The organism is Streptomyces sp. NPDC013317 (assembly GCF_055563155.1).
The window spans coordinates 1-55,360 of the sequence record NZ_JBVHDX010000017.1 but is presented as its reverse complement, the minus strand read 5'-3'; the positions used below and the strand labels follow the sequence as shown (position 1 = coordinate 55,360).

Annotated in this window: 54 protein-coding genes and 1 tRNA gene (1 of these 55 cut by a window edge); 28 read left to right on the top strand and 27 right to left on the bottom strand. The window is 72.3% G+C overall.

The features are described from left to right. The 3 genes from ACZ3IJ_RS31910 to hmgA all read right to left on the bottom strand — a co-directional run. Positions 1–388, bottom strand: the 5' end (the start) of a protein-coding gene (locus ACZ3IJ_RS31910) for a type ISP restriction/modification enzyme (RefSeq protein WP_467474078.1). 770 nt of this gene lie to the left of the window's left edge; only the first 388 of its 1,158 coding nucleotides appear in the window; its start codon is at positions 386–388; the stop codon falls past the left edge of the window. 71 nt (positions 389–459) lie between these two features. Then, positions 460–1,209, bottom strand: a complete 750-nt coding sequence (locus ACZ3IJ_RS31905) for a GntR family transcriptional regulator (protein WP_383173068.1) — start codon at positions 1,207–1,209, stop codon at positions 460–462. A gap of 61 nt (positions 1,210–1,270) precedes the next feature. Continuing rightward, positions 1,271–2,593, bottom strand: a complete 1,323-nt coding sequence (gene hmgA, locus ACZ3IJ_RS31900) for a homogentisate 1,2-dioxygenase (protein ID WP_467473888.1) — start codon at positions 2,591–2,593, stop codon at positions 1,271–1,273. Positions 2,594–2,745: 152 nt separating this feature from the next. On the opposite strand from hmgA, the gene ACZ3IJ_RS31895 reads away from it, so the two are divergent. The 11 genes from ACZ3IJ_RS31895 (at position 2,746) to ACZ3IJ_RS31845 (ending at position 17,075) form a co-directional block, all read left to right on the top strand. Beyond that, on the top strand, positions 2,746–4,932 hold the full coding sequence (locus tag ACZ3IJ_RS31895; RefSeq protein WP_467473886.1) for a right-handed parallel beta-helix repeat-containing protein: 2,187 nt from the start codon (positions 2,746–2,748) through the stop codon (positions 4,930–4,932). 65 nt (positions 4,933–4,997) lie between these two features. Next, the gene (locus tag ACZ3IJ_RS31890) at positions 4,998–5,837 is read left to right on the top strand and encodes a hypothetical protein (RefSeq protein WP_467474077.1); all 840 of its coding nucleotides are present in this window, start codon (positions 4,998–5,000) and stop codon (positions 5,835–5,837) included. Next, on the top strand, positions 5,834–7,111 hold the full coding sequence (locus ACZ3IJ_RS31885; protein WP_467473883.1) for a hypothetical protein: 1,278 nt from the start codon (positions 5,834–5,836) through the stop codon (positions 7,109–7,111). Before ACZ3IJ_RS31890 ends, ACZ3IJ_RS31885 begins: the two co-directional genes overlap by 4 nt. Positions 7,112–7,135: 24 nt before the next feature. After that, positions 7,136–7,852: a TetR/AcrR family transcriptional regulator gene (locus ACZ3IJ_RS31880; RefSeq protein WP_467473881.1), complete on the top strand. Its 717-nt coding sequence runs from the start codon at positions 7,136–7,138 to the stop codon at positions 7,850–7,852. Between the two features lie 76 nt (positions 7,853–7,928). Beyond that, positions 7,929–10,127, top strand: coding sequence for a molybdopterin oxidoreductase family protein (locus ACZ3IJ_RS31875; RefSeq protein WP_467473879.1), 2,199 nt, complete (start codon positions 7,929–7,931; stop codon positions 10,125–10,127). A gap of 180 nt (positions 10,128–10,307) precedes the next feature. Next, entirely contained in the window at positions 10,308–11,708 is a 1,401-nt protein-coding gene (locus tag ACZ3IJ_RS31870; RefSeq protein ID WP_467474073.1) for a CitMHS family transporter, read from the top strand. Between the two features lie 137 nt (positions 11,709–11,845). Continuing rightward, positions 11,846–12,781 carry a hypothetical protein gene (locus ACZ3IJ_RS31865; protein ID WP_467473877.1) on the top strand — a complete coding sequence of 312 codons (936 nt, stop codon included), beginning with the start codon at positions 11,846–11,848 and terminating at the stop codon, positions 12,779–12,781. After that, positions 12,768–13,565, top strand: coding sequence for a class F sortase (locus tag ACZ3IJ_RS31860; RefSeq protein WP_467473875.1), 798 nt, complete (start codon positions 12,768–12,770; stop codon positions 13,563–13,565). Before ACZ3IJ_RS31865 ends, ACZ3IJ_RS31860 begins: the two co-directional genes overlap by 14 nt. Before the next feature lie 202 nt (positions 13,566–13,767). Next, entirely contained in the window at positions 13,768–14,310 is a 543-nt protein-coding gene (locus ACZ3IJ_RS31855) for a DUF3574 domain-containing protein (RefSeq protein WP_467473873.1), read from the top strand. A gap of 142 nt (positions 14,311–14,452) precedes the next feature. Beyond that, complete coding sequence (locus tag ACZ3IJ_RS31850) at positions 14,453–15,844, top strand: aldehyde dehydrogenase family protein (protein ID WP_467473871.1); 1,392 nt, start codon at positions 14,453–14,455, stop codon at positions 15,842–15,844. Positions 15,845–15,956: 112 nt separating this feature from the next. Then, positions 15,957–17,075 carry a zinc-binding dehydrogenase gene (locus ACZ3IJ_RS31845; protein ID WP_467474071.1) on the top strand — a complete coding sequence of 373 codons (1,119 nt, stop codon included), beginning with the start codon at positions 15,957–15,959 and terminating at the stop codon, positions 17,073–17,075. Here ACZ3IJ_RS31845 and ACZ3IJ_RS31840 read toward each other — a convergent pair. From ACZ3IJ_RS31840 to ACZ3IJ_RS31830, 3 genes are all read right to left on the bottom strand, one after another. Then, positions 17,072–18,091 (bottom strand): DMT family transporter, encoded by a 1,020-nt coding sequence (locus tag ACZ3IJ_RS31840; protein WP_467473869.1) that lies wholly within the window; start codon positions 18,089–18,091, stop codon positions 17,072–17,074. The two genes, ACZ3IJ_RS31845 and ACZ3IJ_RS31840, sit on opposite strands and share 4 nt — an antisense overlap. A 32-nt stretch (positions 18,092–18,123) precedes the next feature. Continuing rightward, positions 18,124–18,819 (bottom strand): ArsR/SmtB family transcription factor, encoded by a 696-nt coding sequence (locus ACZ3IJ_RS31835; protein ID WP_467473866.1) that lies wholly within the window; start codon positions 18,817–18,819, stop codon positions 18,124–18,126. 226 nt (positions 18,820–19,045) lie between these two features. Then, positions 19,046–19,723, bottom strand: coding sequence for a TetR/AcrR family transcriptional regulator (locus ACZ3IJ_RS31830; RefSeq protein WP_467473863.1), 678 nt, complete (start codon positions 19,721–19,723; stop codon positions 19,046–19,048). Between the two features lie 72 nt (positions 19,724–19,795). On the opposite strand from ACZ3IJ_RS31830, the gene ACZ3IJ_RS31825 reads away from it, so the two are divergent. The 3 genes from ACZ3IJ_RS31825 (at position 19,796) to ACZ3IJ_RS31815 (ending at position 21,996) form a co-directional block, all read left to right on the top strand. After that, the gene (locus ACZ3IJ_RS31825; protein ID WP_467473860.1) at positions 19,796–20,947 is read left to right on the top strand and encodes an acyl-CoA dehydrogenase family protein; all 1,152 of its coding nucleotides are present in this window, start codon (positions 19,796–19,798) and stop codon (positions 20,945–20,947) included. A gap of 70 nt (positions 20,948–21,017) precedes the next feature. Then, the gene (locus tag ACZ3IJ_RS31820; RefSeq protein WP_352189895.1) at positions 21,018–21,305 is read left to right on the top strand and encodes a YiaA/YiaB family inner membrane protein; all 288 of its coding nucleotides are present in this window, start codon (positions 21,018–21,020) and stop codon (positions 21,303–21,305) included. Positions 21,306–21,369: 64 nt separating this feature from the next. Beyond that, positions 21,370–21,996: a TetR/AcrR family transcriptional regulator gene (locus ACZ3IJ_RS31815; protein WP_467473858.1), complete on the top strand. Its 627-nt coding sequence runs from the start codon at positions 21,370–21,372 to the stop codon at positions 21,994–21,996. On the opposite strand, the gene ACZ3IJ_RS31810 is transcribed toward ACZ3IJ_RS31815, so the two are convergent. Next, complete coding sequence (locus tag ACZ3IJ_RS31810) at positions 21,987–22,448, bottom strand: MaoC family dehydratase (RefSeq protein WP_391799566.1); 462 nt, start codon at positions 22,446–22,448, stop codon at positions 21,987–21,989. The genes ACZ3IJ_RS31815 and ACZ3IJ_RS31810 overlap by 10 nt on opposite strands. Positions 22,449–22,549: 101 nt before the next feature. Between ACZ3IJ_RS31810 and soxR the strand changes: the two genes are divergently transcribed. Further along, positions 22,550–23,014 carry a redox-sensitive transcriptional activator SoxR gene (gene soxR / locus ACZ3IJ_RS31805; protein ID WP_467473854.1) on the top strand — a complete coding sequence of 155 codons (465 nt, stop codon included), beginning with the start codon at positions 22,550–22,552 and terminating at the stop codon, positions 23,012–23,014. Positions 23,015–23,132: 118 nt separating this feature from the next. Here the strand turns inward: soxR and ACZ3IJ_RS31800 are convergent, their stop codons facing one another. The 3 genes from ACZ3IJ_RS31800 to ACZ3IJ_RS31790 all read right to left on the bottom strand — a co-directional run bounded on the left by ACZ3IJ_RS31800 (position 23,133) and on the right by ACZ3IJ_RS31790 (position 25,750). Then, a complete protein-coding gene (locus ACZ3IJ_RS31800) occupies positions 23,133–24,203 on the bottom strand; it encodes an RNA ligase (ATP) (protein ID WP_467473852.1) in 1,071 nt (356 codons plus the stop codon). A 105-nt stretch (positions 24,204–24,308) separates the two neighbouring features. After that, a complete protein-coding gene (locus ACZ3IJ_RS31795) occupies positions 24,309–25,061 on the bottom strand; it encodes a 3-keto-5-aminohexanoate cleavage protein (RefSeq protein WP_467473850.1) in 753 nt (250 codons plus the stop codon). Positions 25,062–25,138: 77 nt separating this feature from the next. After that, on the bottom strand, positions 25,139–25,750 hold the full coding sequence (locus ACZ3IJ_RS31790) for a hypothetical protein (protein WP_467473848.1): 612 nt from the start codon (positions 25,748–25,750) through the stop codon (positions 25,139–25,141). Positions 25,751–25,873: 123 nt separating this feature from the next. On the opposite strand from ACZ3IJ_RS31790, the gene ACZ3IJ_RS31785 reads away from it, so the two are divergent. Next, the gene (locus tag ACZ3IJ_RS31785; protein WP_467473846.1) at positions 25,874–27,286 is read left to right on the top strand and encodes a hypothetical protein; all 1,413 of its coding nucleotides are present in this window, start codon (positions 25,874–25,876) and stop codon (positions 27,284–27,286) included. Between the two features lies 1 nt (position 27,287). Here ACZ3IJ_RS31785 and ACZ3IJ_RS31780 read toward each other — a convergent pair whose 3' ends face one another. Beyond that, positions 27,288–28,499, bottom strand: coding sequence for an alpha/beta hydrolase (locus ACZ3IJ_RS31780; protein WP_467473844.1), 1,212 nt, complete (start codon positions 28,497–28,499; stop codon positions 27,288–27,290). Between the two features lie 192 nt (positions 28,500–28,691). Next, entirely contained in the window at positions 28,692–29,951 is a 1,260-nt protein-coding gene (locus ACZ3IJ_RS31775) for an exo-beta-N-acetylmuramidase NamZ family protein (protein WP_467473842.1), read from the bottom strand. A gap of 151 nt (positions 29,952–30,102) precedes the next feature. Here ACZ3IJ_RS31775 and ACZ3IJ_RS31770 point away from each other — a divergent pair, with 151 nt between their 5' ends. Genes ACZ3IJ_RS31770 through ACZ3IJ_RS31760 form a run of 3 tightly spaced genes read left to right on the top strand, consistent with a single transcriptional unit; the run spans position 30,103 to position 33,148 of the window. After that, complete coding sequence (locus ACZ3IJ_RS31770; RefSeq protein WP_467473840.1) at positions 30,103–30,867, top strand: SDR family oxidoreductase; 765 nt, start codon at positions 30,103–30,105, stop codon at positions 30,865–30,867. Beyond that, a complete protein-coding gene (locus ACZ3IJ_RS31765) occupies positions 30,864–32,513 on the top strand; it encodes an AMP-binding protein (RefSeq protein ID WP_467473838.1) in 1,650 nt (549 codons plus the stop codon). The genes ACZ3IJ_RS31770 and ACZ3IJ_RS31765 overlap by 4 nt, the downstream gene beginning before the upstream one ends. A gap of 41 nt (positions 32,514–32,554) precedes the next feature. Then, positions 32,555–33,148 (top strand): TetR/AcrR family transcriptional regulator, encoded by a 594-nt coding sequence (locus ACZ3IJ_RS31760; protein WP_361601442.1) that lies wholly within the window; start codon positions 32,555–32,557, stop codon positions 33,146–33,148. A gap of 29 nt (positions 33,149–33,177) precedes the next feature. On the opposite strand, the gene ACZ3IJ_RS31755 is transcribed toward ACZ3IJ_RS31760, so the two are convergent. Both ACZ3IJ_RS31755 and ACZ3IJ_RS31750 read right to left on the bottom strand, forming a co-directional pair. Continuing rightward, entirely contained in the window at positions 33,178–34,392 is a 1,215-nt protein-coding gene (locus ACZ3IJ_RS31755; protein ID WP_467473836.1) for an acyl-CoA dehydrogenase family protein, read from the bottom strand. Positions 34,393–34,398: 6 nt separating this feature from the next. Further along, positions 34,399–35,421: a phosphotransferase family protein gene (locus ACZ3IJ_RS31750; protein ID WP_467473834.1), complete on the bottom strand. Its 1,023-nt coding sequence runs from the start codon at positions 35,419–35,421 to the stop codon at positions 34,399–34,401. A 134-nt stretch (positions 35,422–35,555) separates the two neighbouring features. Between ACZ3IJ_RS31750 and ACZ3IJ_RS31745 the strand changes: the two genes are divergently transcribed. After that, entirely contained in the window at positions 35,556–36,848 is a 1,293-nt protein-coding gene (locus ACZ3IJ_RS31745) for a glucarate dehydratase family protein (RefSeq protein WP_467473832.1), read from the top strand. On the opposite strand, the gene ACZ3IJ_RS31740 is transcribed toward ACZ3IJ_RS31745, so the two are convergent. From ACZ3IJ_RS31740 to ACZ3IJ_RS31730, 3 genes are all read right to left on the bottom strand, one after another. Continuing rightward, entirely contained in the window at positions 36,835–38,286 is a 1,452-nt protein-coding gene (locus ACZ3IJ_RS31740) for an eCIS core domain-containing protein (protein ID WP_467473830.1), read from the bottom strand. The two genes, ACZ3IJ_RS31745 and ACZ3IJ_RS31740, sit on opposite strands and share 14 nt — an antisense overlap. Before the next feature lie 161 nt (positions 38,287–38,447). After that, complete coding sequence (locus tag ACZ3IJ_RS31735; RefSeq protein WP_467473828.1) at positions 38,448–39,374, bottom strand: MBL fold metallo-hydrolase; 927 nt, start codon at positions 39,372–39,374, stop codon at positions 38,448–38,450. Between the two features lie 87 nt (positions 39,375–39,461). Further along, complete coding sequence (locus ACZ3IJ_RS31730; protein ID WP_361439093.1) at positions 39,462–39,758, bottom strand: hypothetical protein; 297 nt, start codon at positions 39,756–39,758, stop codon at positions 39,462–39,464. Positions 39,759–39,892: 134 nt separating this feature from the next. On the opposite strand from ACZ3IJ_RS31730, the gene ACZ3IJ_RS31725 reads away from it, so the two are divergent. Next, entirely contained in the window at positions 39,893–40,831 is a 939-nt protein-coding gene (locus ACZ3IJ_RS31725) for an NADP-dependent oxidoreductase (protein WP_467473826.1), read from the top strand. Positions 40,832–40,867: 36 nt separating this feature from the next. Here the strand turns inward: ACZ3IJ_RS31725 and ACZ3IJ_RS31720 are convergent, their stop codons facing one another. The 5 genes from ACZ3IJ_RS31720 to ACZ3IJ_RS31700 all read right to left on the bottom strand — a co-directional run bounded on the left by ACZ3IJ_RS31720 (position 40,868) and on the right by ACZ3IJ_RS31700 (position 43,586). After that, complete coding sequence (locus ACZ3IJ_RS31720) at positions 40,868–41,188, bottom strand: DUF202 domain-containing protein (RefSeq protein WP_391799584.1); 321 nt, start codon at positions 41,186–41,188, stop codon at positions 40,868–40,870. Next, positions 41,185–41,580: a YidH family protein gene (locus tag ACZ3IJ_RS31715; protein WP_467473823.1), complete on the bottom strand. Its 396-nt coding sequence runs from the start codon at positions 41,578–41,580 to the stop codon at positions 41,185–41,187. Before ACZ3IJ_RS31715 ends, ACZ3IJ_RS31720 begins: the two co-directional genes overlap by 4 nt. 9 nt (positions 41,581–41,589) lie before the next feature. Continuing rightward, positions 41,590–42,105, bottom strand: coding sequence for an NUDIX hydrolase (locus ACZ3IJ_RS31710; protein ID WP_467473822.1), 516 nt, complete (start codon positions 42,103–42,105; stop codon positions 41,590–41,592). 66 nt (positions 42,106–42,171) lie between these two features. Further along, a complete protein-coding gene (locus ACZ3IJ_RS31705) occupies positions 42,172–42,954 on the bottom strand; it encodes a glucose 1-dehydrogenase (protein ID WP_467473818.1) in 783 nt (260 codons plus the stop codon). Beyond that, positions 42,951–43,586: a TetR/AcrR family transcriptional regulator gene (locus ACZ3IJ_RS31700; RefSeq protein WP_467473817.1), complete on the bottom strand. Its 636-nt coding sequence runs from the start codon at positions 43,584–43,586 to the stop codon at positions 42,951–42,953. The genes ACZ3IJ_RS31705 and ACZ3IJ_RS31700 overlap by 4 nt, the downstream gene beginning before the upstream one ends. Positions 43,587–43,680: 94 nt before the next feature. On the opposite strand from ACZ3IJ_RS31700, the gene ACZ3IJ_RS31695 reads away from it, so the two are divergent. Next, positions 43,681–45,336, top strand: a complete 1,656-nt coding sequence (locus ACZ3IJ_RS31695) for an FAD-binding dehydrogenase (RefSeq protein ID WP_467473814.1) — start codon at positions 43,681–43,683, stop codon at positions 45,334–45,336. Positions 45,337–45,452: 116 nt separating this feature from the next. On the opposite strand, the gene ACZ3IJ_RS31690 is transcribed toward ACZ3IJ_RS31695, so the two are convergent. Beyond that, positions 45,453–46,850 carry a GntP family permease gene (locus tag ACZ3IJ_RS31690; RefSeq protein WP_467473811.1) on the bottom strand — a complete coding sequence of 466 codons (1,398 nt, stop codon included), beginning with the start codon at positions 46,848–46,850 and terminating at the stop codon, positions 45,453–45,455. Between the two features lie 180 nt (positions 46,851–47,030). Continuing rightward, positions 47,031–47,555, bottom strand: coding sequence for a gluconokinase (locus ACZ3IJ_RS31685; protein WP_467473809.1), 525 nt, complete (start codon positions 47,553–47,555; stop codon positions 47,031–47,033). A 138-nt stretch (positions 47,556–47,693) separates the two neighbouring features. On the opposite strand from ACZ3IJ_RS31685, the gene ACZ3IJ_RS31680 reads away from it, so the two are divergent. After that, positions 47,694–48,395, top strand: coding sequence for a FadR/GntR family transcriptional regulator (locus tag ACZ3IJ_RS31680; RefSeq protein ID WP_383294770.1), 702 nt, complete (start codon positions 47,694–47,696; stop codon positions 48,393–48,395). 193 nt (positions 48,396–48,588) lie between these two features. Continuing rightward, the gene (locus tag ACZ3IJ_RS31675) at positions 48,589–50,058 is read left to right on the top strand and encodes an amino acid permease (protein ID WP_467473806.1); all 1,470 of its coding nucleotides are present in this window, start codon (positions 48,589–48,591) and stop codon (positions 50,056–50,058) included. Between the two features lie 154 nt (positions 50,059–50,212). Here the strand turns inward: ACZ3IJ_RS31675 and ACZ3IJ_RS31670 are convergent, their stop codons facing one another. Both ACZ3IJ_RS31670 and ACZ3IJ_RS31665 read right to left on the bottom strand, forming a co-directional pair. After that, entirely contained in the window at positions 50,213–51,148 is a 936-nt protein-coding gene (locus tag ACZ3IJ_RS31670) for an RluA family pseudouridine synthase (protein ID WP_467473804.1), read from the bottom strand. A gap of 149 nt (positions 51,149–51,297) precedes the next feature. After that, positions 51,298–51,385: transfer RNA gene (locus tag ACZ3IJ_RS31665), tRNA-Leu, on the bottom strand. A gap of 208 nt (positions 51,386–51,593) precedes the next feature. Here ACZ3IJ_RS31665 and ACZ3IJ_RS31660 point away from each other — a divergent pair. From ACZ3IJ_RS31660 to ACZ3IJ_RS31650, 3 genes are all read left to right on the top strand, one after another. Next, positions 51,594–52,928, top strand: a complete 1,335-nt coding sequence (locus ACZ3IJ_RS31660) for a M20/M25/M40 family metallo-hydrolase (protein WP_467473802.1) — start codon at positions 51,594–51,596, stop codon at positions 52,926–52,928. 142 nt (positions 52,929–53,070) lie between these two features. After that, on the top strand, positions 53,071–53,304 hold the full coding sequence (chpH, locus tag ACZ3IJ_RS31655; protein ID WP_260230231.1) for a chaplin ChpH: 234 nt from the start codon (positions 53,071–53,073) through the stop codon (positions 53,302–53,304). Positions 53,305–53,458: 154 nt separating this feature from the next. Continuing rightward, positions 53,459–54,283 carry a chaplin gene (locus ACZ3IJ_RS31650; protein WP_467473800.1) on the top strand — a complete coding sequence of 275 codons (825 nt, stop codon included), beginning with the start codon at positions 53,459–53,461 and terminating at the stop codon, positions 54,281–54,283. A 67-nt stretch (positions 54,284–54,350) separates the two neighbouring features. On the opposite strand, the gene ACZ3IJ_RS31645 is transcribed toward ACZ3IJ_RS31650, so the two are convergent. Continuing rightward, on the bottom strand, positions 54,351–54,539 hold the full coding sequence (locus tag ACZ3IJ_RS31645) for a DUF5703 family protein (protein WP_100106356.1): 189 nt from the start codon (positions 54,537–54,539) through the stop codon (positions 54,351–54,353). Positions 54,540–54,586: 47 nt separating this feature from the next. Here ACZ3IJ_RS31645 and ACZ3IJ_RS31640 point away from each other — a divergent pair, with 47 nt between their 5' ends. Continuing rightward, positions 54,587–55,234 carry a hypothetical protein gene (locus tag ACZ3IJ_RS31640; RefSeq protein ID WP_467473798.1) on the top strand — a complete coding sequence of 216 codons (648 nt, stop codon included), beginning with the start codon at positions 54,587–54,589 and terminating at the stop codon, positions 55,232–55,234. Positions 55,235–55,360 lie beyond the last annotated feature (126 nt).

Sequence of the window (55,360 nt, the reverse complement as noted above, 5' to 3'; positions counted from 1 at the left end):
GCAGTGCGGGCCCGTCCGCGCCCGGCGCGTACCCCTGCTCGACGGCGAAGAGCTGCCGCTCGTCGGCGACCCGCCAGAGCTCGGGACGGGCGGTGTCGATGAGGCGGTGGTCGGGGAGCAGCCACTGCTCGTCGAACGGGCCGTGGGCGAGCCGTACCGGTTCGGGGCACGGACCTGACTCGCGGGCGAACCTGACGGTGCCGGTCCGCTGCCCCGGCAGCGCCGCCACGGAGCTCGACGGCGTACGCGCCCGGCTGGGCCGGAACAGTTCCTCGCGTTCGGCGCCCTCCGCCCCGACCAGCCGGTCCCAGCGCGCCCGCAGCGTACGGGCGTCGGGCGCCACGATCCAGGACCGCCCGAGCCGCAGCGGCGCGACGGACCAGGGCATCAGCTCGTCCAGGAGGGGCGCGTCGTCCAGCGGTACGTCTTCGGTCACGCCCCGGATGCTAGCGAGCGGGCTCAGTGCGCCTCCACCGTCACCGTGAAGGAGAACCGGTCGCCCCGGTACCGGATCCGGGCCACGTCCACCACCCGGCCGTCCTCGTCGTAGGTGACGCCCGTGTAGTGCAGGATCGGCGAGAGCAGCGGCACCTGGAGCAGCGCCGCCGTCTCCGGGTCCGCGAGCCGGGCCTCGACGGTGTCCGTGATCCGGCTGATCCGTACCCCCATCACGTCCCGCAGCACCTTCGTCATCGGCCAGCGCTCCAGGTCGGCCGGGTCGAGACCGGCCGCGACCTCTGGCCGTACCGCGTTCTCCGCCCAGTTGGTGGGCTCGCCGCTCTCCCCGTCCCGCCGCAGTCGCTTGTAGGCGACCACCTCCGTGACATCGGGGAAGAACTCGGCGAGCTCGCCCGGCACCGGCTCGGTGCCGTGGCCGAGGACGGTGGTCCGCTCGCCGGACTGCTGGGCCACGATCGCGTCGATCGAGCCGAGCAGCCGGCGAGGGGTGGAGCGCCGCGCGCCGGGCTCGATGAACGTGCCCCGCCGCCGGTGTCTGCTGATCAGGCCCTCCTCCTCGAGCTCTTTGAGGGCCTGGCGCATCGTCAGCACGCTCACGCCGTAGTGGGCGGCGAGCTGCTCCTCGGTGGGCAGCCGCAGCGAGGCGTCGGGCGTGCGGCCGAGTATGGAGGCGCGCAGCGACTGCGAGACCTGATACCAGAGCGGCAGCTTGCGGTTCAGGACCAGCGAGTCGGGGGCGAAGGCGGTCACGGCGTTCTCCGTACGACGACAACGAGGCTCGGGGGCGGCGAGGCTCGGGGACGACGAGACTCTACGGCCGGAAGTGGCGCTCAAGACCCTGCCATACGTCGTCGTAGCCCTTCTGCAGGTGGTCGGCCGAGGCCGCCTGCTCGGTGGTGGTGACCGGCCAGCGGGTCTCGAACATGAACGCCAGGCCGTCGTCGATCTTCTGCGGCTTCAGCTCGGCGCCGCTGGCCTTGTCGAACGTCTCGCGGTCCGGTCCGTGCGCGGACATCATGTTGTGCAGCGAACCGCCTCCCGGGACGAAGCCCTCGGCCTTGGCGTCGTACGCGCCCTCGATGAGGCCCATGTACTCGCTCATCACGTTCCGGTGGAAGTACGGCGGCCGGAAGGTGTCCTCGCCGACCAGCCAGCGCGGGGCGAAGACCACGAAGTCGACGCCCGCGAGCCCGGGGGTGTCGGTCGGGGAGGTGAGGACCGTGAAGATCGACGGGTCCGGGTGGTCGTACGAGATCGTCCCGATGACGTTGAAGCGGTGCAGGTCGTAGACGTACGGGGTGTGGTTGCCGTGCCAGGCGACGACGTCGAGCGGGGAGTGGCCGTAGGTCGCGGACCAGAGGTTGCCGCAGTACTTGTTGACGACCTCGACCGGCCCCTCGACGTCCTCGTAGGCGGCGACGGGGGCGCGGAAGTCGCGGGCGTTGGCGAGGCCGTTGGCGCCGATCGGGCCGAGGTCGGGGAGCTGGAACGGCGCCCCGTAGTTCTCGCAGACGTAGCCGCGGGCGCTCTCGTCCAGGAGGTCGACGCGGAAGCGGACACCGCGCGGGACCAGCGCGATCTCGCCGGGGTGGACGGCGAGCAGGCCGAGTTCGGTACGCAGGAGCAGGCCGCCGCGCTCGGGGACGATCAGCAGCTCGCCGTCCGCGTCGCTGAAGACCCGTTCCATCGGGGCGTTCGCGTGGTACAGGTGCACGGCCATGCCGATGCGCTGGGCCGCGTCGCCGTTGCCGCCGAGCGTCCAGAGACCGGCCAGCCAGTCCGTGCCGGGCGCCGGCTCGGGCAGCGGGTTCCAGCGCAGCCGGTTGGGGTCGGCGACGGTCTCGGTGAACGGCGCGGAACGGACGGCGCCGTTGTCGATCCGGGTGAACGGGGGGTGCGCGGCCGAGGGACGGACGCGGTAGAGCCACGAGCGGCGGTTGTGGGCGCGCGGTTCGGTGAAGGCGCTGCCGCTCAGCTGCTCCGCGTAGAGGCCGAGGGGCGCGCGCTGCGGCGAGTTGCGTCCGTGCGGCAGTGCTCCCGGTACGGCCTCCGAACCGTGCTCGTTCCCGAAGCCGGTGGAGTACTGCAGTCCGGCGGCCGTCTTTCTCGCCCGCTCGGTGTTCTCCGTGGTCATCGCACGCTCCTGTCCTGACGCCCGAAACAATCCTATGCATGACCGTAGGATTCCGCGCCCGCTCGCGTCAACGGGGTCCGGCGAGGTCTCGGTTCGACGTGATGCGTGCACGAGGGGTTCCAAAAGATGAACATTGCTCTACTCTCACGCCCATGTCGTGGACCCACAGGCTCCTTGTCGCGCTCTCGGTCGTTCTGGCGGCGCTCGCCGCCGCCCTGGTCACCGCCCCCGGGGCCCAGGCCCACGAAGAGCGGCCCGTCACCTTCCCCGACGGCTCCGGCAGCGTGCCGGTGCTCCGCACCGGGGAGCCCGATCTGCTGGTCTGCAAGACCGACCGGGCCGACTTCACCCGCCGTGTCTCCGGTTTCCCGGCGGAGCTGAAGGACCGGAACCTGGCCCTGTTCGACCGGTGCACGCGGAGCGGCTTCCGCCATCTCCAGCAGGCCGTCGACGCCGTCGACCGGCCCGGCATGACCATCGCCGTCCTGCCCGGCCTCTACGAGGAGGAGCCCTCGCAGCCCGCCCCGACCGGCGCCTGCGCCGCGCTGAAGGCCCCCAAGTCGGCGCTCGGCTACCAGATCCTCTCGTACGAGCAGCAGAAGCAGTGCCCGCACAACCAGAACCTGGTCGCCATCCTCGGCAAGAAGGACCTCCAGATCGAGGGCACCGGAGCCTCCCGCCTGGACGTGGTCATCGACGCGAAGTACACGAAGCTCAACGCCCTGCGGGCCGACGGCTCCGACGGCGTCTACTTCCGCAACTTCACCGCCCAGCGGACCACCTTCAACTCGCTGTACGTGCTGGCGGCCGACGGCTTCGTCATCGACGACGTGCTCACCCGGTGGAACGACGAGTACGGCTTCCTCACCTTCGCCTCCGACCACGGCCTCTACAAGAACTGCGAGTCGTACGGCAACGGGGACTCCGGCATCTACCCCGGCTCGGCCTCCGACATCAACGACGGCCGCGGCTACGACGTCCCGCGCTACTCCATCGAGATCACCGGCTGCCGCAGCCACCACAACATGGTCGGCTACAGCGGCACGGCCGGTGACTCCGTCCACGTCCACGACAACGAGTTCGACCACAACATGGGCGGCGCCTCCATGGACTCCGCCTTCCCCGGCCACCCCGGGCTCCCGCAGAACCACGCGCGGTTCGAACGGAACCTGATCCACGACAACAACCAGAACTACTACCGGTACGTCGCCGACGGCACCTGCGCCAAGCCGCCCGTCGAGCGCGGCTACGAGCAGGGTGTCGTCTGCCCGCAGATCTCGATGCCGCCGGGCACGGGCATCATCACGGCGGGCGGCAACTGGAACCTGTACGAGGACAACTGGGTGTACGGCCACCAGCGCGCCGCCTTCTTCCTCAGCGCCGTCCCCGCCTTCATCCGGGGCGAGTCCGCCTGGGGCAAGCAGACCGACACCTCGCACCACAACCGGTACGCGGGCAACCGCCTGGGCGTGGACAAGGCGGGCGCCTCCCGGCCCAACCGCACGGACGTGTGGTGGGACGGCCAGGGCGGCGGCAACTGCTGGCAGTCCGAGGGCGGAGCGTCCGGTGCGTCGACCCCCGGCGCCCTGCCCGAGTGCGGGAAGCGCCGGGGCGAGGTCTCCGGGAACACGGACCGGCTCGTCGGCGAACCGGCCAAGCTGGCCCACCTCCTGGTGTGCGCCGACTACAACGTCCAGGAGCGCCGGCTGCCCGCGGGGTGCGACTGGTACGGCGCGCGGGGCATCCAGCGGGTCGAGACCCAGCTCGCTCTGGGGACCGCCGTCGTGCTCGCCCTCGTCGGGGGCGTCCTGTGGTGGCGCAGGCTCCGCGGCAGCCGTGCGGCGGGTGTGGCGACCGCCCTGGGCCTCGCGGGCCTGGTCCTGGACGTGGCCGGCTCGACGCTGGGTCTTGCCCCCGGCCCCCTCCCGGCCGTGGCGCTCCTGCTGATCGGCGTCTGGTGGACGGTGCTGGGCCTCGCCCTGCGCCCCACCCGCCCCGCCTTCGCCTGGACCACCCTCGCCCTGGGCGCCCTCACCCTTCTCGACGCCTTCGACAAGGCCGTCCTGATGATCCCCTGGATCCCCCTCAGCCCCGCCTGGCTGCGCGGTCTCCTCGCCGTGGTGTGGGTGCTGTGGGCGGTGGTGGTCGCGGGCCGGCGCGCGCCCGGGGAAGCGGGCGAGCAGGAACCCACCCCCGACCCCGGACCGCCGCCGGTCACCGCGACCGCGCGCGGGGGCCGTGAGAGCCGGGAGAGCCACGCCAGGTCCGAGGGCCGCGAGGGCCGCGACGGCCGTGACGGCCGTGACGGGTACGGCGCCCGCGACGGGGGCGCGTCGTGAGGCGGCGCCCGCCTGCCACGGCGACCGCCCCCCGCCGCCGGTCCGCCCCCCGCCGCCGGTCCGCCCTGCGCCGCCGGTCCGCCCCTCGCCGCCGGTCCGCCGTCCTCGCGGGCGTCCTCCTCGCCGTCGCCCTGGCCGCCGCAGGGTGCGGAGGGCGGGCCACCACCCACCACAAGCCCGGCACCAGCCACCAGGAGGCCACCGCGGGCAGCGGCACGCTGCTCGCGGCGAAGGACGAAGGCGGGCACCGGCTCCGGGAGGTGCCCGCACAGGGCGCGCCCGCCGTCCGGGTCGAGACGCGGCCCGACACCGAGGGCGGCTGGAACATCCACCTCGCCGTGGAGAGGTTCCGCTTCACCCCGGAGAGCGTCGGCGGCGGGGCCCTCCCCGGTCGCGGCTACGCCCGTCTCCTCGTCGACGGCAAGGAGACCGACCGGGTCTACGGCCCCTGGCACCACGTCCCTCCCGGCGCCCGCACCCTGACCGTCCGCCTCCATGCGGACGACCACACCGCCTGGGCGGTCGCGGGCAGACCGGTCGAGGCCACCGTCGCCCTCTCCACCACCCCCGGTTCCACCACCTCCGTCTCGACCGCCCCTGCCTCGGCCGCCCCCGCGACCCCCGCCCCGACGACAGCCGCGCCCGGCCGGACCGTCGAGATCACCGTCGACGGATCGTCCGTCCAGCCACCCCCCTCCCGCGTCGAGCTGAAGAAGGGCGAGCGGCTCACCCTCCGTGTCACCAGCGACCGCGCCGACACCCTCCATGTCCACGGCTACGACCGCGAACTGCCCCTCGCCCCCGGCACCCCCGGGTCGCTCACCCTCACCCTCGACCGCACCGGCCTCTTCGAGGTCGAGACCCACGACTCGGGGCTGCTCCTGACCCAACTCGTCGTCCGATGACCACTCCCGTCCGCCTTCTCGCCCACGGCATCGGCTCCCAGCACGACCTCCCGCTCGCGCCCTTCTACGCCTACGCGGGCGCCTTCGCCGCGCTCTTCGTCTCCTTCCTCGCCCTGGGTCTGCTCTGGCCCACGTCCCGCTTCCGCGGCGACCGGGCGGGCCGACCGCTGCCCGCCGCCGTCCAGCGCCTCGCCGACGCCCCGGTCACCCGCACCGCCCTTCGCGCGGCCGGCGCGGCCGCGGCCCTGACCGTCGTGCTCCACCTCCTCCTCGGTCCCGACGACCCCGACCGCAACCCCGCGCCCGGTGCCGTCTACGTCCTCCTCTGGGTGGGGCTCGTCCCCGCCTCGCTCCTCCTCGGCCCCGTCTGGCGCCTCCTCAACCCTCTGCGCGCCCTCCACGCCGTGCTCCCGGCCGCACGCGACCCCCGCCCCCTGCCTCCGGGCCTCGGTATCCGGCCCGCCGCCGCCGGACTCCTCCTGTTCGCCTGGCTCGAACTCGTCGCCCCCGACCCCGCCTCCTCCACCACCCTCCTGGCCTTCCTCGCCACCCTCACGGCCCTCGGGCTCCTCGGCGCCGCCCGCCACGGCCCCGACTGGTTCGCCCACGCCGACCCCTTCGAGGTCTACTCCTCCCTCCTCGCCCGGCTCTCCCCGCTCGGCCGCCGCGCCGACGGCCGGCTCGTCCTGCGCTCACCCTTCGACGGCCTCGACTCCACGCCGCAGACCCCCGGGCTCGTCGCCACCGTCTGCGTCCTGCTCGGCTCCACCGCCTACGACGGCTTCTCGGACAACCCCCGCTGGATCACCACCCTCCAGACCTCACCCCTCGGCCCGACCGTCACCGCCACCCTCGGCCTCCTCGCCGCCGTCGCCCTCGTCGCCGCCCTCTACGCCCTGTGCGCCGGCACCCTGCGCCTGATGTCCCGCGAACTCGCCACACCCCTCACCTCCTTCGCCCACTCCCTCCTCCCCATCGCCCTCGGCTATCTCGTCGCCCACTACTTCACACTCTTCGTGACGGAAGGACCACGTACCGTCATGATGGCAGCGGGCACTGACAACGCCCCCGTGCCCGCCCCGCCCCTGGCCCCGGGCGCCCTCGCCACCCTCCAGGTCACCGCGATCGTCACCGGACACGTCCTCGGCGTCGTCGCCGCGCACGACCGCTCCGTGCGGCTCTTCCCGCCCGCCCGCGCCGTGGCCGGGCAACTGCCCCTGTTCGCGCTGATGATCGCGTACACCCTCGGAGGCATCGGACTGCTCATCGCCTGACCCGACCAGGAACGGAGCGGCATCATGGACCCCGTGCCCCAGCCTTCCCTCCGCCGCACCCCCGTCCAGCAGCGCAGCGCCGAGCGCCTCGCCCGGATCCTCGACGCCTGCGCCGAACTCCTCGACGAGACCGGCTACGAGCAGCTGAGTACGCGTGCCGTCGCCGCCCGCGCGGGCGTTCCGATCGGATCCGTCTACCGCTTCTTCGGCAACAAGCGCGCGATGGCCGACGCCCTGGCCCACCGCAACCTCGACCGCTACGCCGAGCGGATCGGCGCGCGCCTCGCCGGGGCGGGCAAGGCCGACGCGTACAGCGCGATCGACAGCGTCCTGGACGAATACATCGCGATGAAGCGCACCGTTCCCGGCTTCGCGCTCGTCGACTTCGGAGTCCCCGCGCCGACCGCCGCCCCCACCACCACCAGTGCAACCACCACCCGCGCCCCCACCGCCACCACGGACGCGGGTGGGGGCGCGGACGGCGGAGTCCCGGGCGGCGGGGGTGACGCGGTCCGGGCCGAGGACGCCAACCACCTCGTCGCCGACCGCCTCTGCGGCCTCCTCGCCACCCACCTCGACCGCACTGCCGACGACGCCCTGCGCCGCAAGGTGCTGGTCGGCGTCGAGGCCGCCGACGCGCTGCTCCAGCTCGCCTTCCGTACCGCCCCGTCCGGCGACCCCGCGCTCATCGCCGAGACCCGCGAGCTCCTCTACGCCTACCTCGCACCCTCGCTGAGCTGACCCCTCCCCACCGTGCGTACCGGTCGGTATGCTCGCGGGTGCCCGTGCGTCACCGCCGTCGCCCCAGGGAGCCGTCATGTCCACCGCCCTGCGTATCTGCCCGCTCTGCGAAGCCACCTGCGGGCTGACCCTCACCCTCGACGGCACCCGGATCACCGGCGCCCGCGGAGACCGCGACGACGTCTTCAGCCAGGGGTTCATCTGCCCCAAAGGCGCCTCCTTCGGCGAGGTCGACGCCGACCCCGACCGACTCACCGGGCCCCTCGTCCGCAAGGACGGCACCCTCCAGGAGGCCACCTGGGAGGAGGCGTTCGACACGATCGCCGCCCGGATCCGACCGCTGATCGAGACGTACGGACCGAACGCGGTGGGCCTCGTGCTCGGCAACCCGAACGTCCACACCATGGCCGGCGGCCTCTACCCGCCCCTGCTGATCGGCGCCCTGCGGACCCGGAACCTCTTCACCGCCTCCACCCTCGACCAGATGCCCAAGCATGTCTCCAGCGGACTGCTCTTCGGCGACCCCTTCGCCATCCCCGTCCCGGACCTGGACCGCACCGACCATCTGCTGATGCTCGGCGCCAACCCCCTGGACTCCAACGGCAGCCTCTGCACCGCCCCCGATTTCCCCGGCAGGCTCAAGGCGCTGCGCAGGCGCGGCGGCACCCTCACCGTCGTCGACCCGCGCCGCACCCGTACCGCCCGGCTCGCCGACCGCCATGTCGCCATCCGCCCCGGCACCGACGCCCTCTTCCTCGCCGCGCTCGTCCACACCCTCTTCGCGGAGGGCCTCGCCGACCCCGGCGTCCCGCTCGCCGACCTGGTCGAGGGCGTGGAGGACGTACGCGAGGCGGTACGGGAGTTCACGCCCGAAGCCGTCGCGGCCGCCTGCGACCTGGACGCGACCACCATCCGTACGGTCGCCCGGGAACTCGCGGCCGCGCCCACCGCCGCCGTCTACGGCCGGATGGGCAGCTCCACGGTCACCCACGGCACGCTCGGCAACTGGCTCGTCGACGTCCTGAACGTCCTCACAGGCAACCTCGACCGCCCCGGCGGCGCGCTCTTCCCGCTCGCCGCGACCGCTCCCGCGCCCCGGCCGGCGGGCCCCGGCAAGGGCTTCGCGCTCGGCCGCTGGAGCAGCAGGGTCTCCGGCCACCCCGAGGCCAAGGGCGAACTCCCCATGGCCGCGCTCGCCGAGGAGATCGAGACGGCGGGGGAGGAACGTATCCGCGCGGTGATCACCATCGCCGCCAACCCCGTCCTCTCGGCGCCCGACGGGCTGCGCCTCGACCGGGCACTCGGCTCCCTCGACCTGATGGTGGCCGTCGATCCGTACCTCAACGAGACCACCCGCCACGCCGATGTCGTCCTGCCTCCGCCGCCGCCCTCGCGGAGCGCCCACTTCGACTTCTCGTTCAACGGTCTCGCCGTCCGCAACCAGGTCCGTTTCACCCCGGCCGTGGTTCCGCTGGAGGACGGGCGGATGGACGAGTGCGAGATCCACGCACGGCTGATCCTCGCCGTGAGCGGGATGCACGGCGCACCGCCCTCGGCCGTCGACGACCTCGCCGTCGACGCGACCCTCGCCAAGGCGGTCACCCAGGAGCACTCACCCCTCCACGGCGCCGACCCCAAGACCGTCGCCGCCGGGCTGAGGGGCGCCACCGGGGCCGAGCGACGCCTCGACCTGATGCTCCGCCTCGGACCGTACGACCTCACTCTCGACGACCTCCTCCGGGCACCGCACGGCATCGACCTCGGTCCCCTCGAACCCCGCCTTCCCGGTCTCCTCAAGACCCGCAGCGGACGCGTCGAGCTGCTCCCCGCACCGATCACCGCCGACCTGCCCCGGCTGCGCGCCGCCCTCAACGCCCCGCCCGGCGGTCTCGTCCTCGTCGGCCGCCGCCATCTGCGGTCCAACAACAGCTGGCTGCACAACGCGCCCTCCCTCAACGGCGGTTCGAACCGCTGCACCCTCCAGGTCCACCCCGCCGACGCCGACCGCCTCGGCCTCGCCGACGGCAAACCCGCCCGGATCGCGGCCGAGGGGGGCGCACTGGAGGTCGAGGTGGAGATCACCGACGCCGTGCGGAGGGGAGTGGTGAGCCTGCCGCACGGCTGGGGACACGACCGGCCCGGTACTCGCCTCGCGGTCGCCGGGGCCAGGCCCGGGGTCAACGTGAACCAGCTCCTCGACGGCTCACGCCTCGACCCGCTCTCGGGCACGGCGGTGCTCAACGGATTCCCCGTGGAGTTGTCGCCCCTGCCGTGACCCTCCTGCCGCCCCTGCCGTGACCGTCCCGCCGCCCCTGCTGTGACCTGGGGTTTTGCTCGTATTGCTCACGCGTCAACGTCTTGTTAACGCCGGAAGGGGGCACCTAACGTCATCCGAACGCCGCACCGGTGGGAGCCGCCCCGGTGGGAGTTCGAAGGTGAACGTGAGGTGTCCTCCATGCTGACCGTCCTCGGCTTCGCCATGATCGCGACCTTCCTGGTCCTGATCATGATGAAGAAGATGTCGCCGATCGCGGCGCTCGTGCTGATCCCCGCCCTGTTCTGCGTCGCCGTCGGGCAGGGTGCGCAACTCGGCGACTACGTCATCGAGGGCGTGGAGAAACTCGCCCCCACCGCCGCGATGCTGATGTTCGCCATCGTCTACTTCGGCGTGATGATCGACGTCGGTCTGTTCGACCCGATCGTGCGGGGCATCCTGCGCTTCTGCAAGGCCGACCCGGTGCGGGTGGTGGTCGGTACTGCGCTGCTTGCGGCGATCGTCTCGCTCGACGGCGACGGCTCGACCACCTTCATGATCACCGTCTCGGCGATGTACCCGCTCTACAAGCGGCTCGGGATGAGCCTGGTCGTGATGACGGGGGTCGCCGCGACCGCCAACGGTGTCATGAACACCCTGCCCTGGGGCGGCCCCACGGCCCGAGCGGCGACCGCGCTCAAGGTGGACGCGGCGGACGTCTTCGTCCCGATGATCCCGGCGCTCGCCACGGGCCTGCTCTTCGTCTTCGCCCTCGCGTACGTCCTCGGCCGGCGTGAGCGCAGGCGGATCGGCTACCTCACCCTCGACGAGGTCCTGGAGCCGCAGACCGAGACCGTCCTGGTCGCCGCCGGCGCCGGCGGCGGTGCGAAGGGTACGGCCGGCGGCCCGGACGCCACCGGCTCCCCGGCGGGCTCGGACTCCACCGGAGCCGGTGAGGGCTTCCAGGGGCTCGACCCGAACCGCCCGACCCTGCGTCCGAGGCTGTACTGGTTCAACGCCGGCCTCACCGTCGCGCTGCTCACCGCGATGATCCTCGAACTGCTGCCGATCCCGGTCCTCTTCCTCCTGGGCGCGGCGCTCGCGCTCACGGTCAACTATCCGAAGATGGCCGACCAGAAGGCCAGGCTCGCCGCCCACGCCGACAACGTCCTGAACGTGGCCGGCATGGTCTTCGCCGCGGCCGTCTTCACCGGTGTCCTCACCGGCACGGGCATGGTCAAGCACATGGCCGACTGGCTCGTGGGCGCGATCCCCGAGGGCATGGGACCGCACATGGCGCTGGTCACCGGCCTGCTCAGCCTGCCCCTCACGTACTTCATGTCCAACGACGGTTTCTACTTCGGCGTCCTGCCCGTCCTCGCGGAGGCGGGAGCGGCCCACGGGGTCTCGCCGCTGGAGATCGCCCGTGCGTCGATCGCCGGCCAGGCGCTGCACATGTCGAGCCCGCTCGTCCCGGCCGTGTACGTCCTGGTCGGCATGGCGAAGGTCGAGTTCGGCGACCACACCCGCTTCACCGTGAAGTGGGCGGCGCTCACCTCGCTGGTGGTGCTCGCGGCGGGGATCCTCTTCGGAATCATCTAGCGCCGACCCCGTCGGCCGGGGGAGTGAATACGGAGGGTGTCACGGCGTCGGTGGCACCCTCCGTACGGGCGTGATGACAGATAGTCACATGATCGGCTAATTGTCCGACGTCTTCATGTGACTGGAGGAACCCCCGTATGACCGCTCCCGCAGTCCGTCCCCTGCTGTCCATCGCCGCCGCGTCGCTCGCCCTTGGCAGCCTCGGCCTGGCCGGTGCTCCCACCGCCTTCGCCGCGCCCGGCGACAACGGCGACATCAAGATCCACCACGCCGGAGGCCGGGATGAGCCCCGCCGCACCGCCGTGAACAGCGAGACCACCGAGCCGCGGGTCTGCACGTTCTATCTCGCCGCCTTCGACTTCGAGGGGTTGGAGCAACTCAGCTGGACGATCTCCCCGCAGCGACCGGTGGACAGCGTCACCACGAACGGCACGATCACCATCGACTCCACGGGTCGCGGGATCACCCCGGACCTGACGCTCGTCGACGGCGCGTACAGAGTCGAGTGGACCTGGGAGGGCCAGACCAGCACCAGGAAGAGCAGGGACTTCCGGGTCGACTGCGACGAGATCACCAACACCTCGGCGATCGGCAGCAGCGGCAGCAACGGCAGCAGTGCCGACGGAGTCAGCTCCGACCGCGCCAACGCCACCAACGGCAACGCGAACGGCGGCAGCGGCAGCGGCACCTCCGGCAACAGCGACTCCGGCAGCAGCGACTCGGACAGCAGCTCCGGCAACAGCTGGAACGGCAGCGCCAGCGGCGGGAGCGGAGGCAATGGCGGGAGCGGCGGCAGTGGAGGCAGCGGCGGGAGCGGAGGCAGTGGCGGGGGCGGAGGCGGTGGTGGCAGAGAGAACGGCAGTGAGGGCGGCTGGAGCGGTGGCGACGGCGGAAAGCCGCCGCAGGGTCCGGTCGGTGCGGGCGGCGGCGGCAGTGCCATCACGACCACGACCGAGTCCTCCGACGACGGCTCCATGTTCGGCGTCGCCTCCGCCCTCGCCGCCGGCCTCGCGGGCACGGCGGGTCTGATCCTCGTCCGCCGGGCGCGTCGCCGCACGCATGACGCTTCGTAGGTTCCGCCCCACGCGCAGGCAGCGGCGCCTCCTCCGGCTCACCCGGACCGTGGTGGTGGCCCTGTCCCTGGTCGGCGGCGGCATCTGGTGGGCCCAGGGCGACGAACCGTCCGGCCCGCCGGCCGCCGCCGCGGACCGGACGGGCTCGGAACAGGCTGCCGTGCACGGGGCGCCCGTCCAGTCCGCCGCCCGGCCCGCGCCCGGGCGGCATCCCGACGAGAAGCCGAAGGCGCAGTCCCGTCCCAGAACCGCGCCCAAGACCCCGCCGAAGACCGCGCCCAGGCCCGCACCTCCGCGCGCGCCGTCGCCCGCGCCCCTGACCCGGTCACGCGCCACCAGCATCGCCGTCCCGTCGATCACGATCGAGGCGCCGGTGATCGACCTCGGGCTCGACCGGTCGGGGAAGCTCGCCACGCCGCCGATCGAGAACCCGCGGATCGTCGGCTGGTACGCGGGCGGCCCCGCCCCCGGCGAGCGCGGCACGGCGATCGTCGTCGGACACCGCGACACCCGCACCGGACCGGCCATCTTCCTCAACCTCGACTCGCTCGACCGCGGCAACACCGTCCGCGTCGCACGGGCCGACGGCAGGGTCGCCGTGTTCACGGTCGACAAGGTCCGCACGTACACCAAGAAGGAGTTCCCCGACCGCGAGGTGTACGGCTCCACCAACCGCGCCGAACTGCGGCTGCTCACCTGCGGTGGTTCCTTCGACCCCAAGAAGGGTTACGAGTCGAACGTCGTCGTCTTCGCCCATCTCACGGACGTCGTCCGGGAGTCCTGAGGCGCGCGCCGCCCGTCGTCCCCCGGGCCGCCCGCGCCTCCTCGGCGCGCCCCTCTGCTTCCGGTCAATCCGTGAGGGACGCGCGGCGGTGGCGGGACGGGTCCGGTCCGGACGCTAGAACTGGTCCGTCGCCGGGGGTGCGGAGCCTCGCAGGTCAGGCTCGGCACCCGCCCGTACCGCCCCGAACCGCAAGGACGAGCCCATGACGATCCGCCCGCTGCCCCGTCCACTGTTCCGTCCTCAGTCCCGCCCTCTGTCCCGCTCGCCGGCCGCGCCGGCCCGCGCGCTCGCCACGCGTACGCGTGGCGCCGTCGCCACCGCCGGGCTGCTGCTCGCGGTCGGCGCCCCCGCCGCGTACGCCACTCTCGGCGAGAGCGCGCCCGCGCAGGCCGTCCTCACGGCGCAGGCCCGGGGCAAGGCGTATGTGGAGACTCGCCTCTTCTTCGGGACCGAGCGCCCCGACGGCGGCCCCGCCGTCACCGACGAGCAGTTCATGGCCTTCGTCGACCAGAAGGTGACGCCGGGGTTCCCGGCGGGCCTGACCGTCCAGAACGGGCGTGGACAGTGGCGCGACGCCGACGGCACCATCGAGCGGGAGCGTTCGTACGAGCTGATCCTGCTCTACCCGGCGTCGGAGGCGAGGCTTCTCGACCCGCGGATCGAGGAGGTCAGGGAGGCGTACCGGAAGGCCTACGGGCAGGAGTCCGTGGCCCGGCTCGACGAGCCGACCCGGGCCGACTTCTGAAACCGGCCACGGTGGCGACGGGAGCGGCCCGCCGCGTACGGCGGCTCTGGCGCCGGAAAACTATCAGCGCTAGTTTGGGTGCCCTGTGCAGGACCGCGCAAGACCGCAGGACCGCAGGCACGCAGGACCGAGGGAGTAGCGGATGAAGAGCCACGACGCGATGTACATCGGCGGGGAGTGGCGTCCCGCCGCCTCCACGGAGACGATCCCGGTGGTGGATCCGGCGACTGAACGGATCATCGGCCATGTCCCGGCCGGGACCGCCGAGGACGTCGACGCGGCCGTACGCGCCGCGCGCAGCGCCTTCCCGGGCTGGGCCGCCACCCCGCCCGCGGAGCGGGCCAAGCTGATCGGCGCGCTCCGCGACGGTCTCGCCGCCCGCGCCGAGGAGATCGCCGCCACGGTCACGGCCGAACTCGGCGCGCCGCCGCAGTTCGCCGCCGCCGTCCACGCCGGTCTGCCCGTCGCCGTCGCCGGTACGTACGCCGAGCTCGCCGCCGGGCACTCGTTCGAGGAGAAGGTCGGCAACTCCACGGTCTACTCCGAGCCGGTCGGCGTGGTCGGCGCGATCACCCCGTGGAACTACCCGCTCCACCAGATCGTCGCCAAGGTCGCTCCCGCGCTCGCCGCCGGCTGCACGGTCGTCCTCAAGCCGGCCGAGGACACCCCGCTGACCGCCCAGCTCTTCGCCGAGACCGTCCACGCGGCCGGCATCCCGGCCGGCGTCTTCAACCTCGTCACCGGCCTCGGCCCGGTCGCCGGCCAGGCGCTCGCCGAGCACGAGGACGTCGACCTCGTCTCCTTCACCGGCTCCACGGCCGTCGGCAGGCGGATCGGCGCCCTCGCGGGCGCAGCGGTCAAGCGAGTCGCCCTGGAACTCGGCGGCAAGTCCGCCAACGTCATCCTGCCGAGCGCCGACCTCGGCAAGGCCGTCGCCGTCGGCATCGCCAACGTCATGGCCAACTCGGGCCAGACGTGCAGCGCGTGGACCCGGATGCTCGTCCCCGCCGACCGGTACGAGGAGGCGGTGGCGCTGGCCGCCGAGGCCGTCGCCAAGTACGTCCCCGGCGAGCGCGTCGGTCCGCTCGTCAACGCGAAGCAGCAGCAGCGGGTGCGCGGCTACATCGAGAAGGGCATCGAGGAGGGCGCCCGGCTCGTCGCGGGCGGCCCGGAGGCCCCGCGCGAGACCGGCTACTACGTCTCCCCGACCGTCTTCGCCGACGTCACCCCGGACATGACCATCGCGCAGGAGGAGATCTTCGGACCGGTCGTCTCCCTCCTGCGCTACGAGGACGAGGACGAGGCACTCGCCATCGCCAACGGGACCGTGTACGGGCTCGCGGGCGCCGTCTGGGGCGAACCGGAGGCGGCCGTCGCCTTCGCCCGCCGGATGGAGACGGGCCAGGTCGACATCAACGGAGGCCGCTTCAACCCGCTGGCGCCGTTCGGCGGCTACAAGCAGTCCGGCGTGGGGCGCGAGCTCGGCGCGCACGGCCTCTCCGAGTACCTCCAGACCAAGTCCCTCCAGTTCTGAGTCCTTCCGAGCCGTTCCGGCCCTTCGGGGTTGCCGGCCCTTCGGGGATCCGAACCCTTCGGGGCCGTTCCGAGCCTGTTCCGAGCCTTGAGGAGCAAGACGCGTCATGAGCGTGGTCCGCGCCGCCTTCCTGCCCGCCGTCGGCTCTCCGCTGGAGATAGCCGGCATCCGACTGCCCGAACCAGGTCCCGGCCAGGTCCGGGTCCGCCTCGCCGCCGCGGGGGTCTGCCACTCCGACCTCTCCCTCACCAACGGCACCATGAAGGTGCCCGTCCCGGCCGTCCTCGGGCACGAGGGCGCCGGCACGGTCGTCTCCGTCGGCGAGGGCGTCACCCATGTCGCCCCCGGCGACGGCGTCGTCCTCAACTGGGCGCCGTCCTGCGGCGCCTGCCATGCCTGCTCGCTCGGCGAGGTCTGGCTCTGCGCCGACGCGCTGACCGGCGCGGGGAGCGTGTACGCCGAGACCGAGGACGGCACCAGTCTCCACCCCGGTCTCAACGTGGCCGCCTTCGCCGAGGAGACCGTGGTCGCGGCGAACTGCGTCCTGCCCGTCCCCGACGGCGTCCCGCTGACCGACGCGGCCCTCCTCGGCTGCGCCGTCCTCACCGGCTGGGGCGCGGTCCACCACTCGGCGCGGGTACGGCAGGGCGAGTCCGTCGTCGTGTACGGCGTCGGAGGCGTGGGCCTGGCCACCCTCCAGGCCGCCCGGATCGCGGGCGCCTCGCCGATCGTCGCGGTCGACGTCTCGCCGGAGAAGGAGGCCCTGGCGCGGGCCGCGGGAGCGACCGAGTACGTCGTCGCGTCCGCGACCACCGCCAGGGAGATCCGGAAGCTGACGGGCGGCCACGGCGCCGACGTGGCCGTCGAGTGCGTGGGCCGTGCCACCACGATCCGGACCGCCTGGGACTCCACCCGGCGCGGCGGCCGCACCACGGTCGTCGGTATCGGCGGCAAGGACCAGCAGGTCACCTTCAACGCCCTGGAGCTCTTCCACTGGGGCCGGACCCTGTCCGGCTGCGTGTACGGGAACTCCGACCCGGCGGCGGACCTGCCCGTCCTCGCCGAACACATCCGGGCCGGGCGCCTCGACCTGAGTGCGCTGGTCACCGAACGGATCACCCTCGACGGCATCCCGGGCGCCTTCGAGAACATGATCGCGGGCAAGGGAGGCCGGGCGCTCGTCGTCTTCGGATCGGACGACGCGGACGACCTCTCGCCCGACGTCCGCTAGCCGGACGCCCTGCCGCGGGACGTCGCTTCGCCGGCTGTCCCCGCGCCGGGCGTCCCCGCGCCGGGCGTCCCCGCGCCGGGCGTCCGCTCACCGTGCGTCGTCGTGGTCCCCACGCCGTCGGCCGGAGTCCCGGACGGGGGCTTCGGCCGGGAGCGCGAGACCGCGACGCCCGCGAGACAGAGCGCGCCGCCTGCGAGCGTGAGCAGGCCCGGCAGCTCGCCGAGGAACATCCACGCCATGAGGACGACCAGCGCGGGCACGGCGTACGTCGTCGCACCCATCCGGCCGGCGGTCGTACGGGCGAGGGCGTAGGCCCAGGTCGTGAAGGCCAGGGCGGTCGGGAACACACCGAGGTAGACCATGTTCAGGGTCGCCGAGACCGGGGCTCTCGCCGCCTCGACGACCAGCTGCCCGGCGAACGGCAGACACGCCACCGCGCCCACCAGGCACCCGAAGGTGGTGACCTGGAGGGCGCTCCCGTGCGCCAGGGCCGGCTTCTGCGCGACGACACCACCCGCGTACGCGACCGCCGCGAGGAGGCAGAGCCCGACGCCGAGCACCGAGGCGTGGCCCTCGCCCGACATCGAGAGCCCCACGGCGACCGCGCCGGCGAAGGACACCGCCATGCCCGCGAGCAGCCGGGGCGGCAGCCTCTCGCCGAGGAACCGGGCGCCGAGCAGGGCGATGAGGAGGGGCCCGATGTTCACGACCATCGCGGCCGTGCCCGCGTCGACCTCCTGCTCGCCCCAGTTGAGGGCCACCATGTACGCGCCGAACCAGAGGATCCCGGACACCGCGATCCCCCGCCAGGCCGCCCGGGGCGGCAGGCCTTCGCGCCGGACCAGCAGGACGGCCCCGAGGACGAGCGCACCGGACAGCAGCCGGCCGAGGGCCAGCGCGCCGGGGGAGTAGGCCTCCCCGGCGCTGCGGATCGAGACGAAGGCGGAGGCCCACAGGACGACGGTGACACCGGCGGCGGCGAGCGCCAGGCGCGAGGTGGCGGGGGAGTCGGTCATGAGGCGACCGTAGGGCCTGGACACTTCGGCGTTCACCGCAATATCGCCGGTTCGATGCCGAGCACCCGCTGGAAGGCCCGCTCGCCCTCGGAAGTCACCTTCACGGCGCGCTCCGACCCGATCCGTACGCACCAGCCGGCGTCGAGCGCGTGCCGGCAGAGCGCGGCGCCCGCGACCCCCGCCAGATGCGGCCTGCGCTCGGTCCGGTCGAGACAGCCGCGGGCGACCGGCCGCCGCCCCGCGGCCACGAGCGCGATGCCCTGCTCCCCGAACCACGCCACGCCCGCGTCGGTGAGCGCGAACCCGGTGTCCTGGCGCAGCAGTCCGCGCACCGTCATGGCCTCGGTGATCGCGATCCCGAGCCTCCCCGCGAGATGGTCGTAGCAGGTGCGCCCCCGCGCCATCGCGTGCCCGGCGCTCGCCGCGCGCAACGAGTGCGGCGGCTCCCTCCGGGCGGGCTCGGAGCGGGCGGCCAGGTCCTCGACGAGATGAGCGATCCCGGCGTCGGCGAGCCGCACGTACCGGTGCCGTCCCTGCCGCTCCTCGGCGAGCACCCCGCCCGCGACCAGCTTCCCCAGGTGCTCACTGGCGGTGGACGGCGCCACGCGCGCGTGCCGGGCGAGTTCGCCCGCGGTCCAGGCCCGCCCGTCGAGCAGGGCGAGGAGGAACGTGGCCCGGGTCTCGTCGGCGAGGAGCGCCGCGAGCGCGGCGAGGTCTTCGGCAGCCATGCCCCCCAGGGTCCCGCACTCACGTTTCGGCAGCCGCCGAACGGTCCTCCAGGCGCCACCGGTGGCGGAGCAGCTCCGTGGGCCGGTGATCGTGCTCGAACTCCGGGCCCGCCGGCCGCCACCGCCGCGCACAGCGCGGGCAGTCCGTCATCGGTCCGGGCGTCGGGATCCGCACCCGCCTCCACGACGGCGCGGACCGCGTCCGCGTCCCCGTTCCGTGCCGCCGCTACGAGCCGCTCGGCGTCTCCTGTCGGGCCCATGCTCCCCGTACCCCCGTCTCGTACTGCAGCGCCAACCCGTCGAGCAGCGCCCTCAGGCCGGTCTCGAAGGCGCCCTCGTCGACCTTCTGGCGGTGTTCCGCGAGGAGGTGGGCCTGGCCGAGGTGAGGGTAGTCCGCGGGGTCGTAGGCCGTCTCGTCGTCGACGAAGCCGCGGGCGAAGGAGCCGAGGGCCGAGCCCGTGACGAAGTACCGCATCAGCGCCCCGATGTACGTCGCCTGGGCCGGCGGCCAGCCCGCCCGGACCATCGCGCCGAAGACCGCGTCGGCGACCTTCAGGCCCGCCGGGCGGCGGCCGGGGCCCTGGGCCAGGACCGGGACGACATGGGGGTGGTCGGCGAGGGCCGCCCGGTAGGAGACCGCCCAGTCGTGCAGCGCCGTACGCCAGTCGCGGCTGTCGTCCTCCGCGAACATCGACAGATCGACTTTGGCGCTGACCGCGTCGGCGACCGCGTCGAGGATCTCGTCCTTGGTGCGGAAGTGGTTGTAGAGGGACGGCCCGCTCACCCCGAGCTCGGCGGCGAGCCGTCGCGTCGAGACGGCCGCGAGGCCCTCCGCGTCCACGAGCGCGCTCGCCGCCTCGACGATGCGTTCTCTGCTCAGCAGGGGCTTGCGCGGTCGGGCCATGGCGCACATAGTAGGCCTGCGCAGTAGAAACTAGCAGTGCTAATTAAAGTCTTCCCGAAGGTCGGTGGCGCAGTGAACCTGGAGCTCAGCGAGGAGCAGGAAGCCGTACGGCGGCTCGCGGGGGAGTTCGTCGCGCGTGAGGTCGCCCCGCACGTCGTCGCCTGGGACCGGAGCGAGAGCGTCGACCGGTCGATCGTGAAGAAGCTCGGGGCCGTCGGCTTCCTCGGCCTGACCGTCCCGGAGGAGTACGGCGGATCGGGCGGCGACCATCTCTCGTACTGCCTGGTCACCGAGGAGCTCGGCCGCGGCGACTCCTCCGTGCGCGGCATCGTCTCCGTCTCGCTGGGCCTCGTCACCAAGACCATCGCCTCCTGGGGCACCGAGGAGCAGAAGCGCACCTGGCTGCCCCGGCTCACCTCCGGCGACGCGCTCGGCTGCTTCGGGCTGACCGAGCCGGGCACCGGTTCGGACGCGGGCGACCTCTCGACCAGGGCCGTACGCGACGGCGACACCTTCGTCGTCAACGGCTCGAAGATGTTCATCACCAACGGCACCTGGGCCGACGTCGTCCTGCTCTTCGCCCGTACCGGCGACGCCCCCGGCCACAGGGGTGTCTCCGCCTTCCTCGTCCCCACCGACACCCCCGGCCTCACCCGCCGCACCATCCACGGCAAGCTCGGCCTGCGCGGCCAGGCCACCGCCGAGCTGGTCCTGGAGGACGTCCGCGTTCCCGCCTCCGCCATGCTGGGCCCCGAGGGCAAGGGGTTCTCCGTCGCCATGTCCGCCCTCGCCAAGGGGCGGATGTCGGTCGCGGCCGGCTGTGTCGGCATCGCGCAGGCGGCCCTCGACGCGGCCGTGCGCTACGCGGGGGAGCGGGAACAGTTCGGCAAGCCGATCGCCTCGTACCAGCTGGTACAGGAGCTGATCAGCGACATCGCCGTCGACGTCGACGCCGCCCGCCTGCTCACCTGGCGCGTCGCCGACCTCGTCGACCGGGGCCTGGACTTCGCCACCGCCGCCTCCCAGGCCAAGCTGTTCGCCTCCGAAGCGGCCGTCCGCGCCGCGAACAACGCCCTGCAGGTCTTCGGCGGATACGGCTACATCGACGAGTACCCGGTCGGGAAGCTGCTCCGCGACGCGCGCGTGATGACGCTGTACGAGGGCACGAGCCAGATCCAGAAGCTGATCATCGGGCGGGCGCTCACGGGTGTGTCCGCGTTCTGAGTATCTCCCCGGACGCGTCTGAGTATCCGGGCGGATGTGGCCCGCGCCACATCCGCCCGATCCTGCTCCCATGAGTGACACACCGGTCAAGCAGCAGAACACGGCCGCCTACCACCTGCAGGCCGTCATCTCCTTCGGCCTTGCCCTCGCGGCCGTGGCGATCGGCGTCTACCAGCTGGACGCCGACGCCTGGGTCCGCGCCTTCCTCGCCATCGCCGTCCTCTACCTCACGACCTCCGCCTTCACCCTCGCCAAGGTGGTCCGCGACCGGCAGGAGGCGGGGCAGATCGTCAGCCGGGTCGACCAGGCCCGGCTGGAGAAGCTCCTCGCCGAGCACGACCCCTTCCAGAAGCTCTGAGCCTAAGCGCTTGCTCAGCTTCGTTGTATGGTGTTCGTCCTGACGGTTGGAGAAGGGGCGAACGATGAGCGTCGCTGAGGAGACGCCCGGCGGCACGGACGCGTCGTGGGGCGAGGTCACGCCCGAGGCTGCCCGGCGGCTGCTCGTCGCGGCCGTCGAGGCGTTCGCCGAGCGCGGGTACCACGCCACCACGACCCGGGACATCGCCGGCCGCGCCGGCATGAGCCCGGCCGCGCTCTACATCCACTACAAGACCAAGGAAGAGCTGCTCCACCGGATCAGCCGCATCGGTCACGACAAGGCCCTGGAGATCCTCCGGGCCGCCGCCGACGGTGAGGGGACCGCGGGCGAGCGGCTGGCCGACGCCGTACGGTCCTTCGTACGCTGGCACGCCGAGCGCCACACCACCGCGCGGGTCGTCCAGTACGAGCTCGACGCCCTCGGGCCCGAGCACCGCACCGAGATCGTCGCGCTGCGCCGGGAGTCCGACGCGACCGTGCGCGGGATCATCGACGAGGGCGTGGCGGCGGGCGAGTTCGACGTGCCGGACGTGCCGGGCACGACGGTGGCCGTGCTCTCACTCTGCATCGACGTGTCGCGCTGGTTCAACGTCCAGGGCCGCCGGACGCCGGACGAGGTCGGCGCGCTCTACGCCGACCTCGTGCTGCGGATGGTCGGCGCTCAGAAGTAGTAGCGGGAGACCGACTCGGCGACGCAGACCGGCTTGTCGCCGCCCTCACGCTCCACCGTCACGGTCGCCGTCACCTGCACCCCGCCGCCCGCCTCCGTCACCTCGGTCAGCACGGCGCCCGCGCGCAGCCGCGAGCCGACCGGTACGGGGGAGGGGAAGCGGACCTTGTTGGTGCCGTAGTTGAGACCCATCTTCATGCCCTCGACACGCATGATCTGCGGCACCAGCGTCGGCAGCAGCGACAGCGTCAGATAGCCGTGCGCGATCGTCTTCCCGAACGGCCCGGAGGCCGCCCGCTCCGGGTCCACGTGGATCCACTGGTGGTCACCGGTGGCGTCGGCGAACAGATCGATCCGCTTCTGCTCGACCTCCAGCCAGTCGCTGTGTCCCAGCGGTTCGCCGACCGCGGCGCGCAGCTCCTCGGGCGAGGTGAAGATCCTCGGCTCAGCCATGTTTCGATCGTCCCTTCGTGAACCTGTGACTCCTGTTTCTAAGCGCTTGCTCAGCATGTGGGGTGGTGGGCCCGCTGTCAACGGACAGTAGGGTTCGAGGGGTGCCGCAGATTCCAGAGAAGATCCATGAACTCACCGTCGGCCAGGTGTCCGCGCGAAGCGGCGCCGCGGTGTCGGCCCTGCACTTCTACGAGTCCAAGGGCCTGATCAACAGCCGTCGTACCCCTGGCAACCAGCGCCGCTACGGTCGTGACACCCTCCGGCGGGTCGCCTTCATCCGGGCCGCGCAGCGCGTGGGCATCCCGCTGGCGACCATCCGGGTCGCCCTCTCCGAACTCCCCGAGGAGCGCACGCCCACCAACGAGGACTGGGCGCGGCTCTCGGCGGCGTGGCGCACGGAGCTGGACGAGCGGATCGAGCAGCTCGGACGGCTGAGGGACCATCTGACCGACTGCATCGGCTGCGGCTGTCTGTCGCTGCAGAACTGCGTCCTGTCCAACCCGGACGACGCGATCGGCGAGCGGCTCACCGGCTCCCGGCTGATGGGGGAGCGCCGGGAGGGCTAGGTCGTGTTTCGAAAGCAGCGCCGCAGCCCGCCGGGCAGGCGGGACTCTCCGGACACGCCCCGGGAACGAAGAGGGGCCCGCCACCCCCGTGGACGGGCCCCTCGGTCCTTCGTGGCGGTCACTCGTACTCGGTGCCGCCCTTGCGGGTCAGATAGGCCGGGCTGACCGCCTTGGCGATCGCGCGGCCGCCCACGACCGGGCTGTACCGCTCCGTGACCGGGCGGATCACGACCCCCTCCCGCAGATGGAGCTCACTCCCGGACACGGTCTCCCGGCCGCTCGCCAGCCCGACGACGACGTCCAGGTCGTACGGCCCCGTGTACAGCCGCGGTACGAGCGGCAGTTCGCCGGCCTCCAGGACCTCCGCCGGGTCCAGCCACCGGACCTGGCCGTCGATCTCGGCGGACACGTCGAAGACGGCGTAACCGATCTGCTCGCCACGGGCGTTCGCGCCGTAGCCGAGGTCCTGCACACCGGCCCCGTACACCTCACCGAACAGACCGACCCGGCGCGCCCCGAGGCGGGCGGCGAGCCGCTCCGCGACGGCCGGTACGCCGTGGCCGTGGACGGCCCGCCAGTACAGGTTCCGCGGGTCCTCCTGGAGCGCGAGGCCCTTGGCCCCGAAGCCCTTGGAGGAGACCCGGACGCGGCCGTCCTCGGCGGAGTACGTGGTGAGGCAGGCGGTGCCGTGCAGCTTCTCGGTCAGGACCACCGGCTCGCCCGGCTCGAAGATGTCCGGATACCGCTGGAGGTTCTCGATGTCGACCCAGGGCAGCAGGTCGGGCGCCACCTCCACGTCCCCGCTCATGGTCGGCGGGATCGGCGGCACCCACTTCGTGATGCCGAGCAGCTCGGCGAAGTCCGTCCCCTCGGCTGCCGCCGCTGCCAGGTCGACGTCGGCCAGCGCCTTCGGCCGGCACACGATGCCCTGCGACAACTCGCCCCGCAGACGTACCGCCTTGACCCGGTCGGACGCCTTCCCGGCGAGCCGTCCGGTCAGCCCCAGCTCGTCGACGAGGGCGGTGGGCAGCACGGCCTGCTCCGGAATGTAGACGGCGACATCACCGCTGCGGTACGCGCCCTTCGCGACGACGGCCCGGTAGAGGCCCACCTGGGCCAGTTCGAGCGCGTCGGCGTCGGGATGGGCGTGGACGGCCAGGGTTTCGGCGGTGACGCGCAGCGTCGACATGTCAGTTCTCCGGTGACTCGGGTGTCGTTCTCACGCCGGACACTGTGCGGGAAGGGAATTCGGGTGGGCCACCGATTTCCGCTCTGGTAGCGTCGCGCCCTTCGCCTACGCGGAGTCGGCCTCGGAGTCGGCCTCGGCCTCGGCCGTGACATCGTTCATCGCCAGTGCGGCCGCGACCAGTTGGGCGTTGGAGCCCGCGCGGGAGCCGTCCGGCAGGACGAGCGTGTCCTCCAGGCCGACGCGGGTGGCCAGACCGAGGCGGTGGGCCAGCCGCAGGACCGGCCAGGCGCCGCCGTCCTCCCCGTGGAGGAGGACCGGCCGGCCGTGGGCCGTTCCCAGGTCAGCGAGGAGCGAACGGGCCGTGGACTCCGCGGTCGTGGGGTCGGGGTCGGTGACCTCCGCGAGGACCCGCAGCACCCGCGGTGCCAGCGGCGAACAGAGGAACCGCTCCGGTCCGTCCGTGCCCGACCAGAGCCCCGCCTCCACACCCACCCCGCGCTCCAGGAGGACGGCCGCCAGCTCCTCCGCGCCCGGCTCGTGCCAGTTCACCGACGCGTGGTCGGGCAGGTCCGTCCAGGCCAGGACGCGCTCCACCCGGCGTACCGGATCGGGCTCGGCCCACGCGCCCGTCGTCACACCCACCGGGACGCCGACCGCCTCCCGCAGCGCCGCCAGCGTCACCGAGAGGACCCGGGGCGACAGCGTGTCGCCGCCGCACGGCGTCCTGGGGTGCACATGGACGTCACGCGCCCCCGCCGCGACGGCCCGCGCCGCCGACTCCGCCATGGCGCCCGGTGACATCGGCACCGCCGCGGAATCCCCCGGCCCCCGGGTCCCGTTCAGGCATACCTGCAGCAACGCGGGCCCCCGTTGTCCCCGTCGCCCGCGCACCCCCCGTTGCCCCCGTTGCCCCCGCGTCTCGTCTTCCACCGTGACTAGGCCACCGACGCCAGGGCGAGCAGAGACTCTCCCCGAGCCCGCGCCAGCGCACCCGCCGTCAGAACCGCCCGCGGCACGACCACGCCGCAGTCCGCGCACACCGGGCCGAACCAGGGCTCGTCCGCCAGGTCCGGCCGCCATTCGATCCGGTCCCCCGCGCACACCGGGCAGTGCTCCCCGGGCGCGGATTCCAGCGCGGCGATCAACCGCCGCAACACCTCGGCCAGCGGCTCCGTCGGGTGCACGGCCGGATCGTCACACCGCGCCACTCCGTTGCCGCCCCACGTCCGCCGGTGCCAGTCGTCCAGCGCGCCCGGCCGGCGCAGGCCCTCGTGCTTCTCGCGCCGCCGACGCGCCGCGAACTCCTTCTCGTACGCGAGCCAGACCGCCCGCGCCTCCTCCAGCTCCTCCAGCGCGGCCACCAGCCGCCCCGGATCGAGCTCCCTGTCCTCGGGCCCGAACCCGTGCCTGCGGCACAGGTGGTCCCAGGTCGCGCGGTGCCCGTAGGGGGCGAACCGCTCCAGGCACTTGCGCAGCGAATACCTCCGCAGCGCCATGTCACTCCCGGGATCGCGCACCTGTCTCGCAAGACTTCGGAAACCCGCCATCGCTCCGCACCTCCGTCGCTGGTACTTCGGCGTCAAGGACGTTATGGAATGGACGAACGAGTACCCCTTCGTGTTCCATCGAAAATTCGATGGGGGTCATCAGGGGCGCGCGGGGGAGATCTGTTGCGGGACGTTCTGGCGGGTCTCGCGGACAATCCGGCGCTGCCGGAGAGGCTCTTCCAGCCGCTGGCGGACGCCGGTGACGAGGACGTCCGCCTGCTCCTGGCGCGCCGCGACGACCTCACCGAGGCCCGGGCCCGCGCCCTGCGCGCCCACGACGACGTGGACCTCTGGACGCTCGTCGCCGACGGCAGGATTCCCTGGGCCGAGGTGCCCCGCGACGACCCCGACCTCCTGGTGGCCGCCGCGCAGGCCGGGATCGCCCCCGAGGCGGCGGTGCGTGCGCTCGCCGCGCACCCCGACCCGCAGGTCCGCGGCGAGCTGGCCCTGTACGTCACAGGGCTGCCGCCCGACGTCCTCGCCGCCCTCGCGCGCGACCCGGAGCCGTACGTCGCCGAGTGCGCCGCCCAGTCCGCCGAGCTCTCCGCCGATCTCGCCGAGGAACTCGCCCGCCATCCCCACGTCGTCGTACGGGTGGAGCTCGCCCGGAACGCCTACGCACCGCCCGCCCTGCTCGCCGCCCTCCTCGCCGACGGCGGTCACCCGGCACCCACGCGCTGTGACGCATGTCACCGTCGCGCCGAGCGCTGTGCCGAGCACGCCGCCGGCGTCCGGCGGGTACGGCTCGCGGCCGCGGCCAATCCCGCGACGCCCCCGGCCGGTCTGGAGGAGTTCCTGGATGCCGAGGAGCCCTGGGCCGCCGGTGAGTTCGCGGAACGGACCGATCTGCCGGACCACTTCCACCCACGCCTGGCCGCCCATCCCGCCGCGTACGTCCGCAGGACCGTCGCGCGCAACCCCCGCGCGGGGGAGCCCCTGCTCCGGCTGCTCGCGGACGACCCGGATCCCGACGTCCGCCGGGCCGTCGCGGAGAACCCGGCCGTACCCCTCACCCTGCTCACCGCGCTCGTGGAACGCGAGAAGCTCCCGCGCGAGCCGCTGCCGCGCATTCTCGCCGCCACGGACGCGGAGCTTTCCGAGCTGGCCGCGAGCCGGGTGGCCCAGGTGCGCGCGCTCGTCGCCGCCCGGCCCGACCTCCCCGCCCCCCAGGCCGGCCGGCTCGCCGCCGACCCGGACATCGGGGTGGCCAGGCGGATCGCGCTCCACCCGGGTCTCGGCGAGGCGCGGCTCGCCGGCCTCGTCGAGCGGCACGGGCCGCCGGTCTACAGCGCCGTCGCCCGTAACCCCGGCTGCTCCGCCGCGCTGCTGCGTGGGATGGCGCGGGACGCGGACTCCGTCCGTAAGGCACTCCGGGTGATCGCCGTGCACCCGGCCCTGCCGCCGGACGTCGTCGAGGAACTGCTCGCGGATCCGGACCGAAGGGTGGCCGGCGCGGCCGCCGCCCACCCCTCGCTGCCGTTCGAGACGATGGAACGTCTCATCGCCCGGGCCGCCGCCGCCCGGCGGACGACCTGACCTACCGCCCCCCGAACCGTCCCGCCGACGCCACCAGCCGGGCCAGCTCCGCGTGGCAGATGTCGCTGTGCTCGCCGACCACGGCGGCCGCGTCGACGCTCACGCAGCCGGCCGCGGGGAGGCCGTCGCGCAGCGCCGCCGCCAGGGTCGCCGAGCGCGTGCCCGGGACCGCCTGGACGCCGTCGTGGCCGATCGCCCCCCAGCGCCGGTCGCTCGCGAGCAGCGAGTCGGCGTCTCTGGCCAGCCGTGATGCCAGCGGGTAGAAGACGCGCAGGGCCGTGTCATGGCGCGAATAGCAGGCGACCACCGGGCCGTCGACCCGCCGCTGCAGATCGCGCAGCGCGCCGCCCCGGCCCGGTTCGTGCGGGAGGGCGGCCGCGAACGCGTAGTGCGAGAAGGCCCCTTGGAGCAGCGTCACCGAGGCCACGTTCCGCGCCTGCGCGGGCAGTCCGCGCAGGGCGTACGAGACGAGCCGGGCGCCCATGCTGTGGCCGACCAGGTGGATCCGCAGCCGGGGGGAGCTGTGGGCGAGTTCGCCGAGCAGCGGGCCGAGGCCCCGCTCGCCGACGGTCCCGGAGCGGCGCTTCATCGTGTAGTACGTGGCCTGGCGCAGGGCCTCCTTGGCCCCCTTCCAGAACCGCGTCAGCCTGCCCCCGAACGCCTCGCGCGGGGTCGGCAGGCTCCCCGGCCCCTCGGCCTCCTCCAGCGCGTCGGCGAACATCGCGCACACGGCGACCGGATCCGCGAGCAGGAAGTCCGGGACGTCCGGTCCGGCCTCCGCGAGGCCGCGCGATCCGTCGGTGTCCGTCAACTCCCGCAGCAGATCCCCGAATTCGAAGAACGCCGCCTCGTCGTCCGGCTGTTCGGCGAGCAGTGCGGCGATCCGCTCCACCACCGCCTCCTTGCCCGGGTGCACGGCCGCCACGGACTCGAAGTCGGGGATCGGCTCGTCCGAGAACATCATCGACGGCCAGACCACCCCCACGTACCCCAGGTGCACGTCCCGCTCCACGGTCTGCGGGAACGGGGCGAAGAACGCCGCGTACAGGCGGGAGGCCACGGACCGGGTGTTGTTCCACCCGTGGGCGAACACCACCAGATCCGTGACCCCTTGCGCGGCCAGCGCCGCCAGCGCCTCGTGCTGGCGGGCCGCCCCGTCCCCGTCCTTGTCGAAGGTGATCTCCCGGTACGGCTCCACACTCGCTCCGGCCATGCTCTGCCCGTCCCTCCGCGTCGGGGAAGTGCTGGGGAAGTCTCCTGAGGAGGCTGCTGAGGATGTTCTTCCCGCGCCAGCATCCTGCGCGCACCCGGGGACGGCCAGGTTTTCGGCGCAGACGCGCCGCGGAGACCTCGGGGAAGTGCACGAGCAGGTCCTACGCCGTGGCCGCCGGCCGTCCCACCGCCGTCACCGGTACAGCAGGTACTCCTTCCGCACCGCACGGAACGCGGCCAGGTCGGCGCCCCACGCACCCACGACGTCGTCCGTGTCCGCGCCCGCGTCGATCAGGGTCCGCACGCGCGTCGAGCCCGTCAGCTTGTCGATCCAGTTGTCCGACCGCCAGGCGAAGCCGCTCCACGAGCGCCGGGCGGTGACGAGCAGTCCGATCCCGGTCCGTACGGGGTCGAAGGCGTCCCGGTCGTGGATCTGCACCTGGACCCCGCCGACGGTCTTCCCCTGGAACTTGGAGAAGGTCGGGGCGAAGTACGCCTCCCGGAACCGCACCCCGGGCAGCTCCAGCGCGTTCGCGGCCTCGGCCCACCGCCGGTCCACGCCCTCCGCGCCCAGGAGTTCGAACGGGCGCGTGGTGCCGCGCCCCTCCGAGAGGTTGGTGCCCTCGAAGAGGCAGGTGCCGGAGTAGACGAGCGCGGTGTCGGGCGTCGGCATGTTGGGGCTCGGCGGCACCCAGGGAAGCCCGGTCGCGTCGAAGAAGTCGCGCCGTCTCCAGCCGGACATCTGCACGGTCTCCAGCTCCACCGGCTTCGCCAGGAACTCCCCGTTGAAGAGCCGCGCCAGCTCCGACACCGTCATCCCGTGGGCCTGCGCGATCGGTTCGCGCCCCACGAAGGTGGCGAAGGCGCGGTCGAGGACCGGGCCGAGCGCCGCCCGTCCGGTCACCGGATTGGGCCGGTCGAGGACGACGAACCGTTTCCCCGCCAGCGCGGCCGCCACCATGCAGTCGTAGAGCGTCCAGATGTACGTGTAGAAGCGGGCGCCCGCGTCCTGGATGTCGAAGACCACGGTGTCCACGCCCGAGGCGGTGAAGACGTCCGCCAGCGGCTGCCCGCTCTTCAGGTACGTGTCGTAGACGGGGAGCCCCGTCGCGGGGTCGTCGTAGCGGCCCTCGGAGCCGCCGGCCTGCGCCGTGCCCCGGAAGCCGTGCTCGGGCCCGAAGACCGCCACCAGGTCCACCCGGTCGTCGGCGTGCATCACGTCGACGATGTGGCGCACGTCGGAGGTGATCCCCGTCGGGTTGGTGACGACGCCGACCCGCTGCCCGGCGAGCGGCGCGTAGCCGTCGGCGGCCAGCCGCTCGAATCCGGTGCGCACCCGTCCGCCGCCCCCGTGCGCCACCGCCGCGGGGGCGGTCACCGCGCCCACCCCCAGTGCGCCGCCGACGGCCAGCAGGCGGCGTCTGGAAGGGTTCGACAGGCTCGACAGGTTCATGCGGAAACCTCCTTGATCGCCTTCCCTGACATGGCCACGCACGCTAGCGCTCCTGACGGCCCCAGGGAACGAGGCGTGCGCACGGGACTTTCGCCGCGACATACCGACTGGTTAGTCTGCTCGTACTGTCGCAGCGGAGAGGCGGGTCTCGATGAGTACGGTGCAGGGTTCCGGAGTGGTCGTCACGGGCGCGGGAGGGGGGATCGGTGCCGCTCTGGCCCGCCGGTTCGCGGCCGAGGGCGCCCGGGTCGTCGTCAATGACCTCGACCCCGGCCGCACCAAGGCCGTCGCCGAGGAGATCGGCGGCACCGCCGTCCCGGGTGACGCCTCGGAGATCGTCGAGGAGGCCCGGGAGGCCCTCGGCGGCACCGTCGACGTGTGGTGCGCCAACGCCGGACTCGCCTCGCCGGGCGACGCCTTCGCCGACGAGGCCGTCTGGGCCGCCGCCTGGGACGTCAACGTGATGGCCCATGTGCGCGCGGCCCGCGCCCTGCTCCCCGACTGGCTGGAGCGCGGCAGCGGCCGCTTCGTCTCCACCGTCTCCGCCGCCGGCCTGCTGACCATGGTGGGCGCGGCCCCGTACAGCGTCTCCAAGCACGGGGCGTACGCCTTCGCCGAGTGGCTCTCCCTCACCTACCGCCACCGCGGCCTCAAAGTCCACGCGATCTGCCCGCAGGGCGTCCGTACGGACATGCTCACCGCCGCGGGATCGGCCGGCGAACTCGTCCTCGCTCCCACCGCCATCGAGCCCGAGGACGTCGCCGACTCCCTCTTCGACGCCATCGAGGCGGACCGTTTCCTGGTCCTCCCGCACGCCGAGGTCGCCGACTACTACCGTGCCCGGGCGAACGATCCCGAACGGTGGCTCGGCAACATGAACCACATCCAGCGGAAGTGGGAGGGCGAGGCCCGATGACGGAGTCGCTCTACGCCGCCAGGCCCTGGCTCGCCCAGCTCACCGAGGTCCAGAGCGCTCCCATAGCCCCGCCGGCCACCGTGCTGCACGCCTTCCGCGCCGCCGCCGCCCGCGCCCCCGAGCGCCCGGCCCTCGCCTACTTCGACGGCCGTCTGACGTACCGCGAGACCGACACGCTCTCCGACTCGGTCGCCGGACACCTCGCCGCCCGGGGGCTGGAGTGCGGCGACCGGGTCGCGATCATGCTCCAGAACAGCCCCCACTTCGTCCTCGCCCTCCTCGGCGCCTGGAAGGCGGGCGCGATCGTCGTCCCGCTCAACCCGATGTACAAGTCGGCCGAGGTGGGACACGCCCTCCGGGACTCCGGGGCCGTCGCGCTGATCTGCTCCGACCGCGCCTGGGACGGGTACCTGCGGAAGACCGCCGCGGACTCTCCCGTACGGATCGCGCTCACCGCCTGCGAACGCGACCTCCAGACCCGCGACGACCCGCGCGTCCTCGCCTTCGACCGGGTCACCACCGAGGTCGACGACCTCCTCGCCGTCGCCCGCGCCGGACATTCCGCTCCGGCGGGCCGCGAACTCGGCGGCGAGGACGTGGCCCTCATCAGCTACACCTCCGGAACCAGCGGCACCCCCAAGGGGGCCCTCAACCTCCACAGGGGCATCGCCTACAACGCCGAACGCCAGCGCACCGGACACCCGATCCCCGAGGGCGCCGGGTACTTCGCGCTCGCCCCGCTCTTCCACATCACCGGCCTGGTCTGCGAACTCGCCGCCTGCCTCGGCAACGCCGGCACCCTCGTCCTCGCCTACCGCTTCGACGCCGGCGTCGTCCTCGACGCCTTCGTGGAGCACCGCCCTGCCTACACGGTCGGCCCCTCGACGGCCTTCATGGCTCTCGCCGCGCACCCCGGGGCCACCCCGGACCACTTCTCCTCCTTCCAGGTCATCTCCTCGGGCGGGGCCCCGGTCCCGCCCGCCCTCGTCGAGAAGTTCCGCGCCGGCTTCGGCCCGTACATCCGCAACGGCTACGGGCTCACCGAGTGCACCGCTCCGTGCGCCGCCGTACCGCCGGAGAAGGAGGCCCCGGTCGATCCCGCCTCCGGCACCCTGTCCGTCGGCGTCCCCGGGCCGGAGACGGTCGTCCGGATCCTCGACGAGAACGGCGCGGAGGTGCCGTTCGGCGAGCAGGGCGAGATCGCCGTACGCGGTCCGCAGGTCGTCCCCGGCTACTGGGGGCTCCCCGAGGCCACCGCCGCCACCTTCCCCGACGGGGAGCTGCGGACGGGGGACATCGGCTTCATGGACGCGGACGGCTGGCTCTACGTAGTCGACCGCAAGAAGGACATGATCAACGCCTCCGGGTTCAAGGTCTGGCCACGGGAGGTGGAGGACGTCCTCTACACCCACCCGGCCGTCCGCGAGGCCGCCGTCGTCGGCGTCCCCGACGCCTACCGGGGCGAGACGGTCAAGGCGTACGTCAGTCTGCGCCCGGGCAGCGCCGTCGAGCCGGCTGAGCTGTCCGCCTACTGCGAGCAGCGCCTCGCCGCGTACAAGTATCCGCGCGAGGTCGAGATCCTGGCGGAGCTGCCCAAGACGACAAGTGGGAAGATCCTCAGAAGGGAACTGCGTTCCCACCCGTAGGACGACCCACACCGATGATCACCAGAGAGAGGCGGCGGCGCATGGCCAGGACGACGGACGGAAGCGGTACCCCCGTCCCCCAGAGGCTGCTGGCCGCCGCCACCCGGCTCTTCGCGGAGCAGGGCTACGACCGCACCTCCGTCCAGGAGATCGTGGAGGCGGCGGGCGTCACCAAGGGCGCGCTCTACCACTACTTCGGCTCCAAGGAGGACCTCCTCCAGGAGGTCTACTCCCGGGTCCTGCGCCTCCAGCAGGAGCGGCTCGACGCCTTCGCGGACGCCGACGCCCCGGTCGAGCAGCGCCTGCGCGACGCCGCAGCCGACGTCGTCGTGACCACGATCGACAACCTCGACGACGCCTCGATCTTCTTCCGCTCGATGCACCACCTCAGCCCGGAGAAGAACAAGCAGGTACGGGCCGAGCGGCGGCGCTACCACGAGCGGTTCCGCGCACTGATCGAGGAGGGCCAGCAGGCCGGGGTCTTCTCGTCCGCCACCCCGGCGGACCTGGTGGTGGACTACCACTTCGGCTCCGTCCACCACCTGTCCACCTGGTACCGCCCCGACGGTCCGCTGACGCCGCAGCAGGTCGCCGACCAACTCGCCGACCTGCTGCTGCGCGCGCTCCGCCCCTGAGAGCGGCTGCGCACAGGTCTTTCAGGTTCTTACAGGTACTTCTTCAGCTCCCGCCGTGCCAGCGACCGCTGGTGCACCTCGTCCGGGCCGTCCGCCAGCTTCAGCGTCCGCGCGGCCGCCCAGAGTTCCGCCAGCGGGAAGTCCTGCGAGACCCCGCCCGCGCCGTGCACCTGGACGGCTTTGTCGAGGATGTCGACCACCGCGCGCGGAGTCGCGATCTTGATGGCCTGGATCTCCGTGTGGGCGCCCCGGTTGCCGACGGTGTCCATCAGCCAGGCCGTCTTCAGGACGAGCAGCCGCAGCTGCTCGACCGTCACCCGGGCGTCCGCGATCCAGTTCTGGACCACGCCCTGCTGGGCGATCGGCTTGCCGAAGGCGGTACGGGAGACGGCACGCCGGCACATCAGCTCGATGGCCCGCTCGGCCATGCCGATCAGCCGCATGCAGTGGTGGATCCGGCCGGGGCCGAGCCGGGCCTGGGCGATGGCGAAGCCGCCGCCCTCCTCGCCGACGAGGTTCGAGGCCGGGACGCGGACGTCGTGGAAGACGACCTCGGCGTGACCGCCGTGGGAGTGGTCCTCGTAGCCGTACACCCGCATCGCCCGGCGCACCTCCAGGCCCGGGGTGTCGCGGGGCACGAGGATCATCGACTGCTGACGGCGGATGTCCGCGCCCTCGGGGTCGGTCTTGCCCATCACGATGAAGACCGCGCAGTCGGGGTTCATCGCCCCGGAGATGTACCACTTGCGGCCGTTGATCACGTAGTCGTCGCCGTCACGGATGATCCGCGTCTCGATGTTCGTGGCGTCCGATGAGGCGACCTCCGGCTCCGTCATCGCGAAGGCCGAGCGGATCTCCCCGGCGAGCAGCGGCTGCAGCCACTGCTTCTTCTGCGCCTCGTCGCCGAAGTGGGCGAGCACCTCCATGTTCCCGGTGTCCGGCGCCGCGCAGTTGAGGGCGGTGGGGGCCAGGTGCGGGCTCCGGCCGGTGATCTCGGCGAGCGGCGCGTACTGGAGGTTGGTCAGCCCCGCCCCGTGCTCGGCGTCGGGCAGGAAGAGGTTCCACAGACCCTGGCGGCGGGCCTCGGCCTTGAGGTCCTCCACCACCTGCGGGGTGTCCCACGGCGAGGCGAGCTGTGCGCGCTGCTCCTCGGCGACAGGCTCGGCGGGGTAGACGTGCTCGTCCATGAAGGCGAGCAGCTTCGCCCGCAGCTCCTCGGTGCGCGCGTCGAATGCGAAGTCCATGGCGGATCAGCCTTCCTGGAGGGTGGTGAGGCCGTGCTCGATGAAGACGGGGACGAGCTCGCCGATGCGGTCGAAGCCTGCGCCGACGGTCTGGCCGAGGGTGTAGCGGTAGTGGATGCCCTCCAGGATCACGGCGAGCTTGAACCAGGCGAAGGCCGTGTACCAGGAGATGGCGGAGGTGTCGCGGCCCGAGCGGGCGGCGTACCGCTCGATCAGCTCGGCGGGCGTGGGGTGCCCGGCGGCGGTGGCGGTCGTGCTGACGGGGGAGTGCGGGACGTCGAGCGGCGCGCTGTACATGGCGAGCAGACCGAGGTCGGTCAGCGGGTCGCCGAGCGTGGACATCTCCCAGTCGAGGACCGCCTTGATCCGGTCGTCCTCGCCGATCAGGACGTTGTCCAGGCGGTAGTCGCCGTGGACGACGGCCGGGGCGGGGGAGGCCGGGAGGGTGCGGCCGAGTGCGGCGTGCAGCTCGTCGATGCCCGCGAGCTCGCGGTTGCGTGAGGCGTCGAGCTGCTTGCCCCAGCGTCGCAGCTGCCGGTCGAGGAAGCCCTCGGGGCGCCCGAAGTCGCCGAGACCCACCGCGGCGGGGTCCACGGCGTGCAGGTCGACGAGCGTGTCGACCAGGCCGAGGACGGCCGCGCGGGTGCGCTCGGGGCCGAGCGGGGCGAGCTGCTCCGCCGAGCGGTACGGAGTGCCCGCGACGAACTCCATGACGTAGAACGGCGCTCCGAGGACGCTGTCGTCCTCGCAGAGGAGGACGGTCTCGGGGACGGGCACGGCCGTCGCGTGCAGGGCGCTGATCACCCGGTGCTCGCGCTTCATGTCGTGCGCGGTGGCGAGGACATGGCCGAGCGGAGGCCGACGCACCACCCATCGGCCGGTGCCGTCGGTGACCACATACGTGAGGTTGGACCGGCCGCCCTCGATCAGCCGGGCGTCGAGGGGGCCGCGCACGAGTCCCGGCCGTTCCCGGTCGAGGAATCCGCGCAACCGCTCGGGATCGAGACCTGGCGGCGGGGCTGAGCTCATCGTGCGTACCTCCGGGGACGGGGGGCGGGTCGGCGTTCATGATGACCGACCAGTCGGTATGTCGTCCAGGGTTCGGTCCGGAAAGTGCCGCGGGCGGTCTGGTGATGAATCGGAACCATGAATAGGGTTCACATATGAATCCAGACCTGCTCGTCGAGGAAGTCCGGCTGACCCCGATCCTGATCGCCGACCCGCCCCTGCTCAACACGCAGGGCGTCCACCAGCCCCTCACCCCGCGCCTGGTGGTGGAGGTCGTCACGCGGGGCGGGGTCACCGGCCTGGGGGAGACGTACGGCGACGGGAGGTATCTGGATCTCGCACGGCCGCTGGCCGAGGCGCTGCCCGGCCATGCGGTCACGGACGTGAACGGCCTGTTCGCGCTGGCCGCGCGGGTGTGCGGCGACTCACGGGCTGTCGACGAGCGCGTCGACGCGGGTGGGCTGCGCGGGGTCCAGACCGCCGCCAAGCTCCGGCTCTCCGTCGTCTCGGCCTTCGAGGTCGCGTACCTCGACGCGCTCGGCAAGAGCCTCGGCCTCCCCGTCCACGCCCTCCTCGGCGGCAAGGTCCGCGACTCCGTCGAGTACAGCGCGTACCTCTTCTACAAGACCGCCGGGACCGACGAGTGGGGCCCGGCACTCGACCCGGCGGGCATCGTCGAACAGGCCCGCCGCTTCGATCGGACGTACGGCTTCCGTTCCTTCAAGCTCAAGGGCGGTGTCTTCCCGCCCGAGCAGGAGATCGCCGCGATCCGGGCCCTGGCCGAGGAGTTCCCCGGCCGGCCGCTCCGCCTCGACCCGAACGGCGCGTGGTCCGTGGAGACCGCGCTGGAGGTGGCGCGCGAACTGAAAGGTGTCCTGGAGTACCTGGAGGACCCGACGACCGGCACGGACACGATGGCCGAGGTCGCGTCCCGTACGGACGTACCGCTCGCGACCAACATGTGCGTGACGACCTTCGAGGAGATCCCCGAGGCCTTCGCCCGGGACGCGGTACGGATCGTGCTCTGCGACCACCACTACTGGGGCGGCCTGCACCGGACGCGCGAACTGGCCGCGCTCTGCCGCACGTACGGAGTCGGGCTCTCCATGCACTCCAACACCCACCTCGGGATCAGCCTCGCGGCCATGACCCAGGTCGCCGCCACCCTGCCCGACCTGGACCACGCCTGCGACACCCACCATCCCTGGCAGACCGAGGACGTCGTCACCACCCGTCCCGAGTTCCGGGACGGGCGCCTCGCCGTCTCCGACGCCCCCGGCCTCGGCGTCGAACTGGACCGGGAGGCCCTCGCCGCCCTGCACCGCCGCTGGCTGGAGGACGACGGCACCCACCGCGACCGCGACGACGCGGCGGCCCTGCGAAGGCTGCGCGCCGCCGGTGAGAAGGGGCTGGACGGCGTACTCGCGGACGGACTCAGGGGAGTGTGATCGGCCGGGTCTTGTCGCCGGGCGCGGGCGCCGGCCGGTCGGGGTGGATCGCCACCAGCCGGGCGCCCTGCGCGTACGTGCTCTCCCGGCCGAAGAACTGGTAGCCGGACTCCAGGAGCTGCAGGATCTCGTGGCCCAGCATGGCCTGGGGGCCACCCTCGTCGGCCGCCTTGTTGCTGTCCCAGAGCGCGCCGTCGCCCAGGGCCTCGACCTCGTTCCAGAAGTTGCCCGCGTGCAACTGCCCGGCGATCAGCTTGCCTTCGATCGGGGCACCGAGGTCGGTGAGGATCTTGAACACGGCGCGCTCGGCGATGCCGCCGTCCATGAAGGCGTAGTTGACCGGGACGGACCACTTGGTGGTGTTGAGCCGCCGGCCCATCCGGGCGTCCTCCGGCAGCCGGTCCCCGACCTGGGGCTTCCCCTGCTGGTACTGGGCCCACGACCCGGTGTCGCCCGTCCGGCCGAGGACGAGCTTGCGCTTGGCGTTGAGCGCCGCCGCCTGGGAACTCGCCATCGTCTCCGACGAGGTGGTGGTCAGGTCGGCCCGCAGGCTCGCCTCCACGGCGGCCACCACCTCGGCCTTGCCGCGCCCCTGGAGCGGACCCACCAGGCCGTGGACGTACTCGACGTTGTCGTTGAGCTCCGGGTTGCTCATGACCCATTTCGGCTTGGCACGGTTCGCGGCCCAGGTGTCGTACTCGGCGACGTAGTCGTTGATGCTCTCGTCCGCCTGGTCCAGCAGCCTGCGCACCTCGTCGTCGATCTTGCCCGGGTGGTGCATGCGCTGGACATCGCCGGTTCCCCCGGCGACCGGCGCGGCGTCGGCCGCCGTCTCCCCGGCGGCCTCGGTCGCCGACGAGCGCAGCACCCGGTGGGCCGTCGCCTCGGCCTCACGCTCGAACCGGTCCGACGGATCGCTGACACGCAGCCCGTCCCCCCGGTCGGTACCGGCCACCGGCCCCTTGCGCTGCTGGAGGACATGGGTCAGCTCGTGCGCCAGGGTGTGCCGGTCCATACCGCCGGGCCCGGCGACGATGTGGCTGCCGGAGGTGTAGGCGGAGGCGCCGAGCTCGGTCGCGGACGCCTGGGCGGCGGAGTCCGTGTGGACGCGGACGTCGGAGAAGTCGGCGCCGAACCGCGCCTCCATGTCGGACCGGCTCTCGGCGTCGAGCGGCCGGCCGCCACCGCGCAGGACGCTGTGGACGGAGGAGCGCTGCACCGACGGCCCCGGCTCCTCCTCGTGCCCGCACCCCGCGCCGTGCCGGTGCTCGTCCTGCGCGGCACCGGCCCGGCGCAGCATCTGGACGACGGCGGCGTTCCCGGCCGAGCGCTGGAGATCGAGCAGTGACTCGGCGGGCGCCACCGCCCGGGGCGAGGAGGTGCGGTCCGCCGAGGCGTCACGCTTCTTCGCTGCCCGGCTGCTCGCTCGGTCGTACATGAAGGTCCTTTCGGGCGCCGGTCGTCTGCCTTCCCGGTATAGCCGGGCGGGCTGACGTCCCGCCAGGTACGGCAGGGCAGACTTCCCGGCCCCCGTGGCCCCGCGTCTCGGCCCGAACGCCCCCTCGCGAGGATCGCCCGGCCGTCACGTGGGCGTGCCGCTCACGCGTGGCAGGCCACCGGAACGCCGCCGTTCAGCGCGGCCATGTCGCCGAAGACCGTCACCGGGTCCAGCGGCGAGCCTTCGGGGAGCCCGTTCAGCTCCGCGTACGCACGGTGCAGGTTGGCCACCAGGCGCTCGCTCTCCCGCCACTCGGCGAACTCTCCGAGGTCCGCCGACCGCGCCGTCTCCAGCGGGGTCGCCCCCTTGGCGTGCCCCTCGCGGGCCAGTTCCGCCACCCAGCGCAGGTACCGCTCCGTCGCGTCGTACGCCGACGGGTCCGTCACCCGCCCGTGCCCCGGCACCACGGTCGGGGCGTCCAGCGAGCGCAGCAGTTCGAGCGCGCGCAGCGAACCCGCGAGCGACCCCATCGGAAGGAACGGCGTCCCGCCGTGGAAGACCAGGTCCCCCGTGAACACCACCCCTTCTTCCGGGAGATGGACGATCGAGTCGCCGGTCGTGTGCGCGGGACCGGGGTGCAGCACGCGCACCTCCAGCTCGCCCACGTACAGCGTCAGCCGCTCGCTGTACGTGAGTGAGGGCGGCGCCACCTCGATCTCGCCGAAGTCGGTCTGCGGCCAGAGCAGATGGAGCTGGCGCCCGGCCGCGAGCTGCTCGGCCCGGCAGGACTCGTGCCCGACGATCCGGGCCTCCGGCAGGAACACCCCGTTGCCGTAGGTGTGGTCGCCGTGGTGGTGCGTGGAGACGATCGTGCGGGGGAGCGGCAGTCCCTCGGCCAGGACCGCCTCGCGGAGCAGCCGCGCCCGGCGCTCGGTCGCGGCGGTGTCCACGAGCAGCGTCTCGCCGCGATCCCCGACGAACCCGGCGTTGTTCAGGCACCAGCCGCCGTCGGGCTGGACGAACGCGTGCACGCGCGGTGCGAGTGCGACGACGTACGGATCGGTGACGTACGGATCGGTGACGGACAAGGAATCCCCCTGGACGTGAAGAACGGCCCGACCGGCGAGTACTTCCCCTCGGGGGAGCCTGTCAGTCGGGCCCGTTCCGCAGAAGGCTCAGTGGTCGTCCCAGTGGTTGCCGTGCGCCGCGTGCCGGTGCCCGTCGTGCACGTAGTCGACGTGGTCCCCGTGTTCGACGGCCGTGTGCCCGCAGTCCGGCCCATGCGTGTGGTCGGGGTGGGTGTGCGGGACGTGGGAGGAGGGCTCGCACTCGTCCCAGTGCCCGGAGTGCTCACGGTGCAGATGCCCGTCGTGGGCGTAGTCCACGTGGTCGTGGTGGGTCACGGCGGTGTGCCCGCACGAGGGCCCGTGCGTGTGCGCGTGGGTGGGGTGCTCGTGGTGGAGAAGGGTCATGGCCTCAGGCTAGTCCGAAATGCCGCGTTCGTCCCTGTATCGGCCTGGGCCCCGTGTGCGGGTCGCCGCACCCCCGCACTCCGCCGGGGGTATCCGGCTTGCGGCGCCTCGTGGCCGCCGTGATCGTTCGGGGTATGAAGGCGATCAGTTACAGCCGGTACGGCGGACCCGAGGTGCTCGAGTACGGGGAGCGGCCCGACCCCAAGGTCGGCCCCGACGACGTCCTCGTGAAGGTGCGCGCAGCGGCTGTGAACCCGGTCGACTGGAAGGCCCAGGCGGGCTACCTCGACGGGATGATCGACGCCGTCTTCCCGGTCGTACCCGGCTGGGACGTCTCGGGGGTGGTCGTCCAGCCCGGCGTATCCGTCACCGAGTTCAGCGTCGGCGACGAGGTCATGGGCTACGTCCGCGAGGACTTCCTCTGCCGCGGCACCTTCGCGGAGTACGTCGCCGCCCCGGTCCGCACCCTCGCCCGCAAGCCGCGCACCCTCGGCTTCGAGGAGTCCGCCGCGCTTCCGCTGGTCGGACTCACGGCCTACCAGGTGCTCCACCAGGCGCTCACCGTCCGTTCCGGCGAGACGGTCCTGGTGCACGCGGCGGCAGGCGGGGTCGGCTCCATGGCCGTCCAGATCGCCCTCCACCTCGGCTGCCGGGTCATCGGTGCCGCCCGCGAGGCCGGCCAGGAGCGGATCAGGGAGCTGGGCGCCGAACCGGTGGTCCACGACGAGGCAACTTTCGTCGAGCAGGTCCGCGCGCTGGCGCCGGACGGGGTGGACGCGGCCTTCGACACGATCGGCGGACCGTTCCTCAAGCTCACGCCGAGGGTCCTCGCCCCCGAGGGCCGCCTCGCCTCCATCGCGGACGGCGAGGTGATCGGCCTGGGCGGCCGCTACTTCTGGGTGCGGCCCGACGCCCGGGACCTCGCCGCGCTGGCCGCGCTTGCCGACGAGGGAGCCCTGTCCGTACGGGTGGCCCGGTCCTTCCCGCTGGAACAGGCCGCTGACGCCCAGCGCGCCAACCAGGAGGGCGGCCTGCACGGCAAGGTCGTGGTCACCGTGGAGTGGCAAGACTGACGGCGAGCAGCGGACGGGAACGGCTCCGGGAGCGGCTCAGAGCACCACGGCCACCGCGAACGCCGCCAGCGCGACCGTGCACGCCGTCGCGAGCAGCGCGCCCCGAGGGGAGAGCGGCCCCGGGCGCGCCGCGTCCAGGGCGCGGATCCGGCGGTGGGCGACGGCCAGGAAGCCGATCCAGACCAGCGCGGTGAGCGCGGCCCCCGCCACCGAAGCCGGCGTGATCGCGTCACTGATCGCCGACTTCGTCGCGAGCACCGCCACGACGGTGCAGGTCAGCGTCGTACGCCGCCAGGCGAGCCGGGTCCGCTCCGGCTGCAGCCCCGGATCCCGGACGGGCTTGGCCGCCTCGGTCACCGCCCGGCCCAGCCGAAGAGGATGACCACCACCATCGCCAGCGCGACCACGGCCACCGCGAGGCTCAGTACCGTCGGGAAGCGCGACACCGGCAGGTCGTCCCCCCGCCGCATCGCCCGCTCGCACCGCACCCAGTGGTTCACCGCCCGCAGCGCGCACAGCACGCCCGCGGCGAGCAGGGCGAGCGAGAGCCCGACCCGTACGCCCCACCGCAGGTCCGGCAGGAACTGGTCGACGGCGAAACCGCCGCCGACGAGCGCGAGCGCGGTCCGGATCCAGGCGAGGAAGGTGCGCTCGTTGGCGAGCGAGAACCGGTAGTCCGGGGTCTCGCCCTCGTCACGGATCCGCTGCGGCGCGAACCACAGCCGCAGACTCTGTACGAAGTCACTCACCTGGGCACCTTAACCGCGGCGCGCACGCAGGCGTTCGTAGGCCGCCAGCCCGTCCGGGACCCACTGCCACTCGCCGAGCCGCGCGACGACCTCCGGCTCCGGAAGGAACGCGTGCCAGGCGACCTCCTCCACCTGAGGGTTCACCGGCAGCTCGCACCGCACCTGGTAGACCGCGGACCACCACTTCCCGGCGACGCCCCCGGAGTCGTGCAGGAACCGGAACAGCGGCTCGGGGCGCGGCAGCCCGGAGACGCCCAGCTCCTCCTCCGCCTCGCGCAGCGCCGCGTCGTCGTACGACTCGCCCGCGCCGACGACACCGCCGACGAACATGTCGTACATCGACGGGTAGACCAGTTTCACCGGCGTGCGCCGGTGCACGAAGATCCGGTCCTCGGCGTCCCGGACCAGGACGAAGGTACAGCGATGGATGAGACCCCGCGCGTACACCTCGGCGCGCGGGGCCCGGCCGACCACCTCGTCGTTCTCGTCGACGACGTCCAGGATCTCTTCGGCGGGGTTCGTCATCCCGCCATGAAATCACCGGGCCCGACGTCTGGAGGCCATCGCCCACGGGGTCCTCGCGTCACGACGTCACTGCCCCATCACGTACTTCACCGTCGGACCGGTCGTCCAGCCGCCGTCCACGGCCAGCTCCGCACCCGTCACGTACGAGGCCGCGTCCGAGAGCAGGAACACCACCGCGCCCGCGATCTCGGGCGCCTCGCCGACCCGCCCCATCGGGGTGTTGGGGTACCTTCCCTCGCCGCGCTCGATGCCGACGACCGCCGTCATCGGCGTGTACGTCATGCCCGGGTGGACCGAGTTGACGCGGATCCCCGCCGTGCCCAGCTCCACCGCGCCGATCTTCGTCAGCCCCCGCACGCCCCACTTCGAGGCGCCGTAGCCGGCGGTCAGCGCCAGGCCCATCAGCCCCGCGGCCGAGGAGATGTTGACGATCGAGCCGCCGCCCGCCTCCTTCATCGCCGGTATCGCGGCCTTCATGCCGATGAAGGTACCGGTCAGGTTGATGTCGAGCACCTTGCGGAAGTTCTCGACGGACTCCGACTCCAGGAACGCGCCGCTGGAGATCCCGGCGTTGTTCACCAGACCGTGCAGCCCGCCGAACTCGGCGACCGCGTACGCGACGGCCGAGGCCCACGCCTCCTCGGACGTGACGTCGTGGTGGAGGAAGCGCGCCCGGCCGCCCAGTCCGGCCGCGGTCGCCTCGCCGACCTCGTCGAGCACGTCCGTGATCACGACGTTCGCACCGGCGGCCACGGCCTGCCGTGCGGCCTCGGCGCCCAGGCCGCGGGCGCCCCCGGTGATGAGGACAGTGCGGCCGGTGAGGTCGTGGAGGCGGGTGTTCTCGGTCATGAGAGGTCCTTTTCGATCGTGGGCGGCGGAGCCTGCAGCAGGGCCGTCGTGGTCTGGACGAGGTCGGCGAGGAAGAGCGGCTGCCCGGTGAGCGGCTCGGTGCCGTCGAGGTACTGCCGGGCCCGGTCGGCCATGGCCGCGCCGACGACCGTGAGGGCCAGATCGAGCCGCTCCAGCCCCAGCGGCTCGGGCAGACCGGTCAGGCAGGCCTCGACGCGCTCGATCAGCCGCCAGTACACGGTGCCCTCGAGCGTGGGATGGGGGGTGCGGGTGCGCACCCCGCTCTCATGACTGAGCTGGGCGGAGATCCGCAGACAGCGGCGGCCGCGCTCGGTGCCCAGCTCGCTCGCCTCGGCCGTGACCAGGGCCCGGACCAGCGCGTGCGGCTCGTCGGCGGCCTCGGCGAGGAGCGGTTCCAGGACCTGCTCCGTACGTCTCTGGCGGCCCGCCATCACCGCGTCGAGGAGTCCGGCGCGCGTGCCGAAGTGGTACTGGACGGCCGAGGGGTTGCTCTGGCCCGCAAGGGCCACGATGTCGCGCAGCTGGGCGCCGTCGACCCCCTGAGCCGCGAAGACCTCCTCCGCCGCGCGGATCAGCTTCTCCCGGGTCTCGGGTCCCGATGTCCTCGCCATGGCGCCCATGTTAATGCTCGACATTAGAAAGTGGGAGGGCGGGAAAGGGTCCGGGCTGTTGACTGGATACATCGGTGTATCCAAGATTCGGTCCATGTCGTACGACGCTGATGTGATCGTGATCGGAGCCGGCCTCGCCGGCCTGGTGGCCACCGCCGAACTCGTGGACGCCGGGCGGAGCGTGATCCTGCTCGACCAGGAGCCCGAACAGTCCATGGGCGGACAGGCCCACTGGTCCTTCGGCGGGCTGTTCCTCGTCGACTCGCCCGAGCAGCGCCGGATGCGGATCAAGGACAGCCGCGACCTCGCCCTCCAGGACTGGCTCGGCACGGCGGGATTCGACCGCGCCGAGGACCACTGGCCGCGGAAGTGGGCGGAGGCGTACGTCGACTTCGCGGCGGGCGAGAAGCGCTCCTGGCTGCACGCGCGCGGCGTGCGCTTCTTCCCGGTGGTCGGCTGGGCCGAGCGCGGCGGCTACGACGCGAACGGGCACGGCAATTCGGTGCCCCGCTTCCACATCACCTGGGGCACCGGCCCCGGCCTCGTCGCCCCCTTCGAGCGCCGGGTCCGCGAGGGCGTCGCCTCCGGCCGGGTCCAGCTCCGCTTCCGCCACCGGGTGACCGGCCTCGGCCGTACCGCCGGAGCCGTGGACACCGTCAGCGGCGAGATCCTCCGGCCCTCCACCGCCGAGCGCGGCACCGCGAGCAGCCGGGAGGTCACCGGCACCTTCGAACTCCGAGCGCAGGCGGTGATCGTCACCTCGGGCGGCATCGGCGGCAACCACGACCTCGTACGCAAGCAGTGGCCCGACCGGCTCGGCACCCCGCCCGCGAAGCTGCTCTCCGGCGTCCCCGCCCATGTCGACGGGCTGATGCTCGGCATCACCGAGGAGGCGGGCGCCCACCACATCAACCGCGACCGGATGTGGCACTACACCGAGGGCATCGAGAACTGGAACCCGATCTGGGCCAGGCACGGCATCCGCATCCTGCCCGGCCCGTCCTCGCTCTGGCTCGACGCGACCGGCCGCCGGCTGCCCGTTCCGCTCTTCCCGGGCTTCGACACCCTCGGCACGCTCGAACACATCATGCGGACCGGGCACGACCACACCTGGTTCGTCCTCGACCAGCGCATCATCGGCAAGGAGTTCGCCCTCTCCGGCTCCGAGCAGAACCCCGACCTCACCGGCAAGTCGGTCCGCGACGTCATCGGCCGGGCCCGCGCGGACGTGCCGGGCCCGGTGAAGGCGTTCATGGACAACGGCGTCGACTTCGTCGTCGAGAACGACCTGTCCGCGCTGGTCCGGGGGATGAACGCCCTCACGGACGAGCCGCTGATCGACGAGGCGGAGCTGCGCCGGGAGATCACGGCGCGGGACCGCGAGATCGCCAACCCCTTCACCAAGGACCTCCAGGTCACGGCGATCCGGGGGGCCCGCAGATACCTCGGCGACAAGCTGATCCGTACGGCACCCCCGCACCGGATCCTGGACCCCAAGGCCGGTCCGCTGATCGCCGTACGCCTGAACATCCTGACCCGCAAGTCGCTCGGCGGTCTGGAGACCGACCTCTCGTCGAGGGTGCTCACCGAGAGCGGCGAGGCACTGGAAGGGGTCTACGCGGCGGGCGAGGCGGCCGGGTTCGGCGGCGGAGGCGTCCACGGTTACCGCTCCCTCGAGGGCACCTTCCTCGGCGGCTGCGTCTTCTCGGGCCGGGCGGCGGGCCGGGCGGCCGCGCAGGCGGTGGGGTAGAAGGCCGTACGGGCGGCGGACCGCAGGCCGCGGGGTCGGCACGAACGGAACCGGGTCCGAGCGCCAGGAGGCGCTCGGACCCGGTCCGTGTGCGAGCAGCAGGAGTGCGTCGGCGGCTACAACACGAGCGACAGCAGCAGGACGAAGACGATGCCGACGACCGAGATGATCGTCTCCATCACCGACCAGGTCTTGATCGTCTGGCCGACGTTCATCCCGAAGTACTCCTTGACGAGCCAGAAGCCCGCGTCGTTCACATGGCTGAAGAAGAGCGAACCGGCACCGATCGCGAGGACGAGCAGTGCCGTCTCGCTCGTGCCCATGCCCTCGGCGAGCGGGGCCACGAGCCCAGCCGCGGAGATCGTCGCCACCGTCGCCGAACCGGTCGCGAGCCGGATGGCCACCGCGATCAGCCAGGCCAGGAGCAGCGCCGGGATCGACCAGTTCTCGGAGAAGTCCAGGATCATCTGGCCCACGCCGACGTCGATCAGCGTCTGCTTGAAGCCGCCGCCCGCGCCGACGATCATCAGGACGCCCGCGATCGGGGCGAGGGACTTCTCGACGGTCGAGGAGAGCCGCTCCTTGGTGAAGCCGGCCGCGCGGCCCAGCGTGAAGAGGCCCACGATCACGGCCGCGAGCAGAGCGATCAGCGGCGAGCCGATGACGTCGGTGACCTTCTGCACGGCGTTGTCGGGGTTGTCGACGACGATGTCGACCAGCGCCTTGACCAGCATCAGGACGACGGGCAGCAGGACGGTCGCGACGGTGGCGGCGAAGCCGGGGCGCTTCTCCAGGTCCTCCGACGGACGCGCGGGGATCATGTTCTCAGGGGCCGGGATGTCGACCCAGCGGGCCGCGTACCGGGAGAAGAGGGGGCCGGCGATGATCACGGTCGGGATGGCGACCAGCACACCGAGGGCGAGCGTGACGCCGAGGTTGGCGCCGAGCGCGTCGATGGCGACCAGCGGGCCGGGGTGCGGCGGGATCAGACCGTGCATGACCGACAGGCCGGCGAGGGCCGGCACGCCGATCCGCATCAGCGAATAGTTGCCGCGCTTGGCGACGAGCAGGACCACCGGGATCAGCAGGACGATGCCGACCTCGAAGAAGAGCGGCAGACCGATGACGGAGGCGATCAGCACCATCGCCCAGGGCATCGACCGGCCGCTCGCCCTGGCGAGGATCGTGTCGACGATCTGGTCCGCGCCGCCGGAGTCGGCGAGCAGCTTGCCGAGGATCGCGCCGAGCGCGATCAGCACACCCACACCCGCGACGGTCTTGCCCAGACCGGCGGTGAAGGAGTCGATGGTCGCCGCGAGCGGCGCCCCGGCGAAGGCGCCGAGGGCCAGCGACCCGATGGTCAGGGCGAGGAAGGCGTGCAGCTTGAACTTGGTGATGAGCAGGACGATGACGGCTATGCCCGCGAGCACGGCTATGCCGAGCTGGGCGTTGCCCGCCGAGGTGATCGGCTCGACGGCGTCCGCTGCCAGCACCTCGACGCTGAGACTGGTCACGGTGGTTCCTTAGGGGCGGGTGGGGGCTGGAAGGGGGACCGTCCGACACCCGGAACGGGCGACGGACGACGGGTACCGCGTGCCGCTGGGGTACGCCAGGAGTTCTGGCGCGGGGCAGGGCTGCCGCAGAGCCACGGCGGCCTGCCGCGGGGCTACGGCGGATCTGCCGCGGGGCGGAGATCAGCCGACGAGCTCGCGCAGCGCGGCCACCGCCCGTGCGGCGATCTCCTCGGGCGAACCGGAGACGTCGACGGCCACACCGGCCTCGTCGTCGCCGAGCGGCTGCAGCGTGGCGAACTGCGAATCGAGCAGCGCCGTCGGCATGAAATGCCCCTTGCGCTCCCTCATCCGCCGCTCGATCAGCTCGCGGTCGCCGGTCAGATGGAGGAAGACCACGCCCGGGGCGGCCGCCCGCAGCCGGTCCCGGTAGATCCGCTTCAGCGCGGAGCTGCTCACCACCCCGCCGATCCCTTCACGGCCGAGCGCCCACCGCCCGATCGCGTCGAGCCAGGGGCCGCGGTCCGCGTCGTCCAGCGGGGTGCCGGCCGACATCTTCGCGACATTCGCCGCAGGATGGAAATCGTCACCCTCGGCATAGGGGACTCCGAGCGCGTCCGCGACCAGCGGACCGATGGTCGTCTTGCCGGTGCCGGCGACGCCCATCACGACGACGACCGGGGAGGCCGTCGGGGAGGGGGAGCTCATGGGTGGTGCCTCGCTGTCTTCTTCGACATCGATTCCGTCGCGCTCATGAAACCCATTGGGTACGACGTATTCAAGAGACTGTGACTTTAAAGTCATACTTTTAATGGGCGATCTTGGTCCACGCGTAGGCTGAGCCCCATGACGACACCGGCCCAGGGGCTCCATCCGCACGTCCTCGCCACCCTGGGTCTCGCGATCACCGCGGGGGAGTACCCGCCCGGCAGCGTCCTGCGCACCGACGAACTCGCCCAGCGCTTCGATGTCTCCCGCACCGTCGTCCGTGAGGTCGTCCGCGTGCTGGAGTCCATGCACCTGGTCGAGTCCCGCCGCCGCGTGGGCGTGATCGTCCTGCCGACCGCGCAGTGGAACGTGTACGACCCCCAGGTCATCCGCTGGCGCCTGGCCGGCGCCGACCGGCCCCGCCAGCTGCGCTCCCTCACCGTGCTCCGCTCCGCCGTCGAACCCGTCGCCGCCGGACTCGCCGCCGTGCACGCCACCCCCGAGCAGTGCCGCGAGCTGACCGAGCAGGCGCTCGGCATGGTCGCCACCTCGCGCGGCCGGCAGCTGGAGGCGTACCTCGTCCACGACATCGCCTTCCACCGGGTCGTCCTGAACGCCTCCGGCAACGAGATGTTCGCCCGGCTCGGCGACGTGGTCGCCGAGGTGCTCACCGGCCGCACCCACCACCAGGTGATGTTCGAGGACCCCGACCCGGCCGCCGTGACCCTCCACGTCCAGGTCGCCGAGGCGGTACGGGAGCGTGACGCGGTACGCGCCGAGGAGCTCACCCGCCAGATCGCGGTCGGCGCGCTCAAGGAACTGGACGTTCTCGCGCCGTAAAACCTTTCGATCCCAGGCATACGCCTCGTAGGAACCTCAGAAGTAGCTCAAATATGGGCGATCAGTGACATTGGCCACTGCTGAATTCCCGCCGTGCCGTGACGATGTGCGCTGGCCGTGAGAGCCGTGGACGACCTCCACGCGCGCGGCCGGGTACCGCACAGACCCTCCCCTCACGAAGGCGAACAACTCCATGAGTGACCGCACCCTCCCTGCGGCCGACACGCTGTCCGCCACGCCACCGGCGACGGCATCCGGGGCGTCCCCCCACGTAGACGCCGGCGACGCCGGGTACCGCAAGGACCTCAAGTCCCGCCACATCAACATGATCGCCATCGGCGGCGCGATCGGCACCGGCCTCTTCCTCGGCGCCGGTGGCCGCATGGCCAACGCCGGCCCGTCCCTCTTCATCGCGTACGCGGTCTGCGGCGTCTTCGCCTTCTTCGTGGTGCGGGCTCTCGGTGAGCTGGTCCTCTACCGCCCCTCCTCCGGTGCGTTCGTCTCCTACGCGCGTGAGTTCATGGGCGAGAAGGGCGCCTACACGGCCGGCTGGCTCTACTTCCTCAACTGGTCGACCACCGCCATCGCGGACATCACCGCCGCCGCGACCTACGCCCACTTCTGGGCCATGTTCAGCGACGTCCCGCAGTGGATCCTCGCGCTGATCGCCCTCGCGGTCGTCCTCGCCGCCAACCTCATCTCCGTGAAGTACTTCGGCGAGATGGAGTTCTGGTTCGCGATCATCAAGGTCGGCGCGCTCGTCGCCTTCATGCTCATCGGCATCTTCCTGATCGTGACCTCGCACGACGTCGGCGGCCACACGCCGGGCCTGTCCACCATCACGGACAACGGCGGCATCTTCCCGACCGGTGTCATGCCGATGCTGCTCCTGATCCAGGGTGTCGTCTTCGCGTACGCCTCCGTCGAGCTGTGCGGCGTCGCCGCCGGCGAGACCGAGAACCCCGAGAAGATCATGCCGCGGGCGATCAACTCGATCATGTGGCGCGTGGGCCTCTTCTACGTCGGCTCCGTGATCCTCCTCGCCCTGCTCCTGCCGTACACCGCGTACTCCGGTGACCAGAGCCCGTTCGTCACCGTCTTCGACAAGCTGGGCATCCCCGGCGCCGCCGGCGTGATGAACCTGGTCGTCCTCACCGCCGCGCTCTCCAGCCTCAACTCGGGTCTCTACTCGACCGGCCGGATCCTGCGCTCCATGTCGCTCGCCGGCTCCGCGCCCAAGTTCACCGGCGTCATGAACAAGGGCGGCGTGCCCTACGGCGGCATCCTGCTCACCGCCGCCTTCGGTGTCCTCGGCGTCGGCCTGAACTACCTCATGCCGGGCGAGGCCTTCGAGCTCGTGCTGAACTTCGCCTCCATCGGCATCATCGGCACCTGGGCCATGATCATGGTCTGCTCGCTGCTGTTCGTGAACCGCTCCAAGGAAGGCCGGGTCACCCGCCCCGGCTACCGGCTGCCCTGGGCCCCGTACACCCAGATCGTCACGCTGGTCTTCCTCGGCTCCGTCCTCGTCCTGATGTGGATGGACGGCGGCATCAGCCGCACCACCGTGAACTGCCTCCCGCTGATCGCGCTCGCGCTCGTCGGCGGCTGGTTCCTGGTCCGCAAGCGCGTCCGCGCGACCGCGTCGGTGGCCCAGGACTGACCGACCCCCCACGGGGTGCCGAGACCCCCGCAGGCGACCGCCTGCGGGGGTCCGTGCTGTGCCGACACCAGTGCCGCGACGGCCGTCAGCCGCAGCCGCCGCCCGGCGGTGAGCCGGGGCGCGGCCCTCAGCTGGGGCGGCTGTCGGAACCGCCTCAGGCGAGCCCGTCGAGCCCATGGAGCCGCAGCCCGCTCTCGAACCGCATCGGGACGCCGGTGAGCGGGTCTGTGAACTCCAGCGTCCGTGCGAGCAGCTGGAGCGGACGCGCATGGTCCTCGGGCCCGTCCTCGCGGACCACGGGATAGACCGGATCGTGCAGGATCGGCAGTCCCAGGCTGTTCATGTGCACCCGCAGCTGATGGGTCCGCCCGGTCGCAGGCAGCAGCCGGTACCGCCCGAGCCCGCCGCGCCGCTCCACCAGCTCGATCCGGCTCTCGCTGTTCGGCTCGCCCGGCACCTCGCGGGCGGCGATCACACCGCGCTCCTTCTCGATCCGGCTCCGCACGGTCACCGGCAGCGCGATCCCGGGCTCGTACGCCGCCACCGCCTCGTACTCCTTGCCGACCAGTCGGTCCCGGAACAGCGTCTGGTACGCGCCCCGGTCGCCGGGCCGCACGACGAAGAGCACCAGGCCGGCCGTCAGCCGGTCGAGGCGGTGCGCGGGCTGGAGTTCCGGCATCCCCAGCTCCCGCCGGAGCCGGGCGAGCGCCGTCTCGGTCACATGGCGCCCGCGCGGCATCGTCGCCAGGAAGTGCGGCTTGTCGACGACGACGATCCGCTCGTCGCGGTGCACGATCCCCAGCTCGAAGGGGACCCGCTCCTCCGTGGGGAAGTCCCGGTGGAACCAGAGCCGCAGCCCGGCGACGTACGGCTCGTCCCCGGCGACCGCCCCGTCCAGCCCGACGAACCGCCCGTCGCGCAGCATCTCCGCGACCCGCGCGTCCCCGATGGCTCCCCCGTACCGCGCCCGCAGGTAGTCCCCGACGGTCGCCCAGTCGGCATCAGGCTCCTCGGGCAGCCGCACCCGCACCGGATCGATCCCGTCCCGCTGCGGAAGCGGCGCGGCAGGCGTCCTCGTTCTCCGTCTCACCGGCCTCGCCCTCCGTCGTTCCGTCCCGCACCGCGCCCTTCGCGCCGTCGCCCCACAAGCCGTCGCCCACAAGCCGTCGTCCACAAGCCGTCGTCCGAAAGCCGTCGTCCGAAAGCAAGAAGGACCCCACATGACGTGGGGTCCTTCGCTGGTGTCCGAGGGGGGACTTGAACCCCCACGCCCGATAAAGGGCACTAGCACCTCAAGCTAGCGCGTCTGCCATTCCGCCACCCGGACAAGGTGTCTGTCTTTCCGGCCGCTCTGCCGTTCCGACGTGGAAAACCATAGCAAACATTGGGGGTGGTCGATCACCACCCCTGGTCCGGGCGGAACCGTGTGACAGACGTGTGTCGGCCGACGGGCGCCCTTGGGTCCCGGAGCCGGGCGCGCGAGGATGGGGGCGACCACCAGCAAGCACGTGGGGCACGTAGTGGGAGGAAGCAGCGTGAGCGAGTCGAACACGGCCCGGAGGGACAGCGGCGAGACCGCCGAGAACGAGGTCGTCGACCTCTGTCGTGACCTCATCCGCATCGACACCAGCAACTACGGCGACCACTCCGGCCCGGGCGAGCGGGCGGCGGCGGAGTACGTCGCCGAGAAGCTCGCCGAGGTCGGTCTCGAGCCGAAGATCATCGAGTCGCACAAGGGGCGGGCCTCCACCGTCGCCCGCATCGAGGGCGAGGACCCCTCCCGGCCGGCCCTCCTGATCCACGGCCACACCGACGTCGTTCCGGCCAACGCCGAGGACTGGACCCACCACCCCTTCTCCGGCGAGGTCGCCGACGGCTGTGTCTGGGGCCGGGGCGCGGTCGACATGAAGGACATGGACGCGATGACCCTCGCGGTCGTACGGGACCGGATGCGCAGCGGCCGCAAGCCCCCGCGCGACATCGTCCTGGCGTTCCTCGCCGACGAGGAGGCGGGCGGCACGTACGGCGCCCGGCACCTCGTCGACCACCACCGCGACCTCTTCGACGGGGTGACCGAGGCGATCGGCGAGGTCGGCGGCTTCTCCTTCACCGTCAACGAGAACCTGCGGCTCTATCTGGTCGAGACGGCCCAGAAGGGCATGCACTGGATGCGGCTCACCGTCGAGGGCACGGCGGGGCACGGGTCGATGACCAACAACGACAACGCCATCACCGAGCTCTGCGAGGCGGTCGGGCGCCTCGGGCGCCACCAGTGGCCGGTGAGGGTCACCAAGACCGTACGGTCCTTCCTGGACGAGCTCTCGGACGCCCTGGGCACCCCGCTCGACCCCGAGGACATGGAGGCGACGCTCGCCAAGCTGGGCGGCATCGCCAAGATGGTCGGCGCGACCCTGCGCAACTCCGCCGCCCCGACCATGCTCGGCGCCGGGTACAAGGTCAACGTCATCCCCGGGCAGGCCACGGCGCACGTCGACGGGCGCTTCCTGCCGGGTTACGAGGAGGAGTTCCTGGCCGACCTCGACCGGATCCTCGGCCCACGGGTCAAGCGCGAGGACGTGCACGGGGACAAGGCCCTGGAGACCAGCTTCGACGGAGCCCTCGTCGACGCCATGCAGCTCGCCCTGCGTGCCGAGGACCCGATCGCCCGTGCCGTCCCGTACATGCTCTCCGGCGGCACCGACGCCAAGTCCTTCGACGACCTCGGCATCCGCTGCTTCGGTTTCGCGCCGCTCAAGCTGCCCCCGGAGCTGGACTTCGCCGGGATGTTCCACGGCGTGGACGAGCGGGTTCCGGTCGACGGCCTGAAGTTCGGCGCACGCGTCCTCGACCGGTTCATCGACGCCTCCTGAGAGCCCCGGCCGATATTCGGGCGCACGTGCGCATGTGCCCGGAACGAGTGAATGCACTCATACGCTCGTAGCCCCATTACTTTCCCCTCGTTACAGGTGGTGCGGTCCGCGGCTGGGATCGCATTGCCAACAAGGAGGAATAATGATCAAGAAGGTCGTCGCTGCTGCGGCTGCCACGGGCGGTCTCGTTCTCGCGGGTGCGGGCATGGCCGTTGCCGACTCGGGTGCCCAGGGTGCCGCCATCGGTTCCCCCGGCGTGCTCTCGGGCAACGTCGTCCAGGTGCCGGTTCACGTCCCGGTGAACGTGTGCGGCAACACGGTCTCCGTGATCGGGCTGCTGAACCCCGCCTTCGGCAACACCTGCATCAACGCCTGACGTTGTGCCTCGACCCGTGAGGGTCTGAGCCAGTCCGGCCCCGGAGTGCGTGCCATGCACTCCGGGGCCGGTGGCCATTTCCGCCCCGGGCGTGGTGCCCGGTGGCCCCTCTTCTGAAGCCAGAAGGCAGAAGCCGAGAAGGCAGGGAACAGCTATGCGACAGGTCACGCGCAAGGGCCTGATCACCGTTGCGGCCGCGGGCGGGGTACTCGCCCTCGGTGGTGGTTACGCGAATGCCGACGCGGGAGCGAACGGCACCGCCTCGAATTCCCCGGGCGTCGCGTCCGGCAATTCCGTCCAGGTTCCGGTGCACGCGCCGGTGAACGTCTGCGGAAACACCGTCAATGTGGTCGGGCTGCTCAATCCGACGTTCGGCAACAAGTGCGCCAACGTCTCCAAGCCGGGCAAGCACCGCCGCGGCTCGTCGGCCCAGGGCAGCACCAGCAACTCCCCGGGCGTCGCGTCCGGCAACAACGTCCAGGTGCCCGTCCACGTCCCCGTGAACGCCTGCGGGAACAGCATCTCGGTCATCGGAGCGATCAACCCGGCGTTCGGGAACGAGTGCGGCAACGGCGTCGAGCCGACGCACCCCGGTAACCCCGGTAACCCCGGTAACCCTGGTAACCCCGGAAACCCGGGCAACCCCGGAAACCCCGGAAACCCCGGCAACCCTGGGAACCCTGGGAACCCCGGGAACCCCGGCAACCCGGGTAACCCGGGTAACCCGGGTAACCCCGGCAACCCCGGCAACCCGGGTACGCCCGGGACCCCGGGCAACCCCGGAGACTCCGGCGAGCCCGGCGGACCCGGAACGCCCGGCGGGCCGAACACGCCTGGTACGCACACGATCACACAGCCCGACGAGACCGAGGAGCTGGCGCAGACCGGTTCCGGTCCGCTCGGGGCGATCGTCCCGGCCGGCGCGGGTCTGCTGCTCGCCGGTGCGGTGCTCTACCGCCGCAACCGCCGGTCCGCCTAGCGTCGGCGGGCGACCGGACCGGTCGCGCAACGCGCAGGGGCCCCGCATCGCGGGGCCCCATGTCATGTCACCAGGTGGCGCGGACCTGACGGATGATGCGCCGGCGCAGCCGCACCCTGCGGCTGCCGTCCCGGTGCAGGGTCAGACGGTCCAACTCCCAGTGCCCGTACTCCGCGTGGTCGGTCAGGAGCCGCGTGGCCTCCTTGCGGGAGACGCCGCGCGGCACGTACACGTCGACAAATTCGTATTCCGGCATCGCATCTATTGTGCGGGCACCGGCCCGCTACGGATAGCGTGCGTCCCATGTCTGATGCTGCGCAGCCCACCGCTGCCGAGGTACGTGCCGCCGCCGAGGCGGTCAAAGCCGCACTGGACCGTCACCTGGAGGCGGTCGAACGTCGTTCGGGGGACGACGACCCGGCCGTCTACGAAGCCTTCAACGCCCTCGCCGCGGCGGCCGAGGCGTACGACGAGCGGCTCTACGACCGGTACGACGAGGTCACCCCCTTCGAGATCCCGGGTGCCGACGACTCGCTGCCGCCCTACGCAGGACCGGAGGAGCCACACGCCCTCAGCGTGCTGATCCGCCGCGACTACGCCGTGGCGGAGCCCAAGCGGCTCCTCGCCCAGGCTCAGCGCATCACCGATCTGGAGGGTGACGAGGAGGGCGCGGACGGGACTCCGGCCGTCGGAGTCAGCACGCACGCGGCGCTCGGAGTGCTGTTCGGGGAGTACGAACCGGACGAAATCGCCTCGCGGCACAAGGAGTTCGGCCTGGAGGAGGGCGACTCCACCCTCTGGGTCTCGGCCGCGGAAGAGCTGCCGGAGCCGGGGGAGTGGCTGAACGCCCCCTTCGAGCAGGCCGATCCGGAGCGGATCGTCTGCCGATTCGACGTCAGCGCGGTCTTCGACGACGAGTTGGACGACGACCTGGAGGAGCAGGACGCCTGAACGACGTCGGGCCGGGTACGGCGGGGGGGGGGGGAATAACGGCGTGGCGCGGCACCCCCCGGACCGGGCCGAGGCGGGGGCGGTTGAGTGCCGCGGGCACGGCCGGGGGGGGGGCCGGCAGCGGCC

Bases quoted from the DNA above. Each gene is read 5' to 3' on its own strand.
- hmgA (WP_467473888.1), bottom strand. From the start codon at position 2,593: ATGACCACGGAGAACACCGAGCGGGCGAGAAAGACGGCCGCCGGACTG.
- ACZ3IJ_RS31895 (WP_467473886.1), top strand. From the start codon at position 2,746: ATGTCGTGGACCCACAGGCTCCTTGTCGCGCTCTCGGTCGTTCTGGCG.
- ACZ3IJ_RS31885 (WP_467473883.1), top strand. From the start codon at position 5,834: ATGACCACTCCCGTCCGCCTTCTCGCCCACGGCATCGGCTCCCAGCAC.
- ACZ3IJ_RS31880 (WP_467473881.1), top strand. From the start codon at position 7,136: ATGGACCCCGTGCCCCAGCCTTCCCTCCGCCGCACCCCCGTCCAGCAG.
- ACZ3IJ_RS31875 (WP_467473879.1), top strand. From the start codon at position 7,929: ATGTCCACCGCCCTGCGTATCTGCCCGCTCTGCGAAGCCACCTGCGGG.
- ACZ3IJ_RS31870 (WP_467474073.1), top strand. From the start codon at position 10,308: ATGCTGACCGTCCTCGGCTTCGCCATGATCGCGACCTTCCTGGTCCTG.
- ACZ3IJ_RS31865 (WP_467473877.1), top strand. From the start codon at position 11,846: ATGACCGCTCCCGCAGTCCGTCCCCTGCTGTCCATCGCCGCCGCGTCG.
- ACZ3IJ_RS31860 (WP_467473875.1), top strand. From the start codon at position 12,768: ATGACGCTTCGTAGGTTCCGCCCCACGCGCAGGCAGCGGCGCCTCCTC.
- ACZ3IJ_RS31855 (WP_467473873.1), top strand. From the start codon at position 13,768: ATGACGATCCGCCCGCTGCCCCGTCCACTGTTCCGTCCTCAGTCCCGC.
- ACZ3IJ_RS31850 (WP_467473871.1), top strand. From the start codon at position 14,453: ATGAAGAGCCACGACGCGATGTACATCGGCGGGGAGTGGCGTCCCGCC.
- ACZ3IJ_RS31840 (WP_467473869.1), bottom strand. From the start codon at position 18,091: ATGACCGACTCCCCCGCCACCTCGCGCCTGGCGCTCGCCGCCGCCGGT.
- ACZ3IJ_RS31835 (WP_467473866.1), bottom strand. From the start codon at position 18,819: ATGGCTGCCGAAGACCTCGCCGCGCTCGCGGCGCTCCTCGCCGACGAG.
- ACZ3IJ_RS31830 (WP_467473863.1), bottom strand. From the start codon at position 19,723: ATGGCCCGACCGCGCAAGCCCCTGCTGAGCAGAGAACGCATCGTCGAG.
- ACZ3IJ_RS31820 (WP_352189895.1), top strand. From the start codon at position 21,018: ATGAGTGACACACCGGTCAAGCAGCAGAACACGGCCGCCTACCACCTG.
- ACZ3IJ_RS31815 (WP_467473858.1), top strand. From the start codon at position 21,370: ATGAGCGTCGCTGAGGAGACGCCCGGCGGCACGGACGCGTCGTGGGGC.
- ACZ3IJ_RS31810 (WP_391799566.1), bottom strand. From the start codon at position 22,448: ATGGCTGAGCCGAGGATCTTCACCTCGCCCGAGGAGCTGCGCGCCGCG.
- ACZ3IJ_RS31800 (WP_467473852.1), bottom strand. From the start codon at position 24,203: ATGTCGACGCTGCGCGTCACCGCCGAAACCCTGGCCGTCCACGCCCAT.
- ACZ3IJ_RS31790 (WP_467473848.1), bottom strand. From the start codon at position 25,750: ATGGCGGGTTTCCGAAGTCTTGCGAGACAGGTGCGCGATCCCGGGAGT.
- ACZ3IJ_RS31780 (WP_467473844.1), bottom strand. From the start codon at position 28,499: ATGGCCGGAGCGAGTGTGGAGCCGTACCGGGAGATCACCTTCGACAAG.
- ACZ3IJ_RS31775 (WP_467473842.1), bottom strand. From the start codon at position 29,951: ATGAACCTGTCGAGCCTGTCGAACCCTTCCAGACGCCGCCTGCTGGCC.
- ACZ3IJ_RS31770 (WP_467473840.1), top strand. From the start codon at position 30,103: ATGAGTACGGTGCAGGGTTCCGGAGTGGTCGTCACGGGCGCGGGAGGG.
- ACZ3IJ_RS31765 (WP_467473838.1), top strand. From the start codon at position 30,864: ATGACGGAGTCGCTCTACGCCGCCAGGCCCTGGCTCGCCCAGCTCACC.
- ACZ3IJ_RS31760 (WP_361601442.1), top strand. From the start codon at position 32,555: ATGGCCAGGACGACGGACGGAAGCGGTACCCCCGTCCCCCAGAGGCTG.
- ACZ3IJ_RS31755 (WP_467473836.1), bottom strand. From the start codon at position 34,392: ATGGACTTCGCATTCGACGCGCGCACCGAGGAGCTGCGGGCGAAGCTG.
- ACZ3IJ_RS31750 (WP_467473834.1), bottom strand. From the start codon at position 35,421: ATGAGCTCAGCCCCGCCGCCAGGTCTCGATCCCGAGCGGTTGCGCGGA.
- ACZ3IJ_RS31745 (WP_467473832.1), top strand. From the start codon at position 35,556: ATGAATCCAGACCTGCTCGTCGAGGAAGTCCGGCTGACCCCGATCCTG.
- ACZ3IJ_RS31740 (WP_467473830.1), bottom strand. From the start codon at position 38,286: ATGTACGACCGAGCGAGCAGCCGGGCAGCGAAGAAGCGTGACGCCTCG.
- ACZ3IJ_RS31730 (WP_361439093.1), bottom strand. From the start codon at position 39,758: ATGACCCTTCTCCACCACGAGCACCCCACCCACGCGCACACGCACGGG.
- ACZ3IJ_RS31725 (WP_467473826.1), top strand. From the start codon at position 39,893: ATGAAGGCGATCAGTTACAGCCGGTACGGCGGACCCGAGGTGCTCGAG.
- ACZ3IJ_RS31710 (WP_467473822.1), bottom strand. From the start codon at position 42,105: ATGACGAACCCCGCCGAAGAGATCCTGGACGTCGTCGACGAGAACGAC.
- ACZ3IJ_RS31705 (WP_467473818.1), bottom strand. From the start codon at position 42,954: ATGACCGAGAACACCCGCCTCCACGACCTCACCGGCCGCACTGTCCTC.
- ACZ3IJ_RS31700 (WP_467473817.1), bottom strand. From the start codon at position 43,586: ATGGCGAGGACATCGGGACCCGAGACCCGGGAGAAGCTGATCCGCGCG.
- ACZ3IJ_RS31695 (WP_467473814.1), top strand. From the start codon at position 43,681: ATGTCGTACGACGCTGATGTGATCGTGATCGGAGCCGGCCTCGCCGGC.
- ACZ3IJ_RS31685 (WP_467473809.1), bottom strand. From the start codon at position 47,555: ATGAGCTCCCCCTCCCCGACGGCCTCCCCGGTCGTCGTCGTGATGGGC.
- ACZ3IJ_RS31680 (WP_383294770.1), top strand. From the start codon at position 47,694: ATGACGACACCGGCCCAGGGGCTCCATCCGCACGTCCTCGCCACCCTG.
- ACZ3IJ_RS31675 (WP_467473806.1), top strand. From the start codon at position 48,589: ATGAGTGACCGCACCCTCCCTGCGGCCGACACGCTGTCCGCCACGCCA.
- chpH (WP_260230231.1), top strand. From the start codon at position 53,071: ATGATCAAGAAGGTCGTCGCTGCTGCGGCTGCCACGGGCGGTCTCGTT.
- ACZ3IJ_RS31650 (WP_467473800.1), top strand. From the start codon at position 53,459: ATGCGACAGGTCACGCGCAAGGGCCTGATCACCGTTGCGGCCGCGGGC.
- ACZ3IJ_RS31645 (WP_100106356.1), bottom strand. From the start codon at position 54,539: ATGCCGGAATACGAATTTGTCGACGTGTACGTGCCGCGCGGCGTCTCC.
- ACZ3IJ_RS31640 (WP_467473798.1), top strand. From the start codon at position 54,587: ATGTCTGATGCTGCGCAGCCCACCGCTGCCGAGGTACGTGCCGCCGCC.